General features: G+C 75.5%; 57 protein-coding genes and 2 pseudogenes (2 of these 59 running past the window's edge). 38 read left to right on the forward strand and 21 right to left on the reverse strand.

Annotated elements, in window-relative coordinates:
• The 3 genes from ACQPYN_RS05480 to ACQPYN_RS05490 all read right to left on the reverse strand — a co-directional run.
• Positions 1-652: the 5' portion of a BPL-N domain-containing protein gene (locus ACQPYN_RS05480; RefSeq protein WP_433034415.1), read on the reverse strand. The gene continues 14 nt to the left of window position 1, outside the view; 652 of the gene's 666 nt are visible here — the first part of the coding sequence; its start codon is at positions 650-652; its stop codon lies beyond the left edge, outside the window.
• Positions 649-4,731 carry a Pls/PosA family non-ribosomal peptide synthetase gene (locus ACQPYN_RS05485; protein WP_433034417.1) on the reverse strand — a complete coding sequence of 1,361 codons (4,083 nt, stop codon included), beginning with the start codon at positions 4,729-4,731 and terminating at the stop codon, positions 649-651. Before ACQPYN_RS05485 ends, ACQPYN_RS05480 begins: the two co-directional genes overlap by 4 nt.
• 252 nt (positions 4,732-4,983) lie before the next feature.
• Positions 4,984-5,574, reverse strand: a complete 591-nt coding sequence (locus ACQPYN_RS05490) for a DUF1707 SHOCT-like domain-containing protein (protein ID WP_433034419.1) — start codon at positions 5,572-5,574, stop codon at positions 4,984-4,986.
• Between the two features lie 109 nt (positions 5,575-5,683).
• On the opposite strand from ACQPYN_RS05490, the pseudogene ACQPYN_RS05495 reads away from it, so the two are divergent.
• From ACQPYN_RS05495 to ACQPYN_RS05565, 15 genes and pseudogenes are all read left to right on the forward strand, one after another.
• Positions 5,684-6,136 (forward strand): annotated as a pseudogene (locus ACQPYN_RS05495) (2,4-dienoyl-CoA reductase); the annotation flags it as partial.
• Positions 6,137-6,231: 95 nt separating this feature from the next.
• Entirely contained in the window at positions 6,232-7,476 is a 1,245-nt protein-coding gene (locus tag ACQPYN_RS05500) for a hypothetical protein (RefSeq protein ID WP_433034420.1), read from the forward strand.
• On the forward strand, positions 7,473-9,368 hold the full coding sequence (locus tag ACQPYN_RS05505; RefSeq protein ID WP_433034421.1) for an FAD-dependent oxidoreductase: 1,896 nt from the start codon (positions 7,473-7,475) through the stop codon (positions 9,366-9,368). Before ACQPYN_RS05500 ends, ACQPYN_RS05505 begins: the two co-directional genes overlap by 4 nt.
• Positions 9,369-9,398: 30 nt before the next feature.
• Positions 9,399-9,938: a mycofactocin biosynthesis peptidyl-dipeptidase MftE gene (mftE, locus tag ACQPYN_RS05510; RefSeq protein ID WP_433034422.1), complete on the forward strand. Its 540-nt coding sequence runs from the start codon at positions 9,399-9,401 to the stop codon at positions 9,936-9,938.
• Positions 9,935-10,075 carry a hypothetical protein gene (locus ACQPYN_RS05515; RefSeq protein ID WP_433034424.1) on the forward strand — a complete coding sequence of 47 codons (141 nt, stop codon included), beginning with the start codon at positions 9,935-9,937 and terminating at the stop codon, positions 10,073-10,075. Before mftE ends, ACQPYN_RS05515 begins: the two co-directional genes overlap by 4 nt.
• A 61-nt stretch (positions 10,076-10,136) precedes the next feature.
• Positions 10,137-10,772, forward strand: coding sequence for a phosphoribosyltransferase (locus ACQPYN_RS05520; RefSeq protein ID WP_433034426.1), 636 nt, complete (start codon positions 10,137-10,139; stop codon positions 10,770-10,772).
• A gap of 103 nt (positions 10,773-10,875) precedes the next feature.
• Positions 10,876-12,369, forward strand: coding sequence for a mycofactocin biosynthesis glycosyltransferase MftF (mftF, locus tag ACQPYN_RS05525; RefSeq protein ID WP_433034428.1), 1,494 nt, complete (start codon positions 10,876-10,878; stop codon positions 12,367-12,369).
• Entirely contained in the window at positions 12,366-13,010 is a 645-nt protein-coding gene (locus tag ACQPYN_RS05530; RefSeq protein ID WP_433034430.1) for an MOSC domain-containing protein, read from the forward strand. Before mftF ends, ACQPYN_RS05530 begins: the two co-directional genes overlap by 4 nt.
• Positions 13,011-13,514: 504 nt before the next feature.
• Positions 13,515-14,039 carry a (2Fe-2S)-binding protein gene (locus ACQPYN_RS05535; protein WP_274192056.1) on the forward strand — a complete coding sequence of 175 codons (525 nt, stop codon included), beginning with the start codon at positions 13,515-13,517 and terminating at the stop codon, positions 14,037-14,039.
• Positions 14,039-16,528 carry a xanthine dehydrogenase family protein molybdopterin-binding subunit gene (locus ACQPYN_RS05540; protein WP_433034433.1) on the forward strand — a complete coding sequence of 830 codons (2,490 nt, stop codon included), beginning with the start codon at positions 14,039-14,041 and terminating at the stop codon, positions 16,526-16,528. The genes ACQPYN_RS05535 and ACQPYN_RS05540 overlap by 1 nt, the downstream gene beginning before the upstream one ends.
• The gene (locus ACQPYN_RS05545; RefSeq protein ID WP_433034435.1) at positions 16,525-17,376 is read left to right on the forward strand and encodes an FAD binding domain-containing protein; all 852 of its coding nucleotides are present in this window, start codon (positions 16,525-16,527) and stop codon (positions 17,374-17,376) included. Before ACQPYN_RS05540 ends, ACQPYN_RS05545 begins: the two co-directional genes overlap by 4 nt.
• A 106-nt stretch (positions 17,377-17,482) precedes the next feature.
• Positions 17,483-18,355 carry an SRPBCC family protein gene (locus ACQPYN_RS05550; RefSeq protein ID WP_328301897.1) on the forward strand — a complete coding sequence of 291 codons (873 nt, stop codon included), beginning with the start codon at positions 17,483-17,485 and terminating at the stop codon, positions 18,353-18,355.
• Positions 18,356-18,453: 98 nt separating this feature from the next.
• Positions 18,454-18,660, forward strand: a pseudogene (locus ACQPYN_RS05555) (P1 family peptidase); the annotation flags it as partial.
• 116 nt (positions 18,661-18,776) lie between these two features.
• The gene (locus ACQPYN_RS05560) at positions 18,777-19,457 is read left to right on the forward strand and encodes a P1 family peptidase (RefSeq protein WP_433034437.1); all 681 of its coding nucleotides are present in this window, start codon (positions 18,777-18,779) and stop codon (positions 19,455-19,457) included.
• A 16-nt stretch (positions 19,458-19,473) separates the two neighbouring features.
• Positions 19,474-20,136 (forward strand): helix-turn-helix domain-containing protein, encoded by a 663-nt coding sequence (locus tag ACQPYN_RS05565; RefSeq protein ID WP_433034439.1) that lies wholly within the window; start codon positions 19,474-19,476, stop codon positions 20,134-20,136.
• On the opposite strand, the gene ACQPYN_RS05570 is transcribed toward ACQPYN_RS05565, so the two are convergent.
• Positions 20,125-20,520 carry a VOC family protein gene (locus tag ACQPYN_RS05570; RefSeq protein WP_433034441.1) on the reverse strand — a complete coding sequence of 132 codons (396 nt, stop codon included), beginning with the start codon at positions 20,518-20,520 and terminating at the stop codon, positions 20,125-20,127. The genes ACQPYN_RS05565 and ACQPYN_RS05570 overlap by 12 nt on opposite strands.
• Before the next feature lie 61 nt (positions 20,521-20,581).
• Here ACQPYN_RS05570 and ACQPYN_RS05575 point away from each other — a divergent pair, with 61 nt between their 5' ends.
• Entirely contained in the window at positions 20,582-21,484 is a 903-nt protein-coding gene (locus ACQPYN_RS05575) for a DNA-3-methyladenine glycosylase family protein (protein WP_433034443.1), read from the forward strand.
• A gap of 26 nt (positions 21,485-21,510) precedes the next feature.
• The gene (locus ACQPYN_RS05580; protein ID WP_433034445.1) at positions 21,511-21,972 is read left to right on the forward strand and encodes a hypothetical protein; all 462 of its coding nucleotides are present in this window, start codon (positions 21,511-21,513) and stop codon (positions 21,970-21,972) included.
• A gap of 21 nt (positions 21,973-21,993) precedes the next feature.
• Here ACQPYN_RS05580 and ACQPYN_RS05585 read toward each other — a convergent pair whose 3' ends face one another.
• The 4 genes from ACQPYN_RS05585 to ACQPYN_RS05600 all read right to left on the reverse strand — a co-directional run bounded on the left by ACQPYN_RS05585 (position 21,994) and on the right by ACQPYN_RS05600 (position 24,715).
• A complete protein-coding gene (locus tag ACQPYN_RS05585; RefSeq protein WP_433034447.1) occupies positions 21,994-22,470 on the reverse strand; it encodes a methylated-DNA--[protein]-cysteine S-methyltransferase in 477 nt (158 codons plus the stop codon).
• A gap of 37 nt (positions 22,471-22,507) precedes the next feature.
• Complete coding sequence (locus tag ACQPYN_RS05590; RefSeq protein ID WP_433038746.1) at positions 22,508-22,804, reverse strand: MoaD/ThiS family protein; 297 nt, start codon at positions 22,802-22,804, stop codon at positions 22,508-22,510.
• Positions 22,804-23,892, reverse strand: a complete 1,089-nt coding sequence (gene moaA, locus ACQPYN_RS05595) for a GTP 3',8-cyclase MoaA (RefSeq protein ID WP_274192066.1) — start codon at positions 23,890-23,892, stop codon at positions 22,804-22,806. The genes ACQPYN_RS05590 and moaA overlap by 1 nt, the downstream gene beginning before the upstream one ends.
• 208 nt (positions 23,893-24,100) lie before the next feature.
• Complete coding sequence (locus ACQPYN_RS05600) at positions 24,101-24,715, reverse strand: TetR/AcrR family transcriptional regulator (protein WP_433034450.1); 615 nt, start codon at positions 24,713-24,715, stop codon at positions 24,101-24,103.
• 45 nt (positions 24,716-24,760) lie between these two features.
• On the opposite strand from ACQPYN_RS05600, the gene ACQPYN_RS05605 reads away from it, so the two are divergent.
• The 3 genes from ACQPYN_RS05605 to ACQPYN_RS05615 all read left to right on the forward strand — a co-directional run bounded on the left by ACQPYN_RS05605 (position 24,761) and on the right by ACQPYN_RS05615 (position 26,997).
• Positions 24,761-25,381, forward strand: a complete 621-nt coding sequence (locus ACQPYN_RS05605) for an NAD(P)-dependent oxidoreductase (protein WP_433034452.1) — start codon at positions 24,761-24,763, stop codon at positions 25,379-25,381.
• A gap of 78 nt (positions 25,382-25,459) precedes the next feature.
• The gene (locus tag ACQPYN_RS05610; RefSeq protein ID WP_433034454.1) at positions 25,460-26,512 is read left to right on the forward strand and encodes an efflux RND transporter periplasmic adaptor subunit; all 1,053 of its coding nucleotides are present in this window, start codon (positions 25,460-25,462) and stop codon (positions 26,510-26,512) included.
• Entirely contained in the window at positions 26,509-26,997 is a 489-nt protein-coding gene (locus ACQPYN_RS05615) for a hypothetical protein (protein ID WP_433034456.1), read from the forward strand. Before ACQPYN_RS05610 ends, ACQPYN_RS05615 begins: the two co-directional genes overlap by 4 nt.
• A 15-nt stretch (positions 26,998-27,012) precedes the next feature.
• On the opposite strand, the gene ACQPYN_RS05620 is transcribed toward ACQPYN_RS05615, so the two are convergent.
• From ACQPYN_RS05620 to ACQPYN_RS05630, 3 genes are read right to left on the reverse strand one after another with little or no spacing between them, the layout of a single operon-like run.
• A complete protein-coding gene (locus ACQPYN_RS05620; protein ID WP_433034458.1) occupies positions 27,013-27,756 on the reverse strand; it encodes a hypothetical protein in 744 nt (247 codons plus the stop codon).
• Positions 27,642-28,112: a hypothetical protein gene (locus ACQPYN_RS05625; RefSeq protein WP_433034460.1), complete on the reverse strand. Its 471-nt coding sequence runs from the start codon at positions 28,110-28,112 to the stop codon at positions 27,642-27,644. Before ACQPYN_RS05625 ends, ACQPYN_RS05620 begins: the two co-directional genes overlap by 115 nt.
• Complete coding sequence (locus ACQPYN_RS05630) at positions 28,096-29,301, reverse strand: hypothetical protein (RefSeq protein WP_433034462.1); 1,206 nt, start codon at positions 29,299-29,301, stop codon at positions 28,096-28,098. Before ACQPYN_RS05630 ends, ACQPYN_RS05625 begins: the two co-directional genes overlap by 17 nt.
• A gap of 205 nt (positions 29,302-29,506) precedes the next feature.
• Here ACQPYN_RS05630 and ACQPYN_RS05635 point away from each other — a divergent pair, with 205 nt between their 5' ends.
• A complete protein-coding gene (locus ACQPYN_RS05635; protein ID WP_433034464.1) occupies positions 29,507-30,220 on the forward strand; it encodes a response regulator transcription factor in 714 nt (237 codons plus the stop codon).
• 47 nt (positions 30,221-30,267) lie between these two features.
• Here the strand turns inward: ACQPYN_RS05635 and ACQPYN_RS05640 are convergent, their stop codons facing one another.
• Positions 30,268-31,470 carry an acyl-CoA dehydrogenase family protein gene (locus tag ACQPYN_RS05640; protein WP_328301851.1) on the reverse strand — a complete coding sequence of 401 codons (1,203 nt, stop codon included), beginning with the start codon at positions 31,468-31,470 and terminating at the stop codon, positions 30,268-30,270.
• A gap of 138 nt (positions 31,471-31,608) precedes the next feature.
• On the opposite strand from ACQPYN_RS05640, the gene ACQPYN_RS05645 reads away from it, so the two are divergent.
• The 5 genes from ACQPYN_RS05645 (at position 31,609) to ACQPYN_RS05665 (ending at position 35,558) form a co-directional block, all read left to right on the forward strand.
• A complete protein-coding gene (locus tag ACQPYN_RS05645) occupies positions 31,609-32,013 on the forward strand; it encodes a TOBE domain-containing protein (protein WP_274192072.1) in 405 nt (134 codons plus the stop codon).
• Positions 32,010-32,792, forward strand: coding sequence for a molybdate ABC transporter substrate-binding protein (gene modA, locus ACQPYN_RS05650; protein ID WP_433034467.1), 783 nt, complete (start codon positions 32,010-32,012; stop codon positions 32,790-32,792). The genes ACQPYN_RS05645 and modA overlap by 4 nt, the downstream gene beginning before the upstream one ends.
• A 38-nt stretch (positions 32,793-32,830) precedes the next feature.
• Complete coding sequence (locus tag ACQPYN_RS05655; protein WP_433038748.1) at positions 32,831-33,604, forward strand: ABC transporter permease; 774 nt, start codon at positions 32,831-32,833, stop codon at positions 33,602-33,604.
• Between the two features lie 35 nt (positions 33,605-33,639).
• Positions 33,640-34,767 carry a sulfate/molybdate ABC transporter ATP-binding protein gene (locus tag ACQPYN_RS05660; protein WP_433034469.1) on the forward strand — a complete coding sequence of 376 codons (1,128 nt, stop codon included), beginning with the start codon at positions 33,640-33,642 and terminating at the stop codon, positions 34,765-34,767.
• An 80-nt stretch (positions 34,768-34,847) separates the two neighbouring features.
• Positions 34,848-35,558, forward strand: a complete 711-nt coding sequence (locus ACQPYN_RS05665; protein ID WP_433034471.1) for a hemerythrin domain-containing protein — start codon at positions 34,848-34,850, stop codon at positions 35,556-35,558.
• Between the two features lie 4 nt (positions 35,559-35,562).
• Here the strand turns inward: ACQPYN_RS05665 and ACQPYN_RS05670 are convergent, their stop codons facing one another.
• Positions 35,563-36,765, reverse strand: coding sequence for an AMP nucleosidase (locus tag ACQPYN_RS05670; protein ID WP_433034473.1), 1,203 nt, complete (start codon positions 36,763-36,765; stop codon positions 35,563-35,565).
• Between the two features lie 79 nt (positions 36,766-36,844).
• Here ACQPYN_RS05670 and ACQPYN_RS05675 point away from each other — a divergent pair, with 79 nt between their 5' ends.
• Positions 36,845-38,089, forward strand: a complete 1,245-nt coding sequence (locus ACQPYN_RS05675; protein ID WP_433034475.1) for an amidohydrolase family protein — start codon at positions 36,845-36,847, stop codon at positions 38,087-38,089.
• A gap of 4 nt (positions 38,090-38,093) precedes the next feature.
• Here ACQPYN_RS05675 and ACQPYN_RS05680 read toward each other — a convergent pair whose 3' ends face one another.
• A complete protein-coding gene (locus tag ACQPYN_RS05680; protein ID WP_433034477.1) occupies positions 38,094-38,762 on the reverse strand; it encodes a maleylpyruvate isomerase family mycothiol-dependent enzyme in 669 nt (222 codons plus the stop codon).
• A gap of 165 nt (positions 38,763-38,927) precedes the next feature.
• Between ACQPYN_RS05680 and ACQPYN_RS05685 the strand changes: the two genes are divergently transcribed.
• Entirely contained in the window at positions 38,928-40,577 is a 1,650-nt protein-coding gene (locus tag ACQPYN_RS05685) for an AMP-binding protein (RefSeq protein ID WP_433034479.1), read from the forward strand.
• Between the two features lie 135 nt (positions 40,578-40,712).
• Complete coding sequence (locus ACQPYN_RS05690) at positions 40,713-41,099, forward strand: cold-shock protein (protein ID WP_274192625.1); 387 nt, start codon at positions 40,713-40,715, stop codon at positions 41,097-41,099.
• A 62-nt stretch (positions 41,100-41,161) separates the two neighbouring features.
• Here the strand turns inward: ACQPYN_RS05690 and ACQPYN_RS05695 are convergent, their stop codons facing one another.
• From ACQPYN_RS05695 to ACQPYN_RS05710, 4 genes are all read right to left on the reverse strand, one after another.
• On the reverse strand, positions 41,162-42,937 hold the full coding sequence (locus ACQPYN_RS05695; RefSeq protein ID WP_433034482.1) for a ricin-type beta-trefoil lectin domain protein: 1,776 nt from the start codon (positions 42,935-42,937) through the stop codon (positions 41,162-41,164).
• A gap of 153 nt (positions 42,938-43,090) precedes the next feature.
• A complete protein-coding gene (locus tag ACQPYN_RS05700; protein ID WP_433034484.1) occupies positions 43,091-44,848 on the reverse strand; it encodes a ricin-type beta-trefoil lectin domain protein in 1,758 nt (585 codons plus the stop codon).
• Positions 44,849-44,986: 138 nt separating this feature from the next.
• Positions 44,987-45,496 (reverse strand): DUF2771 family protein, encoded by a 510-nt coding sequence (locus ACQPYN_RS05705; RefSeq protein WP_433034486.1) that lies wholly within the window; start codon positions 45,494-45,496, stop codon positions 44,987-44,989.
• On the reverse strand, positions 45,493-47,076 hold the full coding sequence (locus tag ACQPYN_RS05710) for an MFS transporter (RefSeq protein WP_433034488.1): 1,584 nt from the start codon (positions 47,074-47,076) through the stop codon (positions 45,493-45,495). The genes ACQPYN_RS05705 and ACQPYN_RS05710 overlap by 4 nt, the downstream gene beginning before the upstream one ends.
• 83 nt (positions 47,077-47,159) lie before the next feature.
• Between ACQPYN_RS05710 and ACQPYN_RS05715 the strand changes: the two genes are divergently transcribed.
• The 7 genes from ACQPYN_RS05715 (at position 47,160) to ACQPYN_RS05745 (ending at position 53,515) form a co-directional block, all read left to right on the forward strand.
• Positions 47,160-48,647, forward strand: coding sequence for a serine/threonine-protein kinase (locus ACQPYN_RS05715; RefSeq protein WP_433034490.1), 1,488 nt, complete (start codon positions 47,160-47,162; stop codon positions 48,645-48,647).
• 17 nt (positions 48,648-48,664) lie between these two features.
• Positions 48,665-49,525 (forward strand): DUF3027 domain-containing protein, encoded by an 861-nt coding sequence (locus ACQPYN_RS05720; RefSeq protein ID WP_433034492.1) that lies wholly within the window; start codon positions 48,665-48,667, stop codon positions 49,523-49,525.
• A 4-nt stretch (positions 49,526-49,529) separates the two neighbouring features.
• Positions 49,530-49,919, forward strand: a complete 390-nt coding sequence (locus tag ACQPYN_RS05725; protein WP_433034494.1) for a hypothetical protein — start codon at positions 49,530-49,532, stop codon at positions 49,917-49,919.
• Positions 49,916-51,106, forward strand: a complete 1,191-nt coding sequence (locus ACQPYN_RS05730; RefSeq protein WP_433034496.1) for a hypothetical protein — start codon at positions 49,916-49,918, stop codon at positions 51,104-51,106. Before ACQPYN_RS05725 ends, ACQPYN_RS05730 begins: the two co-directional genes overlap by 4 nt.
• A gap of 183 nt (positions 51,107-51,289) precedes the next feature.
• Positions 51,290-52,360: a hypothetical protein gene (locus tag ACQPYN_RS05735; RefSeq protein ID WP_433034498.1), complete on the forward strand. Its 1,071-nt coding sequence runs from the start codon at positions 51,290-51,292 to the stop codon at positions 52,358-52,360.
• Entirely contained in the window at positions 52,309-52,608 is a 300-nt protein-coding gene (locus ACQPYN_RS05740) for a hypothetical protein (protein ID WP_433034500.1), read from the forward strand. The genes ACQPYN_RS05735 and ACQPYN_RS05740 overlap by 52 nt, the downstream gene beginning before the upstream one ends.
• A gap of 73 nt (positions 52,609-52,681) precedes the next feature.
• Complete coding sequence (locus ACQPYN_RS05745; protein ID WP_433034502.1) at positions 52,682-53,515, forward strand: NAD(P)H-binding protein; 834 nt, start codon at positions 52,682-52,684, stop codon at positions 53,513-53,515.
• 15 nt (positions 53,516-53,530) lie between these two features.
• Here the strand turns inward: ACQPYN_RS05745 and ACQPYN_RS05750 are convergent, their stop codons facing one another.
• Together ACQPYN_RS05750 and ACQPYN_RS05755 are read right to left on the reverse strand one after the other, a co-directional pair.
• Complete coding sequence (locus ACQPYN_RS05750; protein ID WP_433034504.1) at positions 53,531-53,965, reverse strand: pyridoxamine 5'-phosphate oxidase family protein; 435 nt, start codon at positions 53,963-53,965, stop codon at positions 53,531-53,533.
• Positions 53,962-54,798: an NAD(P)H-binding protein gene (locus tag ACQPYN_RS05755; protein ID WP_433034507.1), complete on the reverse strand. Its 837-nt coding sequence runs from the start codon at positions 54,796-54,798 to the stop codon at positions 53,962-53,964. The genes ACQPYN_RS05750 and ACQPYN_RS05755 overlap by 4 nt, the downstream gene beginning before the upstream one ends.
• Positions 54,799-54,879: 81 nt before the next feature.
• Here ACQPYN_RS05755 and ACQPYN_RS05760 point away from each other — a divergent pair, with 81 nt between their 5' ends.
• Entirely contained in the window at positions 54,880-55,890 is a 1,011-nt protein-coding gene (locus ACQPYN_RS05760; RefSeq protein WP_433034509.1) for an AraC family transcriptional regulator, read from the forward strand.
• Here the strand turns inward: ACQPYN_RS05760 and ACQPYN_RS05765 are convergent.
• The gene (locus ACQPYN_RS05765) at positions 55,868-56,131 is read right to left on the reverse strand and encodes a DUF2530 domain-containing protein (protein ID WP_274192636.1); all 264 of its coding nucleotides are present in this window, start codon (positions 56,129-56,131) and stop codon (positions 55,868-55,870) included. The two genes, ACQPYN_RS05760 and ACQPYN_RS05765, sit on opposite strands and share 23 nt — an antisense overlap.
• Positions 56,132-56,212: 81 nt before the next feature.
• Here ACQPYN_RS05765 and ACQPYN_RS05770 point away from each other — a divergent pair, with 81 nt between their 5' ends.
• Positions 56,213-56,386, forward strand: the 5' portion of a protein-coding gene (locus tag ACQPYN_RS05770) for an NCS2 family permease (RefSeq protein WP_433038749.1). Its footprint extends 1,272 nt past the window's final position; only the first 174 of its 1,446 coding nucleotides appear in the window; the start codon lies at positions 56,213-56,215; the stop codon falls past the right edge of the window.

Here is a 56,386-nt window from a genome sequence, read left to right on the forward strand (position 1 = left end):
GCTCCAGGGTGCGGTCGACGAGGTCGCGGGCGAGCTCACGGGCGTCGCGGACCGGCAGCCCGGCGTCGGTGAACCAGTCGGGCGTGGCCTCGGGGTGCGGTCCCACCACCCCGACGCGGCCGTGGCCGTGCAGGGCGACGAGGGCCGCCGGCGGTCCGTCGGGATAGCGGGCGAGGATCTCCACGCCGGCGTCGGCGCGCTCGTCGAGGACGAACGTCGCCGGGTCCTGGGCGAACACCGTGTGCCGGTGCCCGCGCCAGTCCACGTCGACCAGCGCGTCGTCCTCGGTCTCGAGCACGGCGTCGTCGCCGTCGACGTACTGGTCGGTGTCGCCGGGCAGCAGCCCGAACCCGGGGGACTCGCCGGCGAGGTAGGCGCCGAGACAGAAACCGAGGTAGCGCCCGCCGCCGTGCACGTAGCTCCGCACGGCGCGGCGGTGGCGCCGCATCCGGCGCCAGCCCCGGCGCAGCGTCCCGCCGCCGGGCTGGGCGTAGAGCTCGGCCCCGGCGAGGGTCTGCTCGGTCAGCGGCAGGTCCTCCTGCGGGCCGACGAACCGCACGTCGAGGCCCCACCGCGGCTCCGCCAGCAGGGACGCGACGGCCTCGGGACAGCCGGGGACGCTCGCGGGGCCGCGGTACACCAGGGCCGTCACGCGGCCTCCCCGATCCGGCCGCCGCTCCTGTCGCCGACGACCGGCAGTTCGAGGGTCTCGGGTTCGGGCTCGGCCACCCCACGGGCGGGGATGCCGCGCCAGCGGGTGCCGTCGCCCAGCTCCTCGCCCTTCATCAGCAGGGTCAGGCCGTCGAGGTCGACGTCGCGGCCGACGCCGGCGTCGTAGAGCACGATGCTGCGCGCCCCGACGGTCGCGCCGTCGCCGACGCGGACCGTCGACATCTTCATCACGCGGTCCTCGAACAGGTGCGTCTGCAGGGACACCCCCGGTCCGGCCGCGGCGTCGTCGCCGATCTCGACGAGGTCGAACTCGGTGAGGTAGGTGGTGGCGAGGTAGGTGCGCCGCCCGATGCGCGCCCCGAAGCGGCGCAGGGCCACCGGCAGGAACGGGGTGCCGACGAGAAGGCCGAGCAGCGTCGGGACGGCGGCCGCCTCGTAGAGCCCGGTGACGAACTCGGTGCGGCGGACGAACGGGTCCCACAGCGGCGCGACGCGCGGCCGGTAGGTGCCGACGACGTGGCGCTTCACCGCGACGACGTAGGCGACGACCGCGACGCTCGCGGCCGCGGCGATCAGCGGGGCGCCGAGCGCGGTCGGCAGCAGGTCGCGGCCACGGGCCAGCGCCGAGAGCGCGAGCAGGTAGAGGTAGAGCCCGACACCGAGCAGCGAGGCGGGGAGCGTGGCACGGACGAACTCGACGGCCAGGCGCTCCCGCACCCGTCGGCGGCTGGGGTGGAACGTCTCCTGCTCGTCGTGGTCCCCGGAGTCCTGGCGCTGCGGCAGGTGCATGGCGGGGGAGCCGAGCCACGAGCTGTCGTCGGGCACGCCCGCGGGCGGCGGCACCGTGTGGACGCCGACCAGGGAGCCGTGGCCGGTGCCGGTGCCCGAGGGGACGAGCGCGGCGTTGCCGACGAAGGCACGGTCGCCGACGGACGTGGGGCGCAGCAGCATCCGGCCGTCGGCGTAGGTGGCGGCGCCGACGCTGGCCATGTCGGCGACGAAGCTCCCCTCGCCGAGGGTCAGCAGGTCGGGATCGAGGTGCGCCGCGGTGGAGACCTCCGCGCCGCGCCCGACCCGCGCACCGAGCACCCGCAGCCAGGGGACGGTGTAGAGGGTGGCGTAGAGCGAGTTCGTGAACGTCAGGCTCTGCGCGAGCAGCGCGTCGGCGATCCACTTGCGCAGCCCCAGCGCGGAGCGCACCGGGTGGATGCCGACGGGCGTGCGCGCCAGGACGACGCGGCGCCCGAGCGCCACCACCACGCAGACCGTCAGGACGAACACGGGCCCGGACAGCAGCGTGGCCGCGAAGCCGGCGAGGACCCCGAAGCCGAGCAGCGCCGACCACACGAGCATCACCGAGGGCACGACCATCGCGATCGCCAGCGCCTCGAGACCGAGGAGACCGGCCAGTGCGGCGGCCAGGTGCCGTGCCCGCCAGCCCGGCAGCGGGCCGGCGTCGCGCATGGCGACCAGCGCCGCGTCCTGGAGCTCGTGCTCCTGCGGGGGCGAGCCCGCCCAGGTGCGTCCGGCGGGGACCACCTCGTCACGGCCCAGCGCCGACTGCTCGGCGAGCATCCCGGCCGGGCCGATCCCGCTGCCCGGCGCGAGCACGGTGTTGGCGCCGGCCACGGCGCGGCGCTCGAGCCGGACGGGTCCGACGACGACCTGGCCGTCCTCGACCGACCACGGGTGCAGGGCCGCGCCGTAGCCCACGGTGGCGTCGTCGTCGAGATGGAGCATCCGGGGCAGCGTGAGGTCGGTCGTGGCGACGTGGGTCCGCCGTCCGACCCGGGCGCCGAGCAGGCGCAGGTAGGGGGCGAGCAGCGGTGACCCGACGAGCACCGGCAGCGGCGCGAGCCGCAGCACGAGGTCCAGCGTCCAGAGCCGGAGGAACGTCGGGCCCCACAGCCGGTACCGGCCCGGGCGGATCCCGGCGGCCAGCGGCCGGGCGAGCAGCACCGGCAGCAGCCACCGCACGCCGAGCCAGGCCACCGCGCCCGCGGCGAGCACCTGGGCGAGCACCTCGGTCGACACCGTGCCGTCGTTGGCCGTGTAGACCCAGCTCACCGGCATCGTCACGGCGAGCAGGAACAGGTAGAGCACCACCGCCTGGACCGTCCCGGCCGCCGCGACCCGTCGCGTCGAGGACCGGACCGGTCCGGGACGGGGTGCCGCGGAGGTCGCCGTGGCGGACCCGGCGTCGGCGAGGTGGGTCGCGAGCGCCCGCACGGAGGGGTGCGCGTAGAGGTCCCGGACGGCCGGGCTGCCCCCGACGCCGCGCTCCCGCAGCAGGGTCACGGTGGTGGCGGCGAGCAGGGAGTGGCCGCCGAGCCCGTCGAAGAAGTCGGCCTCGACCGAGAGCTCGGCGGGGTCCAGCCCGAACGCCTCGGCCCACACGGCGGCGACCTGCTCCTCGAGCTCGCCCTCCGGCGCCACGACCGGGCCGGTGGCGGCGACCAGCCGGCGGCCAACGGGTGCGGGCAGCTGCGCGCGGTCGACCTTGCCGCTGACCTGCGTCGGCAGCTCGTCCAGGACGTCGAGGGTCGCCGGGATCATGTAGGCGGGCAGGCGCTCGCGCAGCGCCGTGACCAGCCGGGACGTGAGCGCCTCGGCGTCGGCGATCTCCCCGACGACGTAGGCGGCGAGATCCCCGGAGCCGGCGTCACCGCCGCCACCGGGGTCGAGCGCGACCACGGCGCTGCCGACCTCCGGATCGGTGAGCAGCACGCTCTCGATCTCGCCGAGGTCGACGCGGTGGCCGCGGACCTTCACCTCGGCGTCCGCGCGGCCCAGGTACTCGATCTCGCCGTCGGCGGTCCACCGGCCGAGGTCGCCGGTGCGGTAGAGGGGGTCGCCGGTGTCCGGGTGGGTGACGAACACCGCGGCGGTCTTCTCCGGCAGGCCCACGTACCCGCGGGCGACGCCGGGGCCGGCCAGGGCGATCTCGCCGACCTCGCCCGTGCCCACGAGGCGCGGCGTCGGGTCCTCGGCCTCGAGCAGCTCGACGCCGTAGGTGGGCAGCGGCCGGCCGATGGTGACCGGGCGGTCGGGCACGAGCTCGCACCAGGTCGCCGTCACCGTCGCCTCGGTGGGCCCGTAGGTGTTGAGCAGGCGCCGTCCCGGGGCGCTCCAGCGCTCGACCAGCTCGGCCGGGCAGGCCTCGCCGCCGACGAGGACGGTGCGCAGCCCGGGCAGGTCGCGGGGGACGGTGGCGAGCAGCGTCGGCACGCAGTACAGGACGCTGACGCGGCTCCGGTCGAGGTGGTCGGCGAGGTCCGCGCCGAGGCGCCGCTCGTCGTTCGGCCCGACGACGAGCGTCGCGCCGACCGCCCACGTCGGCCAGATCTCCTCGATCGAGAAGTCGAAGGAGATCGTCATGCCCTGGTGGACGCGGTCGGTGGGGCGCACGTCGTAGACGGTCGGCACCACCGCGACGAAGTTCGTGATGCTCGACTGCGCGACCTCGACGCCCTTGGGGCGCCCGCTCGAGCCGGACGTGTAGATGACGTACGCGGTGGGGTCGTGGGAGTCGTCGCCGTTCTCCGGTACGCGGTCGGCGGGCCGGTGCGTGGGGGCGGCGTCGAGGGTGGCGGCCTCGCCGTCGACGGCGAGCCAGGCGCGGCCCAGCGGCGCGACGGTGTCGGCGAGCGCGGTGGAGGTCAGCAGCAGGTCGACGCCGGCGTCGTCGGCGACGTAGGCCAGGCGGTCGGCGGGCGACTCGGGGTCGACGGGCACGAAGGCCGCGCCGGCCTTGAGCACGCCGAGCAGGGCGACGTAGGTCTCCGGCGACCGCTCGAGGAACAGCGCCACCGGGCCCCGGGCCGCACGCCGCGGTCGGCGAGCACGTGCGCAGAGCTGGTTGGCGCGGGCGTCGAGGTCGGCGTAGCTGGTCGCCCGCCCCTCGTGCTCCAGCGCCGTCGCGTCCGGCGTCTCGTCGGCGGTGCGCTCGAAGACGTGCTCGAGCCGGGCCTCCGGCAGGCGTGAGGGCCCCGTCGCCGGGTCCGGGCCCGGCTGCCGTGGCAGTGGCCGGGTCGCGTCCTCGGTGACGGCTCCCGTCATCGGCTGCCTCTCCCCGTCGGCGTCCCCCGGGCAGCGCTCGGTGAGGTGGATCGGCACCGCGGGGACGTCGTCGACGGCGTCATCGCTCGTCGGGACCCGGCGTGGTGGGCCGGGCTGGGCGTGTCAGTACCTCGACGGCCCCGGTCGCGAAACGCGACCGGCACGGTCCGTCGGACTCGTCACAGTCGGGTCACGTGGTCACGGAGCGTGGCGACAAGACGGACGAACCGTGACATCCGCACCACGACGGGGTCATTCGTAGAAGAGCGCCCCGCGGGTCTTGAAGGTGCCCATGCCGATCGAGCCCGTCACGTGGATCGTGGGCCGCCCGGGGCCCGCCGGGGCGCGGTGGCGGTTCTTGACCGTGCCCCAGGTCGCCTTCAGGTCCTCGGTGTCGACCGACCAGCCGTCGGGCAGGACGAGCACGACGCTGCCCATGCCGCCACGGACCTCGAGGTCGATCCGGGTGCCCGTGACCGTGGCCTCGCGGAAGTCGAGCTTCACGTCGGACATGGCGGGCTCCGCGACGATGCGCGCCGGCACGCGCCACTCGCCGGTGCGCTTCTCGCTCGACCAGCTCGCGCTCACGGTGAGCGGGCGCTCGTCCCTCGTCGCCGGAGCGGTCGCGGGCGCGGCGCGCCAGGGCAGCGTCGCCCCGGGGAGGTCCGCGACGATCGGTTCGAGCTCGGCGTAGGTCCGGGCGGCGTAGGTGCGGGCGAGGCGCTCGTCGACCTCGTGGAGATCGAGCCGGCCCTCGCCGAGCGCGGTGCGCAGGATCTCGGCGACGACCTCGCGGTCCGCGTCGCCGGCCCGCATCACGGGCGTCGGGTCGTCGGTCGCCACGGGAGGACAACCTAGTCGTCGCGACGTTCGGGTCCTGTGGAGAGCGGCTACCGTCACGCCCGTGCTCGGCGATCCGGTCGTGCTCGGCGTGCGGACGGCGGGCAGCCGCGTGCTCTTCGGGCCGCACGTCACGAACCTCGCCGACCCGCGGCGTCCGCGGGCGCTCGGCGCCGATCACGTCGGGCACTACCGGGCGCGCGCCGCCGGGGGCGCCGGGGTGGTGGTCACCGAGGTGGCGTCCGTGGTGGCCGACGACCACCCCTACGAGTACGCGCCGCTCGCCGCCGACTGCGCGCAGGGCTGGGCCGCGATCGCCGACGCCTGCCGTCCCTACGGGACGCTGGTGCTCGCCGGGCTCGGGCACGCGGGCGGTCAGGGCTCGTCGGCGTACACCCGCGGGCCGCTGCGCGCGCCGTCGGCGGTGCCCGACCCGGCGTCGGGCGAGGTGCCGGCGGTGCTGGACGCGGACGGGATCGCGGCGGTGGTGTCGGGCTTCGCCCGCGCGGCCGCAGCGGCCGTGGAGGCGGGGTGCGACGGCGTCGAGGTCCAGGCGGGTCAGCACGCGCTGCTGCGGCAGTTCCTGTCCGGGCTGACCAACCAGCGCGACGACGCGTACGGCGCGGACCGGGGCTGCTGCTGGCCGAGGTGCTCGGCGCGGTGCGCGCCGCCGTCGGCGCCGACGCGCTGGTCGGACTGCGCCTGGCCGTCGACGAGCTCGCGCCGTGGGCGGGCGTCACGCCGGTCGCGGCCCGGGCGGTGCTGGAGCGGGTGGCGGGCCTCGTCGACCTCGTCGTCCCGGTGCGGGGCTCGGCGCTGTCGGTCGGCGCGACGCGGCCCGACGCGCACACGCCGACGGGCTTCCTGCGCCCGCTCCTGGCCGAGCTGCGGGTGCCGGGCGTGGCGATGGTGCTGGCGGGGAGCGTGGTGGACGCCTCCGTCGCCGAGTCCGCGCTGGCCTCGGGTGACGCCGACGTCGTCGAGATGACCCGCGCCCAGCTCGCCGACGCCGACCTCGTCGCCCTCGTCCGCGCAGGCGACACCTCCCGGCCGTGCGTGCTGACCAACCAGGAGTGCCGGGCGCGCGACGTCCGCAACCCGCGGGTGTCGTGCACGGTGGCGGCGCCGGAGGTGCCCGAGCGGGTCGTCCCCCGTCGTGCCGACCCGGTGCTCGTCGTCGGCGCCGGTCCGGCGGGGCTCGAGGGGCGCGGACGCTCGCGCGGGCCGGGTGCCCGGTGCGGGTGGTCGAGCGGGCCGACGCGGCCGGTGGCCTGCTGCGGTGGGTGGCCGGGCTGCCGGGCCGGGAGCGCTCGCGCGGCTCGTCGCGTGGTACCTCGACGAGCTGGCGGCGCTGGGGGTGGACGTGTCGCTGGGGACCCCGGTGGATGTCCCGTCGACCGGGCGCGTGCTGGTGGCCACGGGCGGGGTGGACCGCCCGGGGCGCGGGACGCCGATCGCCGCCGCGCTGCGCGACGGCCTGCCGCCCGGCCCCGTCGTGCTCGACGACCCCTCGGCGACGGCGCCGCGGTGGCGCTGGCCGAACGCCTGGCCGGTGAGGGCCGCGAGGTCGCGATCGTCGCGCCCGGCGTGCTCGTCGGCCCCGGGCTGGCGCGCACCGGCGATCTCGTCGACGCGCAGGTCCGCCTCGCCCGCGCCGGCGTCCGGCGGGTCACCGAGGCGCGGGTGGTCGGCTGGTCGTCCGGCTCGGCGACGGTGGCCGACGTCGTCACGGGGGCCACGACGTCGCTGCCCGCGGCGGTGCTCGTCGACGCCGGCCCGCGGCGTGCGCCGGCGGGCCCGGCGCCGCGGGCGGACCTGTACGTCGTCGGCGACGCCGTCGCCCCGCGCACCGTCGCCGAGGCCGTGCGCGAGGGCCGGGCCGCCGCGCAGGAATTGCTGTCGTGAGCGTCCTGGGCGACCCCGTGCGCCTCGGACCCCTCGTGGCGCGCAATCGCATCGTGTTCCCGGCGCACCTGACCAACGCCGGCGTGGCGCGCCTCCCCACCGCCCAGCACGCCGCGTACTACGGGGCGCGCGCCGCCGGGGGTGCCGGGCTGATCATCACCGAGGAACAGTCGGTCGACCCCGCCGACCGGCCCTACGAGAAGCTCGTCGACGGCACCGACCCCGCGGTCGTCCCGGGCTACCGGGCGATCGCCTACGCGGTGCACGCGCACGGCGCGCTGGTGCTCGCGCAGGTCGGGCACAACGGCGGGCAGTCGTCGTCGCTGTACTCCCGCGCCCCGGTGGACGGCGCCGACGACGAGGCCGACCCGATGTTCCGGGAGGTCCCGCGCGCGCTCTCCGAGGACGGGCTGGGGCGGCTCGTCGCGGGGTTCGGCGTCGTCGCAGGCCACGTCGCGGCGGGCGGGCTCGACGGGGTCGAGGTGCAGTGCTCGCAGGCGTCGTTGATCCGGCAGCTGGCCCCGGCGCGGGCGCGGCCGTTCCTGCTCGCGGTGCTGGCGGCCGTGCGCGAGGCGATCGGGCCCGACCGGGTGCTGGGCGTGCGCCTGCAGGGCGACGAGGGGATCCCGGGCGGCTCGACCGCCGAGGACGCCGTCCGGCTGGCCGTCGCCGTCGAGCCGTACGTCGACTACGTCAACACCGCGGTCGGCGTCGCCACCCGGACGCTGCCGCTGATCGAGCCGCCGATGGGCGTGCCCGCGGGGTACGCGGCGCACGTGCCGTCGGCGGTGCGCGCCGCGGTGTCGGTGCCGGTGATCGGGGTGGGTCGGTTCACGACGCCCGCGCAGGCCCTCGACGCGGTGCGCTCGGGGTCGTGCGACCTCGTCGGCGTCGTCCGCGGCCAGATCGCCGACCCGTCCTTCGCGGCGAAGGCGCTGCGCGGGGCGCGCGTGCGGCGCTGCATCGGCTGCAACCAGGAGTGCATCGCCCGCGTCGGCCTCGACCAGCGCCTGGGGTGCGCGGTGAACCCTTCGGCCGGCTTTGAAGCAGCGAACGCGCCGCTCGCTGCTTCTAGGCGCGCGAACTCCCCGTTCGCTCGCGTCCTGGTGGTCGGCGGCGGGCCCGCGGGGCTGGCGGCGGCGGTCGCGGCGGCGCGGTGCGGGCGCGCGGTGACGCTGGCCGAGCGGGGCGACGCCCTCGGTGGCCAGCTCGCGCTCGCCGCCCGGGCGCCCGAGCGGGGCGAGCTCGTCAACGTCGTGTCCGACCTGGCGTTCGAGGCCCGCGAGCTGGGGGTGGAGGTGCGGCTGCGGACCTCGATCGGGGCTGCGGAGAACACCGACGACGCCGACCTCGTCGTCGTCGCGACCGGTGCCCGCCCCTCCCTGCCCGCCTGGGCGTCCGGGCTCGACCGCGTCGTCGACGTCACCGAGGTCCTCGCCGGGCGGGCCACCCCGAGCGGGCACGTGCTCGTCGTCGACGCCGGGCGCTCGCACGCGGCGACGTCGACCGCCGAGCTGCTCGCCCGCCGCGGCGCGACCGTGACCACGCTGACCTCCGCCCTCGTCGCGGCCGGCGCCCTCGCGCCGACCCTGGACCGCGAGCGCTGGCGTCGTCGGGCCGCCGATCTCGGGATCGTGGAGCACACGGATCGCGTGGTGCTGGGCGGCCGTCCCGGCCCGGTCCTCGACGTGCTCGACCACCTCACGGGCGAGGTGACGCCCTGGCCCGCCGACTGGGTCGTGCACGCGGGCCCGCCGACGCCGGTGGTGCCGGAGCTGGGCGTCCCCGTCGTCCGCGTCGGCGACTGCCTCGCCCCCCGCGACCTCGGCGCCGCCATCCGCGAGGGCACCGCCGCGGGCGAGGGCATCCGTGAGCGAAGTTCGCGGCTATAGCCGGGAACTTCACTCACATAGGGTCGGCGCGTGGAGATCGCCGGGGCCCGCTGGCCGGAGTGCGAGGACGTGCCGGTGCTGCTCGTCCCGGTCGGGGCGACCGAGCAGCACGGCCCGCACCTGCCCCTCGGCACCGACACCGCGATCGCGGCGACGGTCGCGGCGCGCAGTGGTCACCCCGTGGCCCCGGCCCTGCCCTACGGCGCGTCCGGGGAGCACGAGAGCTTCCCCGGCACGGTGTCGATCGGCACCGAGACCCTCGCGGCGGTGATCGTCGAGCTCGGGCGTTCGGCGTGCCGCTTCGCCCGCCGGCTGGTGCTCGTCAACGGGCACGGCGGCAACGTCGGCGCCCTGCGCGCCGCGGTCGCCCTGCTGCGCTCCGAAGGTCGCGACGTCGCGTGGTTCCCGTGCGGCGTGCCGGGCGCCGACGCGCACGCCGGGCACCACGAGACCGGCGTGATGCTCGCGCTGGCCCCCGACACCGTGCGCCCGGACCTCGCCGCCCCCGGCAACACCGCCCGCTGCGCGAGCTCATGCCCGCGATCAGCGCCGGCTCGGTGCGCGACGTGAGCCCGTCGGGCGTGCTCGGCGACCCGACCGGTGCGACGGCCGGCGAGGGCGCCGAGACGGTCTCGGTGATCGTCGCCGCGCTCGTCACGGCCGTCGAGCGGTGGGCCGTGGACGACGCCACGGGACGCCTGACCTGAGCCGCGCGCGCTCGGCCAGGGTCACGACGTCCGATGTTCGGGGGTACCTAGACTTCGGCCGGTGGCCGCCTTCGCCGATCGCACGGACGCCGGTCGAGCGCTCGGCCGGGCGCTGGTCGAGCTGGACCTCGACCGCCCCCTGCTCGTGGGCCTCGCCCGCGGCGGGGTACCCGTCGCCGCGGCGGCGGCCGAGGCGCTGGGGGAAGGGGCGGAGGTCGACGTCGGCGTCGCCCGCAAGATCACCGCACTGGAGCGCCCGGAGGCCGGGCTCGGCGCGGTGGCCGTGGACGGCGAGCCGGTGTGGTTCGACCTCGCGCTGCAGAACGCCGGCCTGACCCCGGGCGCGCTGGACGACCTCGTCGCCGCCGAGCGCACCGAGGCCGCGCGCCGCGAGGAGGCCTACGGGTCGGGGTGGCGCGGGCGCGTAGCGGGCCGGGACGTCGTCCTCGTCGACGACGGCGTGGCGACGGGGATGACGGCACGGGCGGCGCTCGGCGCGCTGGCCGCCGGGAACCCGTCGAGCCTGGTGCTCGGCGTGCCGGTCGCGGCGCCGCCGGCGCTCGAGCGCCTGGCCGACGACTGGGGCGGCACCGTCGTCGCCGTGCTCGTCCCGCCGGACTTCCGGGCGGTCGGTGACGTCTACGACGACTTCGGGCAGCTGACCGACGACGACGTCCTGCGTGTCCTCGGTCGCTGACGACGCACCTCGTGGCTGCCTAGACTCGCCCGCCATCAGCACCTCCACCGTCAGCCCCGCGGCCCCCGCCACGCCGACCCGTCCCCCGCTCGGCTGGACGGTCGTGCTCGACCGACGCGTCTGGCGCGCCGACGGCGGCCGCACGCTCATCGGGGGCTCGCCGCCGCGCGTGCTGCACCTCTCGCCCGCGGCGTACGGGCGCCTCGCCGGCCCGGACGGGATCGCGCCGGACGCGCGCCTCACGGTCACCGACGCGACGTCCGCGGCGCTGGCGCGCCTGCTCACCGACGCGGGCGTCGCCCACCCCGAGCCCGGCCACCCGGACGCCCCGTCGCCCGCCGCGGTCTCGGTCGTCGTGCCCGTGCGCGACCGTCCCGGCGAGCTCGACCGGCTGCTCGGTGCGCTCGGGGCGACCGCGCCGGGGATCGCCGAGGTGGTCGTCGTCGACGACGGCTCGACGGACCCGGACGCCACGGCCCGCGTGGCCGCCGCCCACGGCGCGCGGGTGGTCCGCCACCCGGCCTCCCGCGGCCCCGCCGCCGCCCGCAACACCGGGGCCGCCGCCGCGACCGGCGAGCTCGTCGCGTACCTCGACTCCGACGTCGTCCCCGAGCCCGGCTGGCTCGCGCCGCTCCTGGGTCACCTCGCCGACCCCGCCGTCGTCCTCGCGGCCCCGCGCATCGTCGCCTGGGAAGCACTCGGCGATGCAAGCCCTGCGTCCTCGCTGGCACTCAACGCCAGGAAAGCCACATCGTCGATCGCGCGCCGGACCGTGGCCCGCTACGAGGAGCGACGCTCGAGCCTGGACCTCGGCCCCCGCGCCGCCCCGGTCACCGCCCGCTCCCGCGTCGCCTACGTCCCGAGCGCCGCGCTGCTCGTCCGCCGCGAGGCGCTGGGCGCCGGGTTCGCCGAGGACATGCCCGTCGCCGAGGACGTCGACCTCGTCTGGCGCCTCGCCGCCGCGGGCTGGCGCCTGCGCTACGAACCGTCGTCCTGCGTGGCGCACGAGCACCGCGACGCCGTCGGCGCGTGGCTCGAGCGCAAGGCCTTCTACGGCACCGGCGCCGCCCTGCTGGCCCTCCGCCACCCGCGCCGCGTGCCGCCGGTCGCCCTCGCCCCGTGGACCGCGGCAGCCATGACCCTGCTCGGTGTCCAGCGCCGGTGGAGCACCGCCGCCGCCGGCGCCGTGACGCTCCTGGCAACCGCCCGCCTGGCGCGGGGGCTCGCACGGCCGGGCCGGGGCGGCACCCGGCGCGCCGTCACCCTCGCCGCGGTGCTCGCGCCCTGGGGCCTGGGCGGCGCGGCGTGGCAGGCGGCCGGGGCCCTCACGCGGCACTGGTGGCCGGCGGCGGTGGCGGGCGCGGTCGTGTCCCGTCGGGTCCGCCGGGCGCTGCTCGTCGCCGGCGTCGTCGAGGGCGTCGCCGACTGGGCCCGGTTCCGCTCGCCCGGCGACGGAGTGGGCGACGTCGTCGGCCACGTCGTCGCCCACCGGCTGGACGACCTGGCCTACGGGGCGGGGCTGTGGTGGGGCGCGTGGCGGCACCGGACGGCCGCGCCTCTGCGTCCGGACCTCAGCGGGAAGGGCCCCGACCGATGACCCCGATCGTCCGCACCGTCGCCGTCGGCCGCCCGCGCGAGGTCCCGGGACCCCGCGACGGCGAGACGACGAGCACCGCCATCTGGAAGGAGCCGGTCGACGGGCCGGTCGAGGTCGGCCCCGAGAACCTCACGGGCGACGAGCAGGCCGACCGCGTCAGCCACGGCGGGCCGGAGAAGTCCGTCTACGCCTACGGCGAGGAGGACCTCGCCTGGTGGCGCGACGAGCTCGGCGCGCTCGACGACCAGGTCTTCGGGCAGAACCTCACGACCGCCGGCTACGACCTGCGCGACGCCGTCGTCGGCGAGCGCTGGCGGATCGGGACCGCCGAGCTCGTCGTCGTCCAGCCGCGCACCCCGTGCTTCAAGCTCGGCCTGCGCGCCGGGGACCGGTCCATGCCGCGCCGCTTCACCGCCGCGGTCCGACCGGGCGTCTATCTCCGCGTCGCGACGACGGGGACGCTCGCGGCCGGCGACCCCATCGACGTCGTCGACCGGCCCGCGCACGGCGTGACCGCGGCCGAGGTGTTCGTGATCGTCCACCACGAGCGCGACCGCGCGGCCCGCCTGCTCGAGGTGCCGGAGCTGCCGTCCGCTTACCACCACTGGGCCCGCGAGCGCCTCGCCCGCCGACCCGGCTGAACACCGCGCCGGCGTGTCGTCGCCGCGACGATGTGGCGATCCTGGCGTTGAGTGCAAGCGAGGACGCAGGGCTTGCACGGCCCCGTGCCACCGAGCCCCCCACGCACCGCACACGCCCCGTGCCGCCGTGTGCGTTCTGGGTGAGGTGCAAACCCCTCCCAATGGACGGTTCCCCTACCGCCCGGAGTGTTCTTTTCCGCAGGAATTCGCCTGCCCCTGGCGTGTGTCGAGCCGCAGACGCGGATGTTCCGGAAGCCTTGACCCGCGTGTGCGGTGTACAGGTCAGTAACCACTCCGACCTGGGCATTCGGGTAGGCGACCCGCCCCCTGAGTGGATGTTGCGCCGCCCGGTGGTCGGCGGTGTGATGTGTCCGCCACCACGCCGGAGATGGGGGCACAGGCGCGCGCGAAGTCGGCGGGCGTCGTTCACACCACCACCACGTCCTCGGTCTCGACGTCCGGGCTCCGGTGCCACGTCGTTCGACCGAGTGAGGAGTGAGGTCCATGGCACGCATCCGGACCACCGTCGACGGCCTCGTCTACGAGGACGACGTCGAGCCGCGCATGTTGCTCGTCCAGTACCTGCGTGAACGGCTCGGCAAGACGGGCACGGTGATCGGCTGCGACACGAGCAACTGCGGGGCGTGCACCGTTCACCTCGACGGGATGAGCGTGAAGTCCTGCTCGGTGCTGGCCGTCCAGGCCAACGGTGCCGAGGTGCTCACGATCGAGGGCCTCGAGCGGGACGGCCAGCTGCACCCCGTGCAGCAGGCCTTCCACGACAACCACGCACTGCAGTGCGGTTACTGCACGCCCGGCATGATCATGCAGTCGATCGACCTGCTCGGTGACAACCCCGACCCCACCGAGCACGAGGTCCGCGAGGGCATCGAGGGCAACCTCTGCCGTTGCACCGGCTACCAGAACATCGTGCGCGCCGTCCAGGACGCCGCCACGAAGATGAAGCCGGGGGCCGCCCCGACCGCCGAGGCCGGCGCCAAGCAGACCGTGGCCGGCGGGGGCGCCTGATGACCACCACCGAGAACCCGGCGGACGCACCGGTCAAGGAGATCGGGCGCGACCGCCGCCGCAAGGAGGACCGCCGGCTCATCACCGGGCGGACCCAGTGGACCGACAACAAGGCCCTCACCGGCCTGCTGCACATCGCGATGGTCCGCAGCCCGTTCGCGCACGCGACGATCAAGGGCATCGACACCTCGGCGGCCAAGCAGCTGCCGGGCATCGTCGGCGTCTACACGGCCGCCGACATCGGCGCCGACCAGGTGCAGCTCCCCTGCGCGTGGCCGGTCACGAAGGACATGCGCTCGCCCCAGCGTCCCGCGCTGGCCGGCACCCGGGTGAACTTCGCCGGTGAGGGTGTCGCCGTGGTCGTGGCGCGCAGCGCGGCGATCGCCAAGGACGCCGCCGAGCTGGTCGAGGTCGACTACGACGAGCTCGAGCCGGTCCTGGACATGGAGGAGGCGCTGAAGGACGGCGCCACCCTCGTGCACCCGGAGCTGGGCACGAACTCGAACGCCCAGTGGGTGTTCGACTCGGGCGAGGCGGGCTCCGGCGGCAACGCGACGGAGGCCATCAGCAAGGCGGAGTCGGACGACGACCAGATCGTGGTCCGTCGCCGCTTCCGCCAGCAGCGCCTCGTGCCGGTGTTCATGGAGCCCCGCTCCACGGTCGTCGACCCCACGGGCGAGCAGCTCGTCATGTGGTCCTCGACCCAGGTGCCGCACATCCTCAAGACGATGCTCGCGCTGACCCTCGGCCTGCCCGAGCACAAGATCCGCGTCATCGCGCCGGACGTCGGCGGCGGCTTCGGCGGCAAGATCGCCGTGGCCCCCGAGGAGGTCGTCACCCTGCTGGTGGCCCAGAAGCTGGGCAAGCCGGTCAAGTGGACCGAGACCCGCTCGGAGTCCCTGCTCACGGCCCACCACGGCCGTGACCAGATCCAGGACCTGACGATGTCGGTCACCAAGGACGGCACGATCACCGGCCTGGACGTGAAGCTCCTGGCCGACATGGGCGCCTACCTCGGCCTCGTCGGACCGGGCGTGCCGATCCTCGGCGCGTTCATGTTCAACGCGATCTACAAGATCCCGTCCTACCGGTTCGACTGCACCAACGTCTTCACCACCAAGACGCTCACCGACGCCTACCGCGGCGCCGGACGTCCGGAGGCCACCTTCGGCATCGAGCGCCTGATGGACGAGGTCGCCCTGGAGCTCGGCATGGAGCCGATGGAGTTCCGGAAGAAGAACTGGATCAAGCACGACGAGTTCCCGTTCACGACGGTCAGCACGCTGACCTACGACACGGGTAACTACGAGGCCGCGACCGACCAGGCCATGCAGATGTTCGACTACGACGGTCTGCGCAAGGAGCAGGCGGAGCGCCGCAAGCGGGGCGACGTCAAGCAGCTCGGCATCGGCATCTCGACGTTCACCGAGATGTGCGGCCTCGCGCCCTCGCGCGTCCTCGGCTCGCTCGACTACGGCGCCGGTGGCTGGGAGACCGCGGCCATCCGGATGCTGCCCACGGGCAAGGTCGAGGTCGTCGTCGGCGTCAGCCCGCACGGCCAGGGCCACGAGACCGCGTTCTCGCAGATCGTCGCCGACCAGCTCGGCGTCGGCTTCGACGACGTCGAGATCCTCCACGGCGACACCCAGTCGTCCTACCGGGGTCTCGACACCTACGGCTCGCGCTCGCTCGCGGTCGGCGGCATCGCCGTCGTCAAGGCGGCCGAGAAGGTCATCGAGAAGGCCAAGCCGATCGCCGCGCACATGCTCGAGGCGTCCGAGGGCGACCTCGAGTTCTCGGCCGGCAAGTTCTCGGTCAAGGGCACCGACAAGGGTGTGGGCATCCAGGACATCGCGCTCGCGGTGTTCGCCGCCCACGACTACCCGGAGGGCATCGAGCCCGACATCGACGCCCACGCGACGTTCGACCCGGAGAACTTCTCGTTCCCGCACGGCACGCACCTCTGCGCCGTCGAGGTCGACACCGAGACCGGGTTCGTCTCGATGTACAAGTACGTCTGCGTCGACGACGTCGGCAACGTGATCAACCCGCTGATCGTCGAGGGGCAGGTCCACGGTGGCCTGGCGCAGGGCATCGCCCAGGCCCTCTACGAGGAGGCCGCGTACGACGACCAGGGCACGCTGCTCTCGGGCACGCTGGTCGACTACACGCTGCCGAGCGCGGCGGACCTGATCAGCTTCGACACCGCGAACACCACCACCGCGTCGACCACCAACCCGCTCGGGGTCAAGGGCGTCGGCGAGGCGGGCACGATCGCCTCCACCCCGGCGGTCGTGAACTCGGTGCTCGACGCGATCCGGCACCTCGGCGTCAAGGACATCGACATGCCGACCACCCCCTACCGCGTCTGGAGCGCCATCCAGAACGCCTCGGGGACCTCCGGTCGCGCCGACGAGGCGAACGTCGCCTCGCCGGGTGCCGGTCTCGGCTCCACCGCCCGTGACATGCCCGAGGGAGGCAACCTGTGATCCCGGCCCAGTTCGACTACGTCCGGCCCACCACGGTCGAGGAGGCGCTGCAGGCCCTGCGCGACGGCGGCGACGACGCCAAGCTCCTCGCCGGCGGCCAGAGCCTGCTACCGGTGCTGCGGCTGCGCATGGCCGACCCGTCGCTGATCATCGACCTCGGGGGCATCCCGGAGCTGCGGGGCGTCCGCGAGGACGGCAACGAGGTCGTCGTGGGAGCCATGACGTCGCACCACGACGTCACCCGTGACGACATCCTGCGCCAGCACGTCGCCCTCATCCAGGAGGCGACGAAGACGGTGGCCGACCCGCAGGTGCGCCACCGCGGCACCCTCGGCGGGGCCCTCGCCCACGCCGACCCGGCCGGCGACCTCGCCGCGCCGGCGCTGGCCCTCGAGGCGAAGTTCGTCATCGCGGGGGCCGACGGCACCCGCACCGTGGCGGCGGCGGACTTCTTCGAGGACTACTTCGCCACCGCGATCGGCGAGGGCGAGCTCCTCACCGAGATCCGTTTCCCGAAGTACACGGGATGGGGAGCGCGGTACGAGAAGTTCAACCGGGTCGCCCAGGCCTGGTCGATCGTGGCCGTGGCCGCGACGATCAAGGTCGACGGGGGCACGATCTCCGATGCCCGTATCGGGCTGACCAACATGGCGGGCACCCCGGTGCGCGCCACGGCCGTCGAGTCGGCACTGGTCGGTCAGAGCGCCACCGAGGACAATGTGCGCAAGGCCGCCCAGGCGGCCGCCGAGGGCACCAGCCCCACCGCGGACGCGGACGCCGGTACCGACTACCGCGAGCACCTCGCCAGGGTGCTCACGGGTCGGGCCGTCCTCGCCGCCGCGGGCTGAGTCCTCCGCGGTCCCACCCGTCCGACGATCCGATCGTCGCGACGTCCCGGCCCGCCCCCGCAGCAGCGGGGGCGGGCCGCCGTCGTGATCGCACAGGAGGTACCGAGTGAAGCTGGAGAACGAGTTCACCGTCCCGGTGGACATCGACACCGTGTTCGACGCCCTGAACGACCCGGAGAAGGTCACTCCGTGCTTCCCGGGCGCCACCCTCGACTCGCGCGACGGCGACGACTTCACCGGCACGGTGAAGGTGAAGCTCGGCCCGATCTCGATGACCTACAAGGGCAAGGGCACGTTCGTCGAGCGTGACAAGACCAACCACAAGGTCGTCGTCGACGCCCAGGGCCGCGACTCGCGCGGCAACGGCACCGCGTCGGCCAAGGCCACGCTGACGATGACCGACGACGGCGGCAAGACCAAGGTCAACGTCCTCACCGAGATGCAGGTGACGGGCAAGCCGGCCCAGTTCGGGCGCGGCGTCATGGCCGACGTCGGCGACAAGATCCTCGGGCAGTTCGCGTCCTGCCTCGCCGACGAGTTCGGCAGCAGCACGTCCGGCGGCCCCGCGGCCGCCACGGTGACCGGCACCGACACCGGGTCCACCGGCGGCAACGGCACCGGCCCCGCGCCGGAGGCCGTGGCCTCGGGCGACGCCGCGCCGGTCACCGGCCCGCCGGCGCCCGCCCCGGTCTCCTCCGGTTCGGGGGCGCCCGCCGCGGCCGCGATGCCGACCACGGTGGCCGAGGCCGCCAAGGGCGACTCGGGCGCCAAGCCCGGTGCGTCGGTCGGCGGGGCCGCGAGCGGCTCCGGTCAGGCCGCCGCGCAGCCGAGCCAGCCGCGTCGCCAGCAGGTCGAGGCGATCGACCTGCTCGACAGCTCGCGGGACGCCGTGCTCAAGCGGCTCGTCCCCGTGGGCGTCGGCGCGGGCGTGCTCGCCGCGATCATCGCGATCATCCTGGTGGTCCGCGGGCGCTCGTAGGCGTTCTCCCCCTGCGCGAAGGGCACCTTCGGCCGCTCTACGCGGCCGAAGGTGCCCTTCGCGCGTTCGGGGTGGCGCGCTCTGCGAGGCTCGCCGCCATGGTCACGAACACGCTCGTCGACGTCGCGGGTCTGCAGGTCGGGCACGCGGACCTCGAGGGCGAGGGCGCGCTGTCGGGGACGACGGTCGTGCTGCCCGGCCCGGAGGGCGCGGTCGCGGGTGTCGACGTGCGCGGCGGTGGCCCGGGCACCCGCGAGACCGACGCGCTCGACCCGCGCACGCTCGTCGAGCGCGTCCACGCCGTGGTGCTCACCGGCGGGAGCGCGTACGGGCTCGCCGCCGCCTCCGGGGTGGCCGACGCGCTCGGGGCGGCCGGACGCGGCTTCCGGTGGGGCCCGGGCCCGGCGAGGTGGTGCCCGTCGTGCCTGCCGCTGTGGTGTTCGACCTCGGTCGCGGAGGCCGGTTCGCGGCCCGCCCGACCGCGGAGACCGGCGCGCAGGCCCTCGGCGCGTGCTCGGACGCCCCGCCGGCCCAGGGTGCCGTCGGCGCCGGTCGCGGCACGCTCATCGGCGGGCTCAAGGGCGGCATCGGCTCCGCGTCGACCGTGCTCCCCGACGGCACGACGGTCGCGGCCCTCGTGGTCGCGAACGCCGCCGGGTCCGCGGTGGACCCGTCGACCGGCGAGCTGTGGGGCGTCCGCCACCTGCTGCCCGGCGACGCCGAGCCGCCGACCCTGCCCGCCGACCGGACCGCGCTGCTGGCCGCCCTGCGCGCGGCCGCGGCCCCGCCGACGCTCAACACCACCATCGGCGTCATCGCCACCGACGCCGGGCTGAGCGTCGCGCAGTGCGCCAAGCTCGCCGCCGTCGGCCACGACGGCCTCGCGCGGGCCGTGCACCCCGTCCACGGGATGACCGACGGCGACACGATCTTCGGGCTCTCCACCACGGCGCGCCCCGCCCCGGACCTCGCCGGACTCCAGGAGATCCTCATCGCGGGCGCCGGGTGCGTCACGCGCGCCGTCGTCCACGCCGTCCTGGCCGCGCGCTCCGTCGAGACCCCCGCCGGGTCCTGGCGCGCGTATCGCGACCTCGTCGGCTGAGGGGCACCATGGACCCGTGGAGGGCTACCGCGAGCGGCCGGTCGGGCCCGGGATGGTGCTCTGGGCGAGCGACGGCGGCGCGACGACGATCCTGCCCGACGGCTGCCTCGACCTGATCTGGAACGGCCGCGCGCTGGTCGTCGCCGGCCCCGACGCCGGCGCCCGCCACCACGACGGCGGCGGCGCCCGCCACGTCGGCCTGCGCTTCTCCCACGGGCGCGGTCCGACGAGCCTGGGTGTGCGCGCCGACGAGCTGCGCGACACCACCGCGCCCCTCGACGTGGTGTGGTCCGACGCCGCCGCCCGTGAGCTCGCCGAGCGCGCGGCCGAGGACCCGGTGCGGGCGTTCCGGGACCTCGCCGGTGCCGTCCCGGCGAGCGACGACCCCTTCGGCGCCCGCGTCTTCACCGCCCTGGCGCGGGGCGCCGACGTCGCCGGGCTCGCGGACGCGCTGGGCACCACCACCCGCACGCTGCACCGGCGCTGCCTGCCGGTGTTCGGCTACGGCCCCCAGCACCTCGGGCGCATCCTGCGCCTGCAGCGCGCGCTGGCCCGGGCCCGTGCGGGCACGCCGTGGGCCGAGGTGGCCGCGGTCGAGGGCTTCGCCGACCAGCCGCACCTCGCGCGGGAGGTCCGCACCCTCGCCGACACCACGCCGACGGAGCTCCTACTGCGGTAGCGCGGCGAAGAGGTCCACCGGCGCCCCGTCGGGGTCGTCGACGACGGCGTAGCGCATGCCCCAGAACGCATCCCACGGCTCGAGCGCGCCGTGGTGGCCGGCCCCGACGAGCTCGGCGTAGAGCGCGTCGACCTCGGCGGGGGAGTCGCACGCGAACGCCACGGAGCGCCGCGGTCCGCCGGTCGGCTCCGTCCAGGACGGGTCGAAGGACCGGACGGTGTCGACGGTGTCGAACGCGAAGCGCAGCCCGCCGGCGAGCTCGACCTCGACGTGGGGCGCGGCGTCGGCCTCGGGCGGCGCGTCGAGGCCGAGGCGGCGGTAGAAGGCGAGCGAGGCGGCCATGTCGGAGACGACGAGCTCGACGACGGCGAGACGCGGAGGCATGGACGACACCGTAGGGATCGCCCGCGGCGCGGGGCTTGGACCGATCGGACACGATGCAGCGGTGTCTGATGTGGAGGTGCAGCGGACGCTCGGCTTCACCGCGCCGCTGTGTCCGGACAACCTGTTCGGACACTTGGCCGCGACGGCCGTGCCCGGCGTCGAGGAGTGGCACGACGGCGCCTACCGCCGCACGCTCGCGCTGCCCGGCGGGCCGGGGGTGGTGGCGCTACGGCCCGGCGACGACGGCATCGACGCCACCCTGACCCTCACCGACCGCGCCGACGCCGACGCGGCCGAGCGGATCGCCCGGCGCCTCCTCGACCTCGACGCCGACCCGGTGGCCGTCGACGACGCCCTGCGCGCCGACCCCGTGCTGGCCCCGCTGGTCGACGCCGCGCCGGGCCGGCGGGTGCCCGGCGCGCCCGACCCCGAGGAGTTCGCGGTGCGCGCGGTCCTCGGCCAGCAGGTGTCCACCGCCGCCGCCCGCACCCACGCCGGCCGTCTCGTGCGCGGGTACGGGACGCCGCTGCCCGAGGGCTTCGCGGGTCCCGGGAGCACGCTCACCCACCTCTTCCCGTCGTCGCCCGCCCTCACGGCCGTCGACCCCGAGGAGCTGGCGATGCCGCGGACGCGACGGCGGACGCTGCTGACGCTCGTGGCCGCCCTCGCCGACGGCGACGTCGTCCTCGACCCGGCCGACGTGCCCGGTTCCCGCGCCGCGCTCGGCGCGCTGCCGGGGATCGGGCCGTGGACCGTCGACTCCGTGGCGATGCGCGCCCTCGGCGACACGGACGCGTTCCTGCCCACCGACCTCGGCATCCGCGTCGCCGCGGAACGCCTCGGGCTGCCGACGAAGGACCGCGACCTCGTCGCCCGCGCCGAGGCCTGGCGCCCGTACCGGGCCTACGCCACGCAGTACCTCTGGGCGGCGCTGGACCACGCCGTCAACGTCATGCCAGGCTGATCACGGCCTCGCCCGAGGAGGTGGCCGTGGCGGCGGACGACGCCCTCTGGAGTGCTCTCGGCCGGGTGGCGGAGACGCCGACCCTGCTCGTGGCCTGCGTCTTCGACGGCGCGCTGGCCGCGGAGGACGGCGACCCCGCGGAGGCGCGCGCCGAGCAGCAGTCCTCCGAGGCGCTCAACGTGCTCATGGCGCTGGGCGACACCACCGTCGCCGTGGTGTCGCACCGGCCGGCCGACGAGGTCGCCGAGCTGATGTTCCTGTCCGGCGCCAAGGGCGGCGCCCGCGTCGTCGCTCCCGAGGACGTCGCGGCGCTGCGCGACGAGGTCGGGGCGACGGCCGTCGTCGCCGTCGGGCTGGTCCCGGGCGGCGAGCCGGGTCCCGGTGACGTGGTGATCGGTGTCGCCGCCGAGGCGCCCTACGAGGTCGAGGACGTCGACGACGTCTGCCTGGTGCTCGAGGAGCTCGCCGGCCTCCGTCGCGGCTACTGACCCGCGTCGTCCTGTCGGGGATCAGAACAGCAGCTGGTCGCGGCCCTCGAGGTCGAGCAGGATGCGCTTGCGCTCCAGCCCGCCCGCATAGCCGGTCAGGCTGCCGTCGGCGCCGACCACGCGGTGACACGGCACGACGATCGCGACGGGGTTGCGGGCCATCGCCCCGCCCACCCGCCGGGCGTCGACGGGCTCGAGGCCCACCGCCGCGGCGAGCTTGCCGTAGCTCACGGTCTCGCCGTAGCCGACCGAGCCCAGGCCGTCGAGCACCCGCCGGTCCCACGCGGGGTGGGCCTCGAGGTCGACGGGGACGGTGAACTCCCGCAGCGTGCCCGCGAAGTAGGCGTCGATCTCGCGGCGGGCGAGGTCCAGGACCTGCTCGGCGGCGGCGTCACGCGGCGCGTCGGACGCCGCGGGGGAGAACCCGAGCAGCGTCAGCCCGCGCGGCGAGGCGTCGAGGTGCAGCGGCCCGAGGGGGGTGTCGTGGACGATGCTCATGTCCTGGAGAACACCGACGTGAGCCGCGGCGTGGCGCTCAGCCGCCGGCGAAGGGCGGGAGGACGTCGACGACCGCGCCCTCGGCGAGGATCAGGGCGCGGTCGCGCACGGCCACCTCGTCGAGCAGGAAGCTCGCGGCGGCGAGCACGCGCGCGAGGGCGTCGCCGTGGTCGGCGGCCAGCGCCGTGATCAGGTCGTCGACGCTGGCGCCGCCGGGGACCGTGACGTCCTCGCTGCGCGTGCCGGCGGCGGCCTTGGCCCCGGCGAAGTAGCGCACGGTGACGCTCACGGGCGGGGCCGTCGTGGCGGTGGTGGGAGCGGTGGGAGCGGTCATCATCCTCCGATCGCACTCATGGGCCGGTCGGGCTGCAGGAACCCGGGCTCGTCGATGCCGTGGCCGGGCTTCTTGCCCCACATGGCCACGCGCCACGCGTCGGCGATCTCCTCGTCGGAGCCGCCGCCGCGCAGGAACCGTCGCAGGTCGTTCTCGGTCTGCGAGAACAGGCAGTTGCGCACCTGGCCGTCGGCGGTGAGCCGCGTGCGGTCGCAGTTGCCGCAGAACGGCCGCGTGACCGAGGCGATCACACCGACCTTGGCCGGGGTGCCGTCGTGCCCGGTCCACCCGTCGACGAGGAAGCGCTCGGCGGGGGCGCCGCCGCGCTCGGCCGGGTCGTCGGAGAGCGTGAACCGTGTGCGCAGCGAGGCGAGGATCTGCTCGGCGGTGATCATGCGGTCGCGCTGCCACGAGTGCCCGGCGTCGAGGGGCATCTGCTCGATGATGCGCAGCTCGTAGCCCTCCTCGAGCGCCCAGGCCAGCAGGTCGGGCGCCTCGTCGTCGTTGAGGCCGGGCATGAGCACCGTATTGATCTTGATGGGGTCGAGGCCGTGCTCGCGGGCGGCCCGCAGTCCGGCGAGGACGTCGTCGAGCCGGTCGCGCCGGGTGATCTCGGCGAAGCGGTCGCGGCGCAGCGTGTCCAGCGAGGCGTTGACCCGGTCCAGCCCGGCGGCCGCGAGACCGGCCGCGCGGCGCGTGAGGCCGAGCGCGTTGGTGGTCACCGACATCTCGGGCCGCGGCGTCAGCGCGGCGGTGGCCGCGACGATGTCCTCCAGGCCCTTGCGCAGGAGGGGCTCACCGCCGGTGAACCGGATCTCCTGCACGCCGAGGCGCTCGACGGCGACACGCACGAGGCGCACGACCTCGTCGTCGGTGAGCGCCTCCTCGCTCGGCATCCACTCCAGGCCCTCGGCGGGCATGCAGTAGGTGCAGCGCAGGTTGCAGCGGTCGGTCAGCGACACCCGCAGATCGGTGGCCACCCGGCCCCAGGAGTCGACCAGACGCGCGTCGTCAGGCCGCCCTGAGGTGTCCGTGGTGGCGGTGGCGGACCCGGGGACGGCCGGCACACCGAGGTCGAGAACGCTCATCACTTCCCACCCTAACCGCGTCGACGACCGCGAGTGGTCGGCGTCTCCGCAGGTCGGAGGCTCTCTCCGCAGATGCGGACACCACATCGCGAGAAGATCGCAGCTGCGGTGGGCGGTGCGGAGAATTGGTCCCGTCGGAGGGCGCACAGTCGGCGCCGGACCGGCCTCTGAGGTCACGGAGTGCCCGGCGGGCCGGACGCGCACACGTCTACGGCGCCCGCAGCCCCCGGACGGCGGCCCGGGCGAGCGCCGCGGCCTCGGCGGCGGCGTCCGGGGAGGGCTCGGTGCCGCGGAAGGCCGTCAGGAACGCCGAGGCCTGGCACGCGCCGAGCAGCAGCAGGGCCGTTGCCCGGGGGTCGGCGTCGGGGTCGATCCGCCCGGCCCGCGCCTCGCGCGCCAGGTAGTCCGCGAGGGCGTCGAACGTGACGTGCGGACCGGTGCCCAGGCGGTCGAGCGCGGCCCGGTGGGCGGCGAGCACCGCAGGCTCGGAGAACACCGAGGCCGCGATCGGGAAGGTCTCGCCGTAGAACGCCAGCGCCTCGAGGGCCACCTCGGCGAGGACCTCCTCGAGGTCGCCGGTGCCGACGCGGTCGGGCAGGCCGTCGAGGACCTCGCCCAGCCTCGAGGGCACCCGTTCGACGAGGACGGCGACGAAGAGCGCCGTCTTGTCGTCGAAGTGCTTGTAGAGCGCGGCCTCGGAGTAGCCCGCCTCACGCGCGATCTCCTTCGTCGTGGCGCGGGCGACGCCGTGCGAGCGCATGACGGCGAGTGCCGCGTCGAGGATGCGCTCGCGCGTCGAGGTGCTTGACCGGGTGCGGGGCACCCCGTCATCCTAGGTTGGTGAGTGCTCACTAACCAAGGAGGGGCCGTGCGGATCGTGGTGTTCGGGGCGTCGGGAGGGACCGGGCGGGAGGTCGTGGCGCAGGCCCTCGCCGAGGGTGACGAGGTGGTGGCCGTGGCCCGCGCGGGCTCGGTGGTGCCGCCCGGGGTGGAGGTGGTGCGGGCCGGCTTCGACGAGCACGGGGTGATCGAGGACGCGGTCCGCGGGGCCGACGTCGTGGTGTCGGCGCTGGGCACGCGGGGGCGCGGGCCGACGAGCGTGTGCACCGACGGGGTGGGCGCGGCGATCGCGGCGATGCGCCGCACCGGGGTCCGCCGGCTCCTCGTGGTGAGCGCGGCCGGGCTTCCCGGCGAGGGCGACGGCCCGCTCCTGCGCCGGCTGGTCAAGCCGGTCCTGCAGTGGGTGCTGCGCGACCACTACGCCGACCTGACGCGGATGGAGGAGATCGTCCGCGCGAGCGGGCTGGACTGGACGATCGTGCGCCCGCCACGGCTCACGGACGGCCCCCGCACCGGCCGCTACCGGCGCGCCCTCGACCGCCACCTCGCCGGCGGGCTCCGGGTGGCCCGCGCCGACGTGGCCACGGAGATCCTGCGCGCGGCCGCCGACCGGGACACCGTCGGGCACCTCGTCGCCATCGCCGACTGACGCCCTGTCGGCCGGCCTGACACGCCCGGGCGATCGGTTCCCCGGACGGGGCGTCGCCGCCCACTACCGTCAGCGACCATGTCCACCGGTCGGCGCCGCCTGGGCTGGCTGCTGCCGACCGTGCTCGTCCTCCTGCTCGTCGCCGGGGTCGCCGGCACCTGGACCCTGCTGCGCCAGCCACAGCTGCTGGCCGGCTCGTCGGCGTCCGTGGTGCCGGTCGTGCGGGCCGACGTCGTCACCGAGGTCCGCGTGCCGGGCGCGGTCCGCAGCGCGGGCGAGTCCGAGGTGTCGTTCGCGGTGAGCGGCGAGGTCACGACCATCCCCGTCGCGCCCGGCACCGTCGTCCGCGCGGGGGACGTGCTCGCCACCCTCGACGACGGGCCGACCCGCGCGCGGGTCAGCGCCGCCCAGGTCGCCGTCGCCACCGACGTCCGCGACCTCCAGACCGCTCGCAGCGCCGTCCCTCCGACACGGCCCTGCTCGGGCGCCTCGAGACCACGGCCGCGCGCGACCGCGCGGAGCTCGCCGAGGCGACCCGCGTCCTCGACGGCACCGTCCTGCGGGCCCCCGCGACGGCACGGTGACCGCCGTCGCCGGGCAGGTCGGCGAGCGTGTGCTCGCCGGCGCACCCACCCCGGACGACGCGCCGGTCCGCCGACCGTTCGTGCGCCTCGCGGATCTCGGCGCCCTCGTCGTCCGCGCCTCGGTGGCCCCCGCGACGTCGCCCGTGTCGCCCCGGGTCAGGCGGCGGCCGCGTCCGTCGACGGGGTCGGCCCGACGGTCTTCGGCGAGGTCGTGGGCGTCGAGCCCGCGCCCGGTCCGGACGGCGCCTACGGCGTCACCGTCGCCACCACCCTCCCTCCGGAGACGATGCGCGTCGGCCAGGCGGCCGACGTCCGCATCCTCGTCAGCCGCGCCGTCGGCGTGCTCGTCGTGCCGCCGTCGGCGGTGCGGCCCACCGGCCCGAACCGCGGCACCGTCCTCACGCCCCCGCCCGACGGCCGGGGCCCGAACCGGCTCGTCACCGTCACCACCGGCATCGCCGACGCGACCTCGATCGAGGTGCGCGAGGGCCTCCGGCTCGGCGACCGCGTGCTGGTCCCGCGCGACGGCGAGGAGCCGCGGCCGTGAGCGGGCGCGACGAGTACGCGGACCACCCCGACTACTCCGACGACCGCCGGGACGACTACCTGCCCGCCGACTACGAGACCGACCCCCGCGGGGAGCCGCTACCGCCGCCCACGCCGGACCGGCGCCGCCGACCACGCCGCTGGGTGATCGGCCTGGCCGTGCTCACGGCGTTCGTCCTCGGGGGCGTCGGCGGGGTGATCGCCGACCGCCACCTCGCCGTCGGCTGCGAGACCTGCGCCCCGCCCGCCGGGGAGGGCACGCCGCTCGTGGGCACGCTCGAGAGCACGTCCGACGGGCTGCTCGCCGTCCGCACCCCCGAGGGGCGGCTGATCGCGGTGCGGACCTCGCCCGCCACGCGTGTCGTCGACCAGGAGCCGCGGCCGGGTCCGGTGACGGCCCTGCCCCGCGGGACGCGCGTGAGCCTCATCGGCGTGCGCGACGTCGACGGCGTCCTCACCGCCCAGACGGTCGGCGTCCCGGGCTGATCCGGGCCTCCTGGATCAGAACGCCCGCGCCAGCCAGCCCATCAGGTCCGAGCCCCACCACGAGCTCGTCTCGCCCGCGTCCGACGCCGCGACGGGGAGGGGCACCGGCAGCGTCGTGGGCAGGGGCGGCAGGCCCGGGGGCACGAGGCCCGGCGGCGGGATCACCGGCGGGGTGGTCGTGGTCGTCGTGGTGGTGCTCGTCGGCGTGGTGGTGGTCGGTTCGGGCTCGGTGGTCGGCTCCGGCTCGGTGGTCGGCTCCGGCTCGGTGGTCGGCTCCGGCTCGGTGGTCGACTCGGACGTGGTCGTCGTCGAGGTGGCCGACGTGGTCGTCGTCGTGACCGGCGGCGTCGTGGTGGTCGGCGTGGTGGTCGGCGTGGTGGTCGGCCGGGTCGTGGTGGTGGTCGGCCGGGTGGTGGTCGACGACGACGGGGGCGCTGTGGTCGTCGTGCTCGTGGGCGTCGCCGAGGTGGTGGTCGTCGTCGGCCGGGTGGTGGTCGTGGTCGGCTCGCTGGTGGTCGTGGTCGTCGGCCGTGTGGTGGTGGTCGTCGGCGCGGTGGTCGTGGTCGTCGGTCGCGTGCTGGGCGAGACGGTGACGGTCGAGGTCCGGGTGGTCACGCTGGTCGGCGGGGCCGCGGCGGTGGTCGTCAGCCACAGCCCGCGCAGGACCGGGCTCTCGCCGCCGTCGGCGCGGCGCAGCAGGATGCGGATCCCGATCTCGCCGGTCGGGTCGCCGAGGTCGGCGGCGCCCTCGCGGGGCACCCGCACCCAGTCGCCCCAGCGTCCGTCGCGCTGCAGGCCACGGGCCTCGACGACGACGGCGGCGCCGCGGGCACGTCGACCGCGGGGACGCCGGCGATGCCGTCGACGAGCCCGAGGGTGCGGCGCGGCGCGAGCACGACCTCGCCGTTGGGGACGCCGTCGAGCCGGACGGCGCCGTCGGTGAGCACGACACCCTGGTCGTCGCCGCCCTCGAGGGCGATCTCGGCGGACCAGCTCTCGCCGGGCGTCGGCGTGGCCGCGGCGGCGGGGACGGCGAGGATCACGGCGAGCCCGAGGGCCCCGGCGGCGACGGCGAGCGCGCCGCCCCGCACGGCGGGATCAGCAGGACGGGACATCGCGTGCCTCCACGAGCTCGGCCGGGACGTACTGGGCGGTGCCGAGGCGGATCCACCGGGTGCCGACCCCGGTGCGCCCGCCCGCGGCCTGCGCCGCGCACTCGTAGGACATGCGGGCCTGCGGGGCCACGGAGCCGACGACGGCGGCGTCGGGCGCCGGGGCGGCCCGGACGTCGAGCCGCGTGGCGCGGTCGAGCGCCGTGCCCGACGGGCCGCGCCCGGTCCAGAGGTAGGTGACGGTGACCCAGGCGTTGTCGGTGAGCCCGAGGTCGTCGCGGAACGTGCCGTCGGCGAGGTCGATGCCGGCGGGGTTGGTCACGCGGCGCCCGGTGGCGTCGCGGCCGCCGCGGTAGCCCTCGACGAAGGCGGCCTCCGCGGCAGGGCGTCCGCGGGGCAGGTCGGCGAAGGTCCGGCGCAGCTCCGCGGGGTTCCAGTAGTCGTCGCGTGTGTTCCAGGGGCCGACGTCCCACACCGGCGCCCAGGTGCAGCGCGTGGCGGTGGCGCAGACGCGCACCGTGTAGTCGCCGCCGCCGCGCGGGCTCAGGCCGCGGCGCGAGGGCAGGGCGACGAAGCGGTCGTCGCGCTCGACCTCGTGGCCGTTGGCGGTGTCGTTGCCGACGAGCCCGATCCTGGTCGCGAAGACACGGGACGTGAGCGCGGTGGCCGGGGCCGGGACGCCGAAGCCGACGGGGGAGCGGTCGGCGGTCAGCCAGAGCCGGCGCAGGGCCGGACTCCGGCCGTCGGTCGACGCGACGAGCGTGATCCGGACCTGGATCTCCGAGGTCAGCTCGGAGAGCTCCGCCGGATCGCCCGTCCCCGCCTCGTCCCACTCGCCCCACGTGCCGTCGTCCCGGATGCCGCGCACCGCGACGATGACCTGCGCGCCCGCGGGCACGTCGGCGGTCACCTCGGTCGCGACCCGGTCGGTGACGGCGGCCGGGCGGCGCGGGGCCAGGAGCAGGTCGCCCTCGGCCGGCACGTCGCCGGTGGAGGTGCGGCGCGGCGCCAGGTTGCCCAGGCGCACCGCCTCGTCGCGGACGACGACGTTGCTGTCGTCGCCGCCGTCCACCGCGAGCTCGGCGGCCCACGATTCGCTCGACGGGAGGGCGGAGGCCGACGGGGCGATGAGGCCTGCCGCGAGGGCCGCACCCACCGCGACCGCGGCGAGCAGGACACGGCGACCCGGCATGGGCACTCCTCAGGCCTCGGTGTCCCCCGCGAGTGGAGGACGGTCGGCGCCCATGCAAGGAGGTCGACGCTGCGTCGACAAGCGAAACACACGAGACGCATGTGGGTGATACCCGATCCGGCGACTTACACCCCTGTCATTCCCTTGATCGTCGCGCCGCGCGTCGATGCGCCGAAGATCGCCCCGATGAGGTACCTCTACCGGGGTGGGTGAGGACGGGGGGACCGGCGCGACCTGTGTGGTCCACGACGAGCGGCCGCAGGACCGCCGTCGCCTGCGTCTGCTCGTCCGCGCCGTCGCCGCTCCCGACCCGGTCGCCGCCGCCCGCGACGCGGACGATCTGCTCGCCCGCCTCGCCGCGACGCCGCGGGCGTTCGCGGTGGTCGGGATCTCCGAGACCGAGCCGACCGGGCTGGCGGTGGTCCGCCGCGTGCTCGCGGACGTCCCGGGTGCGGCCGTCCTCGTGGCGGGGTCGGCGGGCGCCGACGCGCCCGCCCAGCAGGCCCTCGCCGACGGGGCCGCGGGCTTCCTGCGCTGGGACGCGCCGCGCGCGATGATCCGCACCCTGGTCCGCAGCGTGGCCTCGACGGCGGCGGGCGACGACCTCGTGCCACGGCCCGCGGGCGCCCCCGCCGGCGAGATGGTGGGTGACGGGGCCCTGCGCGACGTGGTGGTCGATCTGGAGGCCCAGCAGCGCCTCGAGCTCTCCGTGCGCGAGGTGCAGGTGCTCATCGGCGTCAGCCGCGGGCTGACCAACGCCGACATCGGCCGGCGTCTCTACCTCTCCGACCACACGGTCAAGTCCCACACCGGGCACCTGTTCCGCAAGCTCGGGGCGAGCGACCGGGCGCAGGCGGTCAGCCACGCCTGGCGCCTGGGCCTGTTCTCGCCCGCGCCGACCCGCTCGGCCCGCACCTGACCCGTGAGTGATTTTCCCGGCTATAGCCGGGAAAATCACTCACGTACTCAGTGGGCCTTGATCTCCTGGCGGGCGACGGAGCGCAGGTGCACCTCGTCCGGGCCGTCGGCCAGGCGCAGGGCGCGCGCCCAGGAGTAGGCGTAGGCCAGCGGGAAGTCGTCGGACACCCCGCCGCCGCCGTGGATCTGGATCGCGCGGTCGATGACGCTGCACGCCATCCGCGGGCAGATCACCTTGATCGCGGCGATCTCGGTGGCCGCGCCCCGGGAGCCGACGTTGTCGATCATCCAGGCGGCCTTGAGCACGAGGAGGCGGGCCTGCTCGATCTCGATGCGGCTCTCGGCGATCTGCTCGCGCACGACGCCCTGCTCGGACAGCGGCTTGCCGAACGCGACGCGCTCGTTCGCCCGCCGCACCATCGCGTCCACCGCGCGCTCGGCCATGCCGATGAGGCGCATGCAGTGGTGGATACGCCCGGGGCCGAGGCGGGCCTGGGCGATGGCGAAGCCGCCGCCCTCCTCGCCGAGGAGGTTCGCCACCGGGACGCGGACCTCGTTGAGCTCGATCTCGCAGTGCCCGTGCTGGTCCTGGTAGCCGAACACCGGCAGGGCGCGGCTGATCGTGAGCCCCGGGGTGTCGCGGGGGACGAGCACCATCGACTGCTGGCGGTGCGTCGGGGCGTCGACGTCGGTCTTGCCCATGACGATGAAGATCTGGCAGCGCGGGTCGGACGCGCCGGAGATCCACCACTTCTTGCCGGTGATGACGTACTCGTCACCCTCGCGGCGGATCGAGGTGGTGATGTTGGTGGCGTCCGACGAGGCGACCGCGGGCTCCGTCATCGCGAACGCGGAACGGATCTCGCCGGCGAGCAGGGGCTCGAGCCAGTCCTGCTTCTGCTCGGGGGTGCCGAACAGGTGCAGGGTCTCCATGTTGCCGGTGTCCGGCGCCTGGCAGTTGATCGCCTCGGGGGCGATGACCGGCGACCAGCCCGACACCTCGGCGACCGGCGCGTACTCGAGGTTGGACAGGCCCGAGACGTCGGGCAGGAAGAGGTTCCACAGGCCACGGTGGCGGGCCTCGGCCTTGAGGTCCTCGACGATCGGCGGCAGCTCGTGCTCGGCGGTCGTCCCGCGCCGCTCCTCCCGCCACTCCTCGTAGACCTTCTCGGCCGGCAGCACGGCCTCGTCGAGGAAGGCCCGCATGCGATCGGTGTAATCCTGCGCCGCGGCACTGGGTGCGAAGTCCACCCCCGCACCATCCCACCGCTCTCGGCCTGCGCGCGAGGGCAGTGACGCCCGTCGCCGGGGCCGTCGCCGGCGCCATCCCGGACCTGCGGCGAGGTCCGGGGCTGTACAGGCGCATCGGCGGCTCTAGACTCCCCGAACGTGACGCACTTCCGGATCGCCGAGGCCGCCCGACTGCTGGGCGTCAGCGATGACACCGTCCGCCGGTGGACCGACGGGGACGCCCTGCCGGTCTCGATCGACGCGAGCGGCCGCAAGGTCATCGCCGGGGCGGACCTCGCCGCGTTCGCCCGCGCGCAGGCCCACAGCGTCCCGGACCCCTCGGGCATCGGGCGCTCGGCCCGCAACCGCTTCGTCGGCCTCGTCACCGCGATCGCCAGCGACAAGGTCATGTCGCAGGTCGAGATGCAGTGCGGGCCGCACCGCGTGGTGTCCCTGATGAGCACCGAGGCCGTCGAGGAGCTCGGGCTCGAGGTCGGCTCGCTGGCCGTCTCGGTCGTGAAGGCGACGCACATCATCGTCGAGACCCCCGGAGGTATGGCGTGACCCGCGCCCGCACAGTCGTCCTCGCCGGCCTGGCCGCCGCCCTGACCCTCGGCGTCGCGGCGTGCGGGGGGTCGGGTAGCGAGCAGCAGGCGCCTCCGCCACGCACCCTCACGGTCTCGGCCGCCGCGTCGCTCACCAGCGTCGACAACCAGCTCAAGCCCCAGTTCGAGCAGGCCAACCCGGGCGTGACGGTGCAGTTCAACTTCGGCGGCTCGGACACGCTCGCCCAGCAGGTCGTGCAGGGTGCCCCGGCCGACGTGCTGGCCACGGCGAGCACCAAGACGATGCAGACCGCGCAGCAGGCCGGTCGCATCCAGGGTGAGCCGGTCACCTACGCGACCAACAAGCTCCAGATCGCGGTCCAGCCGGGCAACCCGAAGCAGGTCGTCGACCTCTCGTCCCTGGTGGGCCCGCAGGTCACCGAGTCGGTCTGCGCGCCCGCCGTGCCGTGCGGCGCCGCCACCGAGGCCGCCGAGCGGGCCGCCGGCGTCACCCTCGACCCGGTGTCCGAGGAGCAGGACGTGCGCTCGGTGCTCCAGCGCGTCACGACCCGCAACGTCGACGCGGGCCTCGTCTACGTCAGCGACGTCCGGTCCGCGGACGGGCAGGTGCAGGGGATCGACTTCCCGCAGGCCACCGCCCAGGGCGCGGCGCAGAACTACCTCATCGGCGCGGTCACCGGCAGCCAGAACGCCGACCTCGCCAACTCCTGGATCCAGTTCGTCACCGGGCCCCAGGGTGATGCCGCGCTGACCCAGGCCGGGTTCACGCTGAAGTGACGGGCGCGCGCACCCGCACCGGGACGGTGGGGAACGCCCTGCCGTGGCCGGTGTGGGTGCCGGCCGTCGTCGGGTTCGGCCTGATCGCGGTCCCCGTCGCGGGGCTCGTGCTCCGGGCCGACTGGCCCCGTCTCGGCACGCTCATCACCAGCGCGGCCGCCCTCGACGCCCTGCAGCTGTCGCTGGAGACCGCGCTGATCTCGACGCTGCTGTGCCTGGTGCTGGGCGGCCCGCTGGCGCTGGTGCTGGCGCGCTCGGACCTGCCCGGCCTGCCGGTGTGGCGCTCGATCGTGCTGCTCCCGCTCGTGCTGCCGCCCGTGGTGGGCGGACTGACGCTGCTGTTCCTGCTCGGGCGCACCGGCCCGGTCGGTCAGTTGCTCGACGCCTGGTTCGGGATCACCGTGCCGTTCTCGACCGCGGCCGTGGTGATCGCCCAGACCTTCGTCGCCATGCCGTTTCTGGTCGTGAGCCTCGAGGGTGCGCTGCGGACCGCCGGCAGTCGCTACGAGATGGTGGCCGCGACGCTCGGGGCCTCCCCGCTCACCGCGCTGCGCCGGGTCACCGTCCCCGTCGTCCTGCCCGGGCTGATCTCCGGCGCCGTGCTCGCCTTCGCCCGTGCGCTCGGGGAGTTCGGCGCGACCGTGGCCTTCGCCGGCAGCCTCCAGGGCACCACCCGCACGCTCCCGCTGCTGATCTACCTGGACTCCCAGGACGACCTCGACTCCGCCGTGGCGCTCTCGCTGCTGCTCGTCGTCGTGGCCGTCCTCGTCATCGTCGCCACCCGCACCCGCGACGCGAGCGGGGTCCGGTGAGCGCCGCGGGGTCGCGCGAAGGGCACCTCGAGCCGGTGAGAGCGGTTGATGGTGCCCTCCGCGCGGATACCGCGGGCCTCGCCGCCCGCGTCACCACCCGCCGCGGCGGCTTCACCCTCGACGTCGCCGTCGAGGTCGCGCCGGGCGAGGTCGTCGCGGTGCTCGGGCCGAACGGGTCGGGCAAGTCGACGCTGCTCGGGACGCTGGCCGGCCTGTTCGCTCCGGAGTCGGCGTCGGTGACCCTCGCCGGCCGGGTGCTCACCGACACCGACGACGACGTCGCGGTGCCCGTGCACCGCCGCCGGGTCGGGCTGCTCAGCCAGCAGGCGCTGCTCTTCCCGCACCTGACCGCGCGCGAGAACGTGGCCTTCGGGCCGCGCAGCGCGGGGCAGGGTCGTCGGGCCGCGGGGACGGTCGCCGACCGCTGGCTCGCCGAGATGGGCGTCGCCGAGCTCGCCGACCGCCGCCCCGCCGAGCTCTCCGGCGGGCAGGCCCAGCGGGTGGCGATCGCCCGCGCCCTGGCCGTGGAGCCGGACCTGCTGCTGCTCGACGAGCCCTTCGCCGCCCTCGACGTCGACGCGGCGCCCGCCGTCCGGGCCGTGCTGCGCCGGGTCGTGCGCGATGTCGGCCAGACCGTCCTCGTCGTCACCCACGACGTGCTCGACGCCGTCGTCCTCGCCGACCGGCTCGTCGTGCTGGCGGACGGCGAGGTCGTCGAGCAGGGCCCGACCGCGGAGGTGCTCGCCCGCCCGCGCTCGGGGTTCGCGGCGCGGATCGCCGGCCTCGACCTCGTCACCGGCACGGCGTGCGCCGGCGGGATCAAGGCCCCCGACGGGACCCTCGTGTCCGGCACGGCCTCCGAGCCCGTCGACGAGGGCGAGCCCGCCGTCGCGGTGTTCGCGCCGCGCTCGGTGGCCGTGCACCGCGAGCGCCCCGCGGGCAGCCCGCGCAACGTCGTGCCGGTGCGGCTCGCGGCGATGGAGCCGCAGGGCGAGGTCGTTCGGCTGCGCGCCGGCGCCTCGGGGCGCGGCCCGGGGTGGGCCGACGGGCTGGCCGCCGACGTCACCCCGGCCGCCGTCGCCGAGCTGGGCGTCGAGCCGGGCGACGAGCTGTGGTTCGCGGTGAAGGCCACCGAGGTCGCGGTGCATCCGTCCGGTCGCTGAGAGTCATTTGGTTGGACCGTGACTCAATTCAAGTTAGTGTGACTCCATCGGAAGTACTTCCTACGCGATGGAGACGTGCCATGGCCGCCACGACCACCCCGAACGCCTTCACGAGCCGGACGCCGGGGGAGCCCGCGCCCGACCTGACCGACTACCGCGTCGTGCACCGCGCCATGACCACGGACATGACACGCCTGGCGTCCGTCGCCGGGGAGCTGGTCCGGGCCCCGGATCGACGGCGCCTCCGGCTGCTGCGCCGCTACCTGCGCGGGGTCACGTCCGAGATCGTCAATCACCACCACGTGGAGGATGACGACGTCTGGCCCCTGCTCGAGGAGATCGCCGGCGACCGCACCGCGCTGGTCGCGCTCACCGAGGACCACGAGCGGCTCGACCCCCTGCTCGACCGGGCCGGCGTGCTCGCGACCGCCGACGCGGCGACCCCGGAGCTCGCCGCGGTCCTGCGGGAGGTGGCGGACCTGCTCGTGCGTCACGTGGCCGACGAGGAGCGCGACGTCTTCCCGATCATCGTCGACCGGGTCCGGGTGGAGGACTACGCCCGGCTCCAGGAGCGGTTCCGCGGCACGCTCGGGCTCGCCACGCTCACGTTCGTCGTGCCCTGGGTGATCTCGCACGCCTCCCCGGACGAGCGCCGGGCGCTCGTCGCCGACGCCCCGCCGCCGTTGCGGGCGATCCTCGCGCTCACCGAACGCGGCTTCCGTGCCCGCGCGCGTCGCCTGTTCCGAGGCGACTCCGTCGTGGGCCGCTCCGACAACACAGCACGCCGATAGGCCCTCACAGGTCCGGCGGGCCGCCGAAGAGGGGCTCGTCGACGGCGCGGATCTCCTGGCCCGGCAGGCCCTCGGGGTGCTCGCGGCGGACCGACTCCAGGGCCGTCAGCGCGAGGTCGAGGTGGTGGCGCTTGGAGGCCTCGTAGAACTCCTGCGCGCCCGCGGCGAGCTTCGGCGACCCGTGCAAGGGCTTATCCGAGACGCACAGCAGAGTGGCGTGGGGGACGCGGTAGCGGAAGCCGTTGGTCGCGATCGTCGCCGACTCCATGTCGACGGCGACGCTGCGGCTCAGGCGCATCGCGCGCAGCGCCGCCTGCTGGTTGAACTCCCAGTCGCGGTTGTCGGTCGTGTGCACGATGCCGAGGCGGTAGGGCCGGCCGGCGGCGGCGAGCGCGTCGAGCAGGAACGTGTTGAGCCGGTGGTTCGGGACCACGGGCACGTCGAGGGGCAGCACCTCGTCGAGGACGTGGTCGGCGCGCTGGTAGCCGGTGGCCAGCACGAAGTCGCCCTTCTGCTGGTGGTTCCGCAGCCCGCCGCAGTGCCCGATCATGATCATCGTGTCGGGCCGGAGCACCGCGATGTGGTCGGTCGCCGTCTTCGCGTTGGCCGGCCCGACCCCGATGTTCACGAGGCTCACGCCGTCGCCGGCCTCCGTGCGGTGGTGGTAGGCGGGCATCTGCGTGCCGTCGCGCGCCGGCCGGTCCGCGTCGGGGAAGCGCTCGAGGAACGCCTCGACGTGCATCGCGTAGTTGGTGAAGAGCACGTGGCGCTGGAAGGCCGCGGCCGGGGTGCCGGTGTAGTGCGCGATGCGGTCGACCGAGAGCGCCATGCGCTCGGGGGAGAACAGGAAGAGCTTCTTGGCGCGGATGTCGACGCGGTCCTCGTCGAGCGCGGCGAAGAACGCGGGGTCGTCGAACGGCGGCTGCGGTCGCGACGCCCGCGCGGTGATCCGCGCCCCGAGGACGAGAAGGGACGCGAGCTCGCGGCACAGGTAGCGGTGGATGGCGCCCGCGCGGGCGAACTCGCCGTCGAGGCGCGGGTTGTGCGACGACCACGGCCGCTCGACCTCGAGCGCGCCGTACCACCCCGCCTCGTCGGCGTCGGCGAGCGTCGCGACGAGGGTCTCGGTGGCCTTCTCGACGTCCCAGTCGACTCCACTGGCGCTCAGCGCGGCGCCGTCGACCGTCACGGGCTGGGGTCCGGACATGCCCGCATCGTCCCAGCCGCGCGGGGGCACCCCCGCGCGACGTCGCCGTCCCGGCGCCGGACGAGCCGAGGAGCGTGCGATGACGGACCTGCTGCTGCGGGACGCGCGGGTGCCCGGCCACGACGCGCCGGTCGACATCGCCGTCGACGACGGGCGGATCGTGGCGATCGGAGCGGCCGACCAGGACGCCCGGGAGACCGTCGACTGCGCCGGCGACGCCGTGATCCCCGGGCTGATCGAACCGCACCTGCACCTCGACAAGGCGCTGCTCGACGCCCAGGAGCCGAACGTCGACGGCACGCTCGCCGGGGCGGTCGCCCTCACCCGGGAGCTCAAGCGCGGGTTCACAGGAGAGGGTGTCCGCGCGCGGGCCGCCCAGGTCCTGGAGCAGGCCGTCGTCCACGGCACGACCGCGATCCGGGCCCACGCCGACGTCGACCCCGTCGTCGGGCTGCTCGGTCTCGAGGTGCTGCTCGGGCTCCGGGAGTCCCACGCCGACCTCGTCGACCTGCAGGTCGTCGCGTTCCCGCAGGAGGGTCTCCTCCAGAGCCCGGGCACCGAGGACCTGCTCGTCGAGGGCCTGCGCTCCGGGGCCGATGTCGTCGGCGGCTGCAGCTACATGGAGGCGACGCCCGAGCAGTGCCGCGACCACGTCGACCGCGTGTTCGCGCTGGCCGAGCGGTTCGGGGTGCCCGTCGACCTGCACGCCGACTTCGCCGACGACACCTCCGACCCCCGCTACGCCCTCGCCGGGTACATCGCCGACCGCACCCGCGCCCACGGCATGGCGGGCCGGGTCACCGTCGGACACATGACGTCGCTGGCGAGCCTGGGCGCCGACGCACGGAAGCGCACCGTCGCCGACCTCGCCGACGCCGGCGTCGCCGTCGTGGTGCTCCCGGCCACCGACGTGCACCTGGGCGGGCGCTCCGACGACGCGAACGTGCGCCGCGGGATCGCCCCGGTGCGCGACCTGCTCGACGCGGGCGTGCGCACCGGCCTGTCGTCCAACAACATCCGCAACGGCTTCACTCCGTTCGGCAACGCCGACGTCCTCGAGATCGCGCTGTTCCTCGCCCAGACCGCGCACCTGGGCGGCCCGGACGACCTGGCGACACTGATCCGGATGGCGACCGACGACGCCGCGCGGATCCTCGGGATCGGCGACGAGTACGGCCTGCAGGTCGGCGCCGTCGCCGACCTCGTCCTGCTGGCCGCGCCCACCGCCACCGACGCCCTGCTGGATCGCGCGCACCGCCGCGCCGTGATCAAGCGGGGTCGGGTCGTCGCGACCACCGAGCACACGACGCGGCTGCACCGCTGAGGGACTACGAGCGCAGCGGGCTCGGCGCGGTCCGCCGGGCGATCTCGGCGGTGCCGGGGCCCGAGAGCGCGTCCAGCCCCGCCGGGCGGCCGGTGGCGACGAGCAGCAGCTCGCCGATCGGCCCCCGCACCTCGGGGCCCTCGCCCCGCGCCCAGTCGGCGTCGGTCGCGACCGCGCGGACGCCCGCGAACCGCTTCTTCGTGCCCCACACCGGGCTGCCCCAGCAGGCGTCGATCACGAGCAGCACCCGCTCGACGGGCATCGGCCGCACGAGGCCGAGGGGGCGGGTGATGTCCTGGCCGTGGACCAGGACGTCGTCCAGCGGGTCGGTGGGTCCGCTGAGCCCCAGCCGGTGCGGGTCCTCGGCGGTGGCCCGCAGCCGCGCGAGCAGCGCCGCCGGACTCATGGCGGCGGCGCGCTCGCGGGCCTCCCGGTCGAACACGGCGTTCATGTCGCCGCGGGCCCGGGCGACCTCGACGAGCAGGGGCAGCGTCTTCTCCTCGACCGAGAAGGTCAGGTGCGCGAGGACGTCGTGCGCGGTCCACGTCCCGCAGAGCGACGGGGTCGCCCAGGCGGCGTCGTCGAGGGTCTCGAGCTGGTCGGCGAGGTCGCGGCGCTCCGCCGCCACGTGGGGCAGGAACTCGTCGATGTAGCGGCGCTGGGCGGCTCGCATGGGGGCCTGCCTCTCGGGTCGGGGTCACTCGGGAGGTGGACGGTCGCCGGGGCCGGAACTCATCGCGGTCCGGCGACGTCGTCGGGCCGGGGATCAGCCGGTGACGATCGACGCGTCGGCGTGACATCGTGGCCGGGACCACAATGTTCGCTCCCGGAGGTCGACGTGACGGCGCCCGCCCAGCCCCTCGTGCCCAGCTACACGTCGGGGATCTCCGACATCCCCCTGCTCGGGGACACGATCGGCGACAACCTCGACCGCACGGCGGGCGCTCGCCCGGACGCCGAGGCCCTGGTCGACCGCACCCGCGGCGAGCGGTACACGTGGGCGGAGTTCGTGGCGGAGGTCGACGCGCTGGCGCTGGGCCTGCTCGAGCTCGGGGTGGCCGTCGGCGACCGGGTGGGCATCTGGGCGCCGAACTGCGCGCCATGGACGCTGCTGCAGTACGCCACCGCCAAGATCGGCGCGATCCTGGTCAACATCAACCCGGCGTACCGCACCCACGAGCTGGCGTTCGTGCTCGACCAGGCCGGGGTGTCGCTGCTGGTGGCCGCGCGCAGCTTCAAGAGCTCGGACTACGCCGCGATGATCGAGGAGGTCCGCGGCGACCGCCCGGCCCTGCAGCGCGTCGTGATCATCGACTCCGAGGAGTGGACGGGTCTGTTCGACCGTTCCGGGGACGTCGCGCGCGTGCGCGCCGTGCAGGCGGAGCTGACCCCGGACGATCCGATCAACATCCAGTACACGTCCGGGACGACGGGCTTCCCCAAGGGCGCGACGCTCTCGCACCACAACATCCTCAACAACGGCTTCTTCGTCGGGCAGCTGATCGGCTACTCCGACGCCGACCGCGTGTGCATCCCGGTGCCCTTCTACCACTGCTTCGGCATGGTCATGGGCAACCTCGCCTGCACGAGCTCCGGGGCGACGATGGTCATCCCGGCGCCCGGCTTCGACCCCACGCTCACGCTCGAGGCGGTCGCGCAGGAGCGCTGCACCTCGCTCTACGGCGTGCCGACGATGTTCATCGCCGAGCTGGGCCTGGAGGACTTCGAGTCCTACGACCTCACCAGCCTGCGCACGGGGATCATGGCCGGCTCGCCGTGCCCCATCGAGGTGATGAAGCAGGTGGTCGAGCGGATGGGCATGAGCGAGGTCGCGATCTCCTACGGGATGACCGAGACCAGCCCCGTCTCGACCCAGACCCGCACCGACGACTCGCTGGACCGGCGGGTGTCGACGGTCGGGCGCACCATGCCCCACCTCGAGTCGAAGATCGTCGACCCGGAGACCGGGCGCACCGTGCCGCGCGGGGAGCCCGGCGAGCTGTGCACCCGCGGGTACTCGGTGATGCTCGGCTACTGGGAGCAGCCCGAGAAGACCGCCGAGGTGATCGACCGCGCCCGCTGGATGCACACCGGCGACCTCGGCGTCATGGACGACGAGGGCTACATCAACATCACCGGCCGGATCAAGGACATGGTCATCCGTGGTGGGGAGAACATCTACCCGCGCGAGATCGAGGAGTTCCTCTACACGCACCCCGACATCATCGACGCGCAGGTCATCGGGGTCCCCGACGAGCGCTACGGCGAGGAGCTCATGGCGTGGGTGCGCCAGAAGCCGAACACCGAGCCCCTCACCGCCGAGTCGCTCCGGGAGTTCTCCTCGGGCCGCCTCGCCCACTACAAGATCCCGCGCTACGTCCGGGTCGTCGACGAGTTCCCGATGACCGTCACGGGCAAGGTCCGCAAGGTCGAGATGCGCGCCGAGTCCGTCGAGCTCCTCGGCCTCGCGAGCAGCCCGACGGCCTGACGTCCTCGCTCGGGAGGCGTCCGCTCAGCCGAATCGCGGTACCCGGGCGGGGATAAGCTGGACGTCAGCGCTCCGGCGGTCGCCGGGGCGCTTCTTCGTCGTGAGCAGGCTCAGCGCAGAGAACGGGAGACGACGGTGCCGACCGGCAAGGTCAAGTGGTACGACGCCGAGAAGGGCTTCGGCTTCCTCACCCAGGAGGGCGGGGCCGACGTCTACGTGCCCAAGGGGGCGCTCCCGCGTGAGGTGGAGGCGCTCAAGTCCGGGCAGCGCGTCGAGTTCGGCATCGCCGAGGGCCGGCGCGGGCCGCAGGCGTTGCAGGTCCGCCTCGTCGACCCCTTGCCCTCGGTGGCCGAGGCCGCCCGCCGCTCGCCCGACGAGCTCCACGGCCTCATCGACGACATGATCAAGGTCCTGGAGGCCCGGGTCCAGCCCGACCTGCGCCGCGGCCGCTACCCGGACCGCCGCCACACCAAGCAGCTGGCCGAGGTCGTGCGCGCGGTGGCCCGGGAGCTCGAGGGGTGAACCCACGTGAGTGTTCTGGGTCGTCCTGACGACCCAGAACACTCACGTGGGCCGGAGGCCCCTCAGTTGGCCGGGACCGCCGGGGTCGAGGTGACGGGGATCGGCGCGCTGGTCTCGGTGGTCGCCGGAGGTGTCGCCGAGGTCGGCGCCGCGGCCGCGCCCGGCACCACCAGCTCCGGCAGCAGCGGCTGGCGCGGCGTGCCTCCTCCGCCGACGCTGGTGGGGGAGTTGTTGTCGACGGCGGCGAGGGCCTGGCGGAGCCGCTGCAGGTCGCGGCTCCAGGCGTTCGCGGAGCTGGCGTAGACCTCGAAGTCCATGCCGTAGTCGTTGCGGAACTGCGTGCGGGTGTTGCCGCCCGGGCCGTTCTCGGCGTTGAGGGCGAACGACGGGCCGTAGGTGTCGTCGACGACGTAGGCGCCGTAGTTCTGGAGCGTCCACGCGATCTGGCGCCCGGGCTCGGTGGTCAGGCCGAGCGACGCGATGTCCACGGTCGGCGGGATGGCGAGCAGCGACCCCATGCGCATCGCGGTGTTGGTGTTGCCGCCGACCGAGCCGTACCAGCCGACCGCGTAGCTGTCGGACTTCACGGCCGGCCAGCGGAAGCACTCGGGGCGCGTCGCGCACTGGGCCAGCTCGGCGCGGGCGTACAGGTTGATCTTGAGGGTGTGCCGGGGGCCCTCGGTGGTGCCGGGCCGCAGCTCGCCGACACGGATCGAGCCGCCGAGCCCGCTCATGCCCGATCCGCCGTGGGAGCCTTGGATGCCGGGACCGTAGATGTCCTGGTCGGGGTACCGCACGTAGCTCGACGCAGGCCCGCCGGCGGCGCAGCGCGCCAGCGGCTGGGTCGAGACCACCGTCCGGCCGTCGGCGGCGAGGAACGACGCGCTCTCGTTCTTGTTGTTGCTGGGCAGCACGTAGCTCGCCGGGATCGGCACGGTGGCGAGGGTGGTCTGCTGGAGCTTGCACCGGTCCCCGCCCCACCCGCCGGAGCTCGCCCGGATCGGGGTCAGCGGCGCGGTCGGGGTGAGCACGATCGGCTCGTCGTCGATCTGGGGGATCCGCGCGCCCGTGGAGCCACCGGGCAGGGCGGGCAGGTTCGCGGGCACGTACACGGCGCCGCTGCCGATCGGCATGTTCCAGATCGAGGTCGACGCGAACGGCTGGGCCAGCGGGTCACGCCCGCCGGTCGGGGGCGGGGTGGTGGTCGTCGTCGGCGGCACCGTCGTGGTGGTGGTCGGCGGGACCGTGGTGGTCGTGGTGGTCGTGGTGGTCGGCGGCGGGGTCGTCGTGGTGGTCGTGGGCGTGGAGACGGCCGGGACGGTCCAGCGCTGCCCCGTCGCCGTCGAGCACCCGGTGATGACCACCGCGGTGCCGGGCGTGGCGCCGTTGTTCTGCGGTGCGAGGCACCGGTTCGCCTTCTGGTTGAGGATCGTCCCGTCGGTGCGGACCGACCACCGCTGCGTCGTCGACGTGGTGCTGCAGGCCGCGAGGACGACGGCGGTGTTGTTGCCCGACCCGCCGCCCGCGGTGTCCAGGCACAGGCTCGCCGGGGTCCGGATCGACCCGTCCGACCAGCGGCTGAACTGCTGGGCCGCCGCCGTGGTGGGTCCGCAGGTGTTCACCGTGAGGCGGCTGCCCGGCGCCGTCGCGCTGTTCGGGTTCTCGAGGCACCGGTCGGCGGCGTTCCGGAACTGGCCGAGGACGGTGTCGGCCACCGCCGACGGTGCCACCACGACGGAGACGACCGCGAGGACGGCGGCGAGCACGGCGGACGCGGCGAGCGAGCGCCGCGCGTGCCGTTGGCCGCGGACGGACGAAGGAGTGGTCGGTGTCGTCACGAGTCGGTCCCCCCAAGGCTCCGGCAGTCGCGACAGCGTTCAGTAACAGAACTGTCACGGGAAGGGCCGAAGGAGTGACGCTGATGGTGGAACCGAGGCGCTGACCAGCGACGTGTCGTCGTCGGGTCAACGCCTCTGCTCTATCCGGCGGCGTCAGTTGGCCGGGACGGCCGGGGTCGAGGTGACGGGCCCGGGGGCGCTGGTCTCGGTCGTCGCCGGCGGGGTCGGGACCGTCGGCGGGATGGAGAGCAGCGGCTCGACGAGCTCGGGCAGCAGCGGCTGGCGCGGCGTGCCACCCCCGCCGACGGACGACGGGCCGTTGTTGTCGACGACCTGGAGCGCCTGGCGGATGCGCTGGATGTCGCGGCTCCAGGCGTTCGGCGAGCTGGCGTAGACCTCGAAGTCCTGCCCGTAGTCGCTGCGGAACTGCGTGCGGGTGTTGCCGCCCGGTCCGTTCTCGGCGTTGAGCGCGAAGGAGGGGCCGTAGGTGTCGTCGACGACGTAGGCGCCGTAGTTCTGCAGCGTCCAGGCGATCTGGCGCCCGGGCACGGTGGTCAGGCCCATGTTCGCGATGTTCACCGACGGCGGGATGGCGAGCAGCGCGCCCATGCGCATCGCGGTGTTGGTGTTGCCGCCGTTCGCGCCGTACCAGCCGACCGCGTAGCTGTCGGACTTCACGGCCGGCCAGCGGAAGCACTCGGCGCGCGTCGCACACTGGGCGAGCTCGCCCTTGGCGTACAGGTTGATCTTCAGGGCGTGGCGCGGGCCCTCGCTGCCCGGCCGGAGCTCGCCGACGCGGATCGAGCCGCCGAGCGCACTCATGCCCGAGCCGCCGTGCGAGCCGAGGACGCCGGGGCCGTAGATGTCCTGGTCGGCGGTGCGCACGTAGCTCGTCGCCGGGCCGCCCGCCGCGCACCGGGCCAGGGGCTGGGTGTGCACGACCGTGCGCCCGTCGGCGGCGAGGAACGCGGCGCTCTGGTTCTTGTTGTCGCTGGGCAGCACGTAGTTCGCCGGGATCGGGACGGTGGCGAGCGTCGTCGGGTTGGTGACGCACCGGTTGCCGCCCCACCCGCCGGGGCTCGCCAGGATCGGGGTCAGCGGCGCCGTGGGTGTCAGCACCAGCGGCTCGTCGTCGACCTGCGGCACGCGGGCGCCGGTGCTGCCCCCGGGGAGCGCCGGCAGGTTCGCCGGCCGGTAGACCGCGCCGCTGCCGATCGGCATGTTCCAGATCGAGTTCGACGCGAACGGCTGGCGGATCGGGTCGCGCCCGGCCGGGGGCGGCGTCGTGGTGGTGGTGGTCGTCGGCGGGACGGTGGTGGTGGTCGTCGTCGTGGTCGTCGTCGGACGCGTGGTGGTCGTGGTGGGCGGGACGGTCGGCGTCGAGGCCGCCGGGACGCTCCAGCGCATCGCGGTCGACGTGGTGCACGTCGCGATCACCATGCGCGTGCCGCTCGTCGCCGAGTTGTTGAGCGGGGCGAGGCAGCGGACGGCCTGCCGGTTGACCACCAGCCCGTCGGTGCGCACCACCCAGTGCTGGGTCTGCAGGGCCGGGTTGCACGCCTGCAGCACCACCGAGGTGCCGGCCGCGGTCGCGTTGTTGAGGGTGCCGAGGCACCGCCCGGCCGGCGTCCTGATCGACTCGTCGACGGTCCAGCGGCTGAACTGCTGCGCCTGGTTGGTCGCGGTCCCGCAGGCGTTGATCTGGATCTTGTTGTTCGCCGTCGTCGCGTTGTTGAGGTTCTCCAGGCAGCGTCCGGCGGCGTTGCGGAACTGGCCGAGGACGGTCGCGGCGTCGGCGCTCGGGGCCGTGGTGACCGTCGAGAGCGCCAGGACGGCGGCGACGAGGACGCCCAGCGTGGCGAGCACGCGCGGCGCTCGGCGGCGGATCGTGACAGTGCTGGGCCTGACCATGTGAACTGCTCCCCCCGAGAACCGCCTGTGCAGGCAGACGTTCTCGACCATCATCCTGCCAGCACAGGGCCGGACGGATGAAACAGCCGAGGGCCACTCGTTGGGTCGTCCCTGGACCGGGTGGCCTCGCCCGCTACGTCATCGGTCGTCGATGCTCAGTACCCACGTGGTCCGCGTCGCGAACTCGAGGCCGTTCGGCCCCTGGCTGATGCGCGCACCGTACTGCTGGACCTCGGCACTCTGGAGCTGATCCGCCGCGGCGGGCAGGACGAGCGTGAAGTTCGGGGTCGTGCCGGGCGCGAAGACGGGGCTGCGGCCCTGCTGGACCGCCCCGGCGGTGTCGCGGAAGGTGAACGCGACCTGCCACGGGGTGCTCGCGACCTCCTCGGGGACGGTCACGGTCAGCGGGGTGTTCGGCGGGACCCGCAGGACGCCGGCGGCCTCGGGATCGGAGCCGCAGTCGGTGACCTGGACGTCGCAGAACTGGCTGGCCCCGACCTCCACGCGCACCCCGCCCGCACCGAAGACGACGTCGCCGGGGGAGGACGGCCCGGCGGTGGCGCGCACGACGAGGACGACCACGACCGCGACGACGACCAGGACCGCCACCCCGATCAGCACCTGGGTGCGACGGGAGAGCGCCCTCACCGCCCCACCCCGTCGTCGGGGTCGACTCCGCCTGCGCTCCGTCTCCGCGGCAGCATCGACGAACCCCTGCTGATCAGCACGGTCTGCACGGTACCGAGGGCCACGACGACCGCGATCACGGTGAACCCGATCCACCACGTCGGCGGCAGCAGCACGCCGAGCGCGCCGCCGAACACCCACGAGAGCTGCAGGATCGTCTCGGAGCGGCCGAACGCCGACGCGCGGCTCGCCTCGGGCACGTCGCGCTGGACGACGGCGTCGAGGCACACCTTGAGCAGCGCGCTGGTCGTCGCGGCCACGAGCGCGGCGACGGCGGCGGTCGTGAGTCCGGTGATCCACGCGGCGACGACGACGGCCGCGAGGGCGAGCACGAGGCTGACGATGATGAGGATCTGCGGGCGATCGAAGCGTTGTCGGGCCCCGACGAAGTTGCCGAGGAACCCGCCCGCCCCGGCGGCGGCGCCGACCACGCCGAGCAGGATCAGCTGGTCGCCCGGCGCACCCGGGGTCTCGTTCTTGACCACGAACGCCGAGAACAGCATGAGGAAGCCGGTGAGGCTGCGGATCGTGCCGTTCGCCCAGAGGGCGGTGACGACGTCGCGGCCCATCCGCGCGCGGCGGGGCTCGGGCTCCCGCCCGGGGATCGGCAGCAGCGTCGTCGGCACCTCGCCCTCGGTGACCTCCACCCACGCCGGGATCCGCAGGCAGAGCCACACCGCGGCCAGGCAGATCACCGCGGTGAGCCACGCGGCGCCGGGCGAGCCGAAGAGCCAGGCGATCCCGGCGGCGACCGCCCCGGCGACCCCGGACGCGATCAGCCCGAAGACCGTGAGCCGGGAGTTGGTGGTCACGAGCGTGATGCCGGGCGGGAGCACGCGCGGGGTCACGGCCGCCTTGAGCACGCCGAACGACTTCGACAGCACCATGATCCCGAGTGCCGCCGGGTAGAGCACCCAGGTGTCCATCCACAGCGCGAGCACGACGGCGAGCACGCCCTGCCCGGCCGTGGACGCCGCCATCGCCGCGCGACGGCCCTGCTGCAGCCGGTCGAGCGCCGGGCCGATGACCGGGGCGACGAGCGCGAACGGGGCGACGGTGATGAGCAGGTAGAGCGCGACCTTGCCCTTGCTCTCGGCGCTGGCGGCCGAGAAGAACAGGGTGTTGGCCAGCGCGACGGCGAGCGCCGCGTCGGAGGCGTAGTTCGCCATCCAGGCGTAGGTCAGGGCGGTGAGCCCGGAGCGGTCGGCGCCGTCGGCGGACGCGGCGCGGTGGAACGCCTGGGCGCCCCGCTGGGTCAGCCGCCGGGCCCGCCAGGCCGCGACCCGCGTGACCGTGATCTTGCGGGGACCGGGGTCGTCGTCGGGGGACTCGCCGTCGGGGGCCCGGCCGGGGTGTCGCGAGGATCCGGGCCCTGCCGGGCTCCTCCGGGAACGGGCGGGTCTGGCGGGCGGTGGGGGCAGCCGCCCGGGCCGGCGCGGCGGCGGGGGACCGTACGGATGGTGCCCGGACCCCGGCGGCGGGGTGGGCGTCGGCCGGTGGCGCGGGTCGTCGCCGGGCGGGCGCCGGAACGGTCCGGTCACGGGTCCATGATGACCGACCGGGCCGCCGACCGGGACACCCTCGGTGACCGCGGGACGACCGGGCGTGGCGGGAGGGGGACGGGGTGGAGTTCGGGCCCTACCGGATCGAGGACGAGCTCGGCCGCGGCGGCATGGGCACCGTGTACCGCGCGTTCGACACCCGTCGCCGCCGGACCGTCGCCCTCAAGCTGCTGGCCGACCACCTCGCGGACGACGAGGTGTTCCGCGAGCGCTTCCGCCGCGAGGCGCACGCCGCGGCGCAGCTGCAGGACCCGCACGTCATCCCGCTGCACGACTTCGGCGAGATCGACGGCCGGCTGTTCCTCGACATGCGCCTCGTCGCGGGCGTCGACCTGGCCCGGGTCCTCGAGCGCGGTGGCCGGCGCCCGCTGGAGCCGGGCCGCGCGGTCGCCCTGGTCTCCCAGGTGGCCGAGGCGCTCGACGACGCGCACGCCGCCGGCCTCGTCCACCGCGACGTCAAGCCGTCGAACGTCCTGGTCACGGCCTCGGACTTCGTCTACCTCGTCGACTTCGGCATCGCGCGCTCGGTGCACGAGGACCACACCTCCCTCACGACCACCGGCGCGGCGATCGGCACCCTCGACTACATGGCGCCGGAGCGCTTCGACGGCGCGCCGCCGGACCGCGGCGCCGACGTCTACGCCCTGGCCTGCGTGCTGCACGAGGCGCTCACCGGCGTGCGGCCCTTCGTCGCGGACACCGCGGTCTCGGTGATGCGCGCCCACCTGTTCAGTCCGCCGCCACGCCCCAGCGCCCGCGCCCCCGTGCCGCCGGGCCTCGACGAGGTCGTCGCCCGGGGGATGGCCAAGGACCCCGCCCACCGCCACCCGTCCGCCGGCGCCCTGGCCGCGGCGGCCCGCGACGCGCTCGCCGGGCGGTCGGTGCCGGCGCCCGCGCCGGTGCCCGCCCCGCAGTCGGACGTGCCGACGGCGATGCCCTGGTCTCCGGGGCCCGCTCGGCCCCCGACGGCGGTGTCGTCCCCTCCGCCGCTCCCTCCACCGCCCCCGGTCCGGGGTGTGCGCGGGGTGCTCGTGGCGCTGGTCGCGGCGCTCCTCGTCGCCGTGGCGGTCCTGGCGTTCGTGGTCTTCTCCCCGGGATCCGGGACGCCGACGACCCCCACGGCGGCCCCCACGACACCGACAGCCCCGACGGCGGCCCCGGCGACGTCCCCGCCCCAGTCGAGCCCCGGCGGCGACTCCGGCGTCGCGGGCGTGCCGGCGTCGATGCAGGGCGGGTGGCAGGGCACCGGGTCGGAGACGACCGGCGCGACGGTGCAGGTCTCGCTGCGCGACGGCGACGTCGGCTCGCGGGTGGCGACCGTCGCCCTGCCCACCGCGGGCTGCTCGTTCGCGGGCGCCCTCACCGGCGCCGCGGGGCAGGTGGTCACGATCGCCATGACCGCCGAGACCAACGCCGGCTCCTGCGTCCCGTCGGGCACCGCGACCCTCACCCTCAGCGGCGACACCCTGACCTACCGCTTCAGCTATCCCTGCCCGCCGGGCTGCGGAACGCCCGACAACGTCGCCCGCCTCTCGCGCACCGCCGGGTGACGGGCACAATCGACGACGTGGTCCCCGAGCTCGCCGACCCGACGTCCGCCGCCGACACGCACGACACCCACGACACCGCCGACCCGGCGGAGACACCCGTGGCCGCCCACCTGGCCGCCGCGGGCGATCTCGCGCGCGTCGCGGCCGTCGAGACCGCCGACGGCGACGCCGACCAGGTCGGCGAGGTCGTCGCGGTGCGCGGCGAGGACGTCCCCGACGCCGCGACCCACTACTTCGCGGCCCACAAGCCCGGCTACCGCGGCTGGTACTGGGCCGTCACCGTCGCCGGCCCCGAGGGCGACGTCAACGTCAGCGAGGTCGTGCTGCTGCCCGGGCCCGAGTCCGTGGTCGCGCCGAGCTGGGTGCCGTGGAACGAGAGGATGCGTGCCGAGGACCTCGGCCCCGGCGACCTGCTGCCGGTCGAGGAGGACGACGAGCGTCTCGTCCCCGCCCACGCGGTGCTCGACGACGACGAGGACCTCCCCGACGACGAGGTCGTGCCGGGCCCCGGTGTCCGCGAGGTCGGCGACGAGCTCGGCATGGGTCGCCCCCGCGTGATGAGCCGCGAGGGGCGTCTGGACGCGGCGGTGCGCTGGTCCGACGGCGACTTCGGGCCGGGCGCCGACATGGCCCGCGCGGCGTCGGCGCACTGCGGGACCTGCGGGTTCTATCTCCCCGTCGCCGGCTCGCTGCGCGCCGCCTTCGGGGTGTGCGGCAACGGCAACGTCCCGGCCGACGGTCACGTGGTGCACGCCGAGTACGGCTGCGGCGGGCACTCCGAGCTGCAGGTCGACAGCGGATCGATCATCGCGGTCGCGGACCTCGTCTACGACGACGGCGTCGAGATGGACTCCGAGCCCGCCGGATCGCGTAGCTAGACCGATGCCGACCGGGGACACGGCCGCCCTGGGCTCCGCCGACCCGTTCGACGCCGACCCGTTCGACACCGCCTCGCTGCGGCGCGCGGTGCTCGACGCCTGGAGCGCCTCCCCGGCGCGCTTCCGCGAGGACGCCAACGCGGAGGAGGACCTCCTGCGTGGGGGCTACCGCGACCGCTGGTTCGTCGAGCTGGCGCAGAACGCCGCCGACGCCGCCGAGCGCGCCGGGTTCACCACGGTCCTGCGGGTGCGGGCGGTCGACGGCGTCCTGCACGTCGCGAACGCGGGCGCGCCGCTGGACGCCGACGGCGTCGCGGGCCTGGCCTCGCTGCGCGCGTCGGCCAAGCGCGGGTCCGGGGTGTCGGGCGCTTCGGGGTCGGCTTCGCGGCGGTGACGGCGATCAGCGACGCGCCCCGGGTCGTCACCCGTGCCGGGGGCGTCGTCTTCGACCGCGCCCGCACGGCGCGCGCCGTCGCCGACACCGGAGCGGCGGGCCTCGCCGACGAGCTGGCGCGCCGGGACGGCGCGGCGCCGGCCCTGCGGCTGGTGTGGCCCACCGGGCCCGACGAGGCGGAGCTCCCGCCGGGCGCCGACACGGAGGTCCGGCTGCCGCTGCGCGCCGGAATCGACGCCGACGACCTCGTGGTCGTCGCGGCGGCGCAGGCGCCCGACCTCCTGCTCGCCCTGCCCTCGTTGGCGGCGGTCGACCTGCCCGACGGGGTCGTGCGGCGCACGGATGAGACCGGGGACGGGGAGGGCGACACCGTCCGCGTCGGCACACGGCGGTGGTACGTCGTGCGCGCCGAGGGCGAGGTGCCGTCCGCACTGCTCGCCGGCCTCGCCGTCGAGGACCGCGCCCGCACGGTCTGGCGGGCCACCTGGGCGCTGCCCGGGGACGGGGCGCTCGCCGGGCCCGAGCGTCCGGACGTCCTGCACGCGCCGACCCCCACCGACGAGCGCACCACGCTGCCGGCCCGGCTGCTGGCCACCGTGCCGCTCGACCCCGACCGTCGCCACGTGCGCGACGGCCCGGTCACCGAGCACGTCCTCGCCGCGGCCGCCGCCCGCTACCCCGACCTCGTGCGGGCCCGGCCCGCCGAGGGGCGTCCCGCCCTCGTCCCCGCGCCCGCGCTGCCCGCGTCGGCGGTCGACGCGACCCTGCGCGACGCGGTGCTCGGCGCGCTGCGGACCGCCCCGTGGCTGCCGCCCGCGTCCGGCGGCGTGGACCTCCCGCCCGCCGGCGCGCAGGTGCTCGACCTCGACCCCGCCGGCCCACCCGAGGTCCTCGCCGCGCTCGCGGAGCGGCTCGCGGACGTCCTGCCGGGGCTCGTCGACGCCCGCCTCGGCGCCCCCGGCACGCGGCCGCCCTGGCCGCGGTCGGCGTCGCCCGCGTGGGTCCGGCGGCGCTGGTGGATGCGCTCACGGGGCTGGACCGGCCGGTGCCGTGGTGGCGCGGCATCCTCGCGGATCTCGCCGCCCTGCCCGGGCTCGCCGCGCCCGGGACGCGGGCGGAGATCGCGGGCCTGCCGGTGCCGCTGGCCGACGGCCGGGTGGTCGCCGGCGCGCGCGGGGTCCTGCTGACCGGCGGCGATGACGCGCTCGCCGCCCGCCTCGCCGTGGCCGCGATCCCGGGGCTGCGCGTGGCCGCCCCGGCCTCGACGACGACCCGGCGGCCCGCGAGCTGCTGGTGGCCCTCGGCGCGCGCCCCTCGAAGGACCCGCGCTGCTCGCCGACCCGGCACTGCGCGAGGCCGTCGACCGCTCCGTGGACGACGCGGAGGAGGGTCCCGACGCCGACGGGCGCGCGCGGCTCGACGCGCTCGCCGCGCTGGTGCTGGACCTGGTCGCCGACGGCCACGGCGAGCGGGACCTCGGTGCCCTGGCCCTGCGCGACACCGCGGGCGGGTACCGCCGCGCCGACGAGCTCGTCCTGCCCGAGGGCCTGCTGCGCGGGCTGGTCGACCCCGACGGCCCGCTCGGGGTGCTCGACCCGGCGGTCGCGGGCGCGCACCCGCGCCACGCGCTGATCGCGGTCGGCGTGCTCGACGGGTTCGCCGTCCTGCGCGACGACGCCCCCGCGGGCCCCGACCACGACCTCGACGACGAGGAGACGTGGTGGGCCGAGGAGGTCGACCCTGCCGCCGACCACGGGGGCGACGGCCCCGACCCGGGACCCCTGGTCGCCGTCCGGGACCTCGAGCTCGTCGCCGACGACCGCTGGGACGCCGCGTGGCCCGTGCTCGCCGCCGACCGCGAGGTCCGCGAGGCCCTCGGCGGCGCCCGCCCCGTCGAGGCCGCCGGCGACACCGGGCCCTGGCCGTACACGGCGTGGTGGCTCGGGCGTCACGGGCGCCTGGCCGGCCAGCCACCGACGGCCTGGCGCCTGCCCGGGGCCACCGCGGTGGAGGGGCTCTACGACCCGGTGCCCGACGACGTCGCGGCCCGCCTGGACCCGGCGTTCCTCGCCGCCGTCGGGGTCCGGACCGAGGCCCGGGTGCGGTGCGCCGAGGATGCGGCCGACCTGCTCGCCCGCCTCGCCGACTCCGCCCGCACCGTGCCCCCGGCGCGTGCGGCCGCCGCGCACGCCGCGCTGGCCGAGGCCGTCGCCGCCGGCCGGGTCGCCGTCGCCGACGTCGACCCTCCGGACCGCGTCCGCACCGCCGACGGCGGTGTCCGGGACGCCGCTCCGGGACGCGCCGTGCCCCCGCGGTCCTCGACCGCGCCCAGCTCGTCGCGGTGCTCCCGCCCGCGGCGCTGGTGCTGCCCGGCACGGGCGACCCCGCGGTGCTCGCCGACCTGCTCGATCTGGCGCCGGCCTCCGAGCGGGTGCGCGTGACGGTGCGCGAGGGCGGCCGCCCCGTGCCGTGGGAGCAGATGCCGGCGGCCGTCGCCTGGGCGGCGGCGCTGGGCCGCCCGTTGCCCGAGGGCGTGCTGGTGCTCCACGACCGCCTGCGCGTCCTCGTCGTCGACGACGACCGCGGCGGCGCCCCCGTCGAGTACACCCCGACCGCGTGGGTCGACGACGCCGGCGCCGTGCACGCCGACGACCCGGTGCGCGGGCTCATCGCCGCCCTGTCGTCCTGAGGCGCGGACCGGCGCTGTCCGCCCCTCTCGCGAGGATCGCTCTCGTCAGCGACAGCGACGAGGAGGACCCGAGATGACGATCCTGGTGACGGGCGCGAGCGGCACGGTGGGGCGGTCCCTGGTGACCCAGCTGCTCGCGGCGGGGCACGCGGTGCGCGCGCTCAGCCGCGACCCGCGGCGCGCCGCGCTCCCGGCCGCCGCCGAGGTCGTGCGCGGCGACATCACGGACGCCGCGGATCTCACCCGCGCACTCGACGGCGTCGTGGCCGCCCACCTGATCACCTTCGGCGGCGACGGCTACGCGGCGCTGGAGAACGGACCGGAGATCGTGGCGGCGCTGCGCGCGGCGGGCGTCGGCCCGGTGAGCGTCCTCGGCGGCTGGGACACCAGCACGCTCGAGCCGGCCCTCGACGCGGCCGGTGTCCCGTGGGCGTTGCTCAGTCCGGTCGAGTTCATGGCCAACACGCTCGACCACGCCGACGCGATCCGCGCCGACGGCGAGGTGCGGGTCTACGACGGCGGGCGCACCAGCGCCGCGGTGCACGAGGCGGACATCGCCGCGGTCGCGCTCGCGGTGCTCACCGGGGCGGCGCCCACCGGCCGGCGGTACGTGCTCACGGGTGGCGAGGCGGTGACGCTCGAGCAGAAGCTCGCCGCCGTGTCGGACGCGCTCGGGCGGCCCGTGACGCTCACCCGACTGTCCGAGGAGGAGGCCCGCGCCGACCTCGTCGCCGCGGGCCTGCCGCCCGAGGCGGTCGAGTTCACGATCGCCCTGGAGAACGACCCGCCGCCGATCGGCTCGATCCCGGTGGACACCGTGCGGGAGGTGACCGGGCGCCCGCCCCGCACGTTCGCGGACTGGGCGCGCGACCACGTCGACGCCTTCCGGGCCCACGCCCCGGTCTGACCAGGAGGTGCGGCGTCAGAACGTGACGCGGCGGACCTCCTCGGGGTGCAGGACGACGCGGACCTGGTCCTCGGCGAGGATCCCGGCGAGGTCCGCCGCCCGGACGGGGTCGTCGAGGTCCCAGTAGCGCGCGGCCAGGCGGGCGGCGAGGTCGTGCGCCCCGCCGGTCTCGATCGTCGCGCGGCCGGCGACGGACACCCAGCGCTCCCGCTCGTCGGCCGGCGCGGCGACGATCAGCGCGGCGCGCGGGTCGCGTCGCAGGCGCCGGATCTTCCGGGTGTCCGGGCCCGTGAAGAGCTGGACGGTCCCGTCCGGGGTGGCCTCGAACCACACCGGTCGCGACGGCGGCGGTGCCGGGCCCGCGGCCGTCGTCAGGAACCCGAGCAGGGGACGGGCGAGGAAGGCGAGGTCGTCGGGGGTCAGGTGCTCGTCGCTCGGTCCGTCACTCACCGTCCCCACGCCCCCGTCACGGCGGTGCGCAGGACGTAGTCCTCGAACGTCCGGGGCGCGCGGCGCAGGAGCCCGGCGAGCACGTCGGTCGTCCCGGCGATGAGGCCCCGCTCCATGAGCACGAACATCTCGGCGAGGTGGTGGGCGTCGTCCTCGCCCACGCCCTGCTCGACCAGCGCCGCGGTGTACTCGGCGGGCGAGATCTGCTGGTAGAGCAGGGGACGCCCGGTGGCCCGGGAGATCAGGTCGACGGCCTCGCCGAAGGTGATCGAGCGCGGCCCGGTGAGCTCGTAGGTGCGCCCGGCGTGGCGTCCGGGCTCGGTGAGCACCGCGGCCGCGGCGTCGGCGACGTCCTCGAGGTCGATGAACGGCTCGCCGACGGGCCCGGCCGGGAGGGCCAGCTCGCCGGCGAGCAGCGGGGCGTGCCAGAGCTCCTCGTCGAAGTTCTGCGCGAAGTTGGCCGGGCGCAGCACGGTCCACTCCAGCGCCGAGGCGCGGACGGCGTCCTCGGCCGAGCGCATGTCGCGGCCGAACGGGGAGTCGCCCCAGGTGTCGGCGCCGTGCCCGGAGAGCAGGACCAGGCGCTGCACGCCGGCGGCCTCCGCCCGCGCCACGAACGCGTGCACGGGCCCGGGCACCGATGGCGGCACGACGTACACCGCGGTGACGCCGCGCAGGGTGGCGTCCCAGCCGGCGGGGTCGGACCAGTCGAAGCGGGTCCCACTGGAGCGCGAGGCGGCGCGCACCGGGACGCCGCGCAGTCGCAGGCGGGCGGCGACCCGCCGGCCGGTCTTGCCGGTGGCGCCGAGGACGAGGGTGGTGTCCGTGGTCATGGCGACGAGTCAACGCCGCGGCGGTAGACGTCGCCATAGGTGAAGCGCCCGATCGCCTGTGCGTTCGTCTAATCTGGCGGTGTGGACGCGTTCGGCGACATGATCCGCGGGGTGCGGGCGCAGGGCTCGCTGTTCGGCAGCTCGACCCTGACCCCGCCCTGGTCCCTGCACTTCGTGGACGGCGCGCCGCTGACGTTGTGCGCCGTCCTCGGGGGCGGGGGCTGGGTCGTGGCGGAGGGCCACCCGCCCGAGCCGCTGCGTCCCGGCGACACCGTCATCGTGCGCGGGCCGGGGACGTTCACCTTCGTCGACGAGGTCGGCACCCGGGCGACGCCGGTCGCGTGCGGGGAGTTCTGCTCGGCGCCCGAGGAGGGCGGCACGCGGCACCGGCGCGGGTGGCACGACCCGGGGGACACCGAGGCCACGGGAGCGACCACGCTCATCGTCGGCGCCTACCCGGTGCGCGGCGAGATCAGCCGGCGGCTGCTCGACGCCCTGCCGACCGTGCTGCGCGTCGACTCCGGGGGCGAGGGCGACCCCGTGCTGGAGCACCTCGCCGCCGAGGTCGCCACCGACACCCCCGGCCAGCAGGTGGTGCTCGACCGGCTCCTCGACTGGCTGCTCGTGTGCTCGATCCGCACGTGGTTCGACCGGCCCGGCGGCGAGCCCCCGGCCTGGTACGCCGCCCAGCGCGACCCGGTGGTCGGCGACGCGCTGCGCCTGCTGCACGCCGAGCCCGCGGCGGCGTGGACGGTCTCCTCGCTGGCCGGGCGCGCCGGCGTCTCGCGGGCCACCCTCGCGAAGCGCTTCGCCGACCTCGTGGGCGAACCGCCCCTGACCTACCTCACCCGCTGGCGCATGACGCTCGCCGCCGACCGGCTGGTCGAGCAGGAGTCGGCGACGCTCACCGAGGTCGCCCACGCCGTCGGCTACTCCGACGCGTTCGGGTTCAGCGCGGCGTTCAAGCGGACCCGCGGCGTCAGCCCCAGCGAGTACCGGCGCCGCGCCGGGGCTCCGGGCCTCGCGACAGCGACCGCCACGACAGCGACCACCACGACAGCGAGCGCCACTACAGTTTCTGGGCGCCCTTGACCCCACGGCGCAGCGCGCGGCGCTGCAGGGCGAGCACGGCGAGCCCCACCACGCCGAGACCCACGCCGACGAGCGTCGCGGCGAACCAGACGTCGAGGGGCCGTACACCCGTCGCGGCCAGGACGCCGAGCACGACGGCGACCGCCGCCCAGACCGCCGAGCCCGCGAGGATCACGGGCACGGGGTCGGTCAGCCGCTTCGGCAGGGGCGGCGGCTCGGCGTGCAGGTCGAACCGGTTCACCCGGGGAACCCTACGTGAGTGACGTCCACGGCGATCGAGACGTGAAGATCACGCGCATGAGGATGTTGTGGTCCGGCTAGCCTGCCCGCCGTGCTGCAGCGTTACTTCCGCCTCAACGAGCGCGGGACCTCCGTCACCCAGGAGGTCCGCGGTGGGCTCGTCACGTTCGTGACGATGGCCTACATCGTGGTCCTCAACCCGCTGATCCTCGGCAGCCTCGATCCCTCGAGTCCGTCGGCGAAGCGCGACGTCCTC

Origin of the sequence: Actinomycetospora sp. CA-053990, from assembly GCF_050948445.1 — a bacterium.
In the GTDB taxonomy this organism is placed as follows: Bacteria; Actinomycetota; Actinomycetes; order Mycobacteriales; family Pseudonocardiaceae; genus Actinomycetospora; species Actinomycetospora callitridis.

Excerpts from the sequence above, each read along its gene's own strand:
- ACQPYN_RS05485 (WP_433034417.1), bottom strand. The coding sequence starts at position 4,731 with ATGACGGGAGCCGTCACCGAGGACGCGACCCGGCCACTGCCACGGCAG.
- ACQPYN_RS05745 (WP_433034502.1), top strand. The coding sequence starts at position 52,682 with ATGACGATCCTGGTGACGGGCGCGAGCGGCACGGTGGGGCGGTCCCTG.
- ACQPYN_RS05625 (WP_433034460.1), bottom strand. The coding sequence starts at position 28,112 with ATGTCCCGTCCTGCTGATCCCGCCGTGCGGGGCGGCGCGCTCGCCGTC.
- ACQPYN_RS05570 (WP_433034441.1), bottom strand. The coding sequence starts at position 20,520 with ATGCCTCCGCGTCTCGCCGTCGTCGAGCTCGTCGTCTCCGACATGGCC.
- ACQPYN_RS05755 (WP_433034507.1), bottom strand. The coding sequence starts at position 54,798 with ATGACCACGGACACCACCCTCGTCCTCGGCGCCACCGGCAAGACCGGC.
- ACQPYN_RS05540 (WP_433034433.1), top strand. The coding sequence starts at position 14,039 with ATGACCACCACCGAGAACCCGGCGGACGCACCGGTCAAGGAGATCGGG.
- ACQPYN_RS05630 (WP_433034462.1), bottom strand. The coding sequence starts at position 29,301 with ATGCCGGGTCGCCGTGTCCTGCTCGCCGCGGTCGCGGTGGGTGCGGCC.
- ACQPYN_RS05585 (WP_433034447.1), bottom strand. The coding sequence starts at position 22,470 with ATGAGCATCGTCCACGACACCCCCCTCGGGCCGCTGCACCTCGACGCC.
- ACQPYN_RS05610 (WP_433034454.1), top strand. The coding sequence starts at position 25,460 with ATGTCCACCGGTCGGCGCCGCCTGGGCTGGCTGCTGCCGACCGTGCTC.
- ACQPYN_RS05700 (WP_433034484.1), bottom strand. The coding sequence starts at position 44,848 with ATGGTCAGGCCCAGCACTGTCACGATCCGCCGCCGAGCGCCGCGCGTG.
- ACQPYN_RS05675 (WP_433034475.1), top strand. The coding sequence starts at position 36,845 with ATGACGGACCTGCTGCTGCGGGACGCGCGGGTGCCCGGCCACGACGCG.
- ACQPYN_RS05530 (WP_433034430.1), top strand. The coding sequence starts at position 12,366 with ATGACCCCGATCGTCCGCACCGTCGCCGTCGGCCGCCCGCGCGAGGTC.
- moaA (WP_274192066.1), bottom strand. The coding sequence starts at position 23,892 with ATGAGCGTTCTCGACCTCGGTGTGCCGGCCGTCCCCGGGTCCGCCACC.
- ACQPYN_RS05590 (WP_433038746.1), bottom strand. The coding sequence starts at position 22,804 with ATGACCGCTCCCACCGCTCCCACCACCGCCACGACGGCCCCGCCCGTG.
- ACQPYN_RS05535 (WP_274192056.1), top strand. The coding sequence starts at position 13,515 with ATGGCACGCATCCGGACCACCGTCGACGGCCTCGTCTACGAGGACGAC.
- ACQPYN_RS05670 (WP_433034473.1), bottom strand. The coding sequence starts at position 36,765 with ATGTCCGGACCCCAGCCCGTGACGGTCGACGGCGCCGCGCTGAGCGCC.
- ACQPYN_RS05725 (WP_433034494.1), top strand. The coding sequence starts at position 49,530 with ATGCCGACCGGGGACACGGCCGCCCTGGGCTCCGCCGACCCGTTCGAC.
- ACQPYN_RS05680 (WP_433034477.1), bottom strand. The coding sequence starts at position 38,762 with ATGCGAGCCGCCCAGCGCCGCTACATCGACGAGTTCCTGCCCCACGTG.
- ACQPYN_RS05665 (WP_433034471.1), top strand. The coding sequence starts at position 34,848 with ATGGCCGCCACGACCACCCCGAACGCCTTCACGAGCCGGACGCCGGGG.